Genomic DNA, 57,671 nt, shown 5'->3' on the forward strand with positions numbered 1-57,671 from the left:
CGTAAATACGACTTGTACTGGCATCCTTTGATGCTTTCTTTTCTTTAATGTTGTTCCACTTACGACCCATCTTATTCACTCTCTTTCAATTAGAAAATACACAGTATGAGGGTCCCCATGCTGCATGAAATCATTCTGCTATCTATTATACATGAATCAGTCAAGAGGATAGAAGTAAGAGGGCTGAAATGAAGAGAATTGTTAGCTGATGTGCCCCAGCTGTTCAAGCATTTCATGTTTTTCGTGAGCCCGAGTCAGCTCGTCGCACCGAATGATCCTGCCATCTGATAAGGTGAAAAGAGCTGTGACATCTATTAAACCTCCGTCTCCGTTTGCGAGGTCAACATGTACCGTGTAACGAAAACACGCTTGCTGCGTTTCTTCATCAAATAACACATCATGAAAGGCGGGGATCGCAAGCTGTGTTGTCATTTCTTTTAATGTGGATAGATGCTTTTTAAATTCATCAAGCGTGGACACCTTCCCATCGGTCACTTGCTGATAGTCAGGAGAAAAATATGTCTCCACCTTTTTTACATCGAACTTGGTTAACACCTCTTGATACATCTCCTTGATGAAAGAAATTGCTTCTGTTTTTGTCATTCCATACATCCTCTCTATTATTAACTGATTAACTAAATAACATTATAATTAACCGGTTAACAAAATACAAATAAAAAAATAACCCCATATAGAATGAGGTTATTTTGCAGGCTGGGGATAAGCGAGATCCTCAAGCAATTTGACATCATGATGATGAAGTTGCTTAATCATTTCTTTTCGCACAGCGAGGGCGGCTTCGAAGTACTTTTCGTCTTCGACCATTCCCTTAACTGTGATTTCAATCCCGCGATTCAGCTTATTCAAGCCCATAATTCCATGAACTTGAAAGAGTTCAATGGCGTTTTGGAATTCATCTTTTTTAAGTAAATCATGATGCATTTGATTTAAATTGTCACATGCTGATTCAAGTGCTTGGAAGGCGATATCTGGGTTTTGATTCGCGCTAATTAACACAGATTCCGTAATCCGCATATATTGCATGTTATAGTTTTGGATTTGCCTGATATCCCCGTTAGAAATGGTTAACAGCTTGCCGCTCCATTCTCTAATTTGCAGAGAGCGGAGACCAATCTCTTCAATGGTTCCATTAAAGAGGTTATTCACCGTCACATAATCCCCTTTATGAATCTGGCGTTCATAGATGAGAAAAATGCCTGCTAAAATATCACGAATGAGCGTCTGGGCGCCAAAACCGATGACGATCCCAGCGACACCAGCACCCGCAAGAATTTTCCCGAAGTCATGAAAGAAAAGAGAAATGACATAGAGCACAAAGCAAATCGAAGCGGTGTATTTCGTGACCGATTTGACCAAGCTCTCAATCGTTTTCTTCTTTTTATCCTCTATAAACTCAGTTCGTTTAAAGAAAATTTGAAGGGCTTTGTTGATCATAAAGACAGCAAGCCAAAGAACGAGCCCAACAAGGAGAATTTCAATGTATTTATTTTTGACCACTGTCAGAAATGTATCGTCCATCTATCGGTTACCCCCTGGCTGTTCGAGAAGTAAAATCAACTTCTTGATAATAGCTGTTTTTCACTAGAACATTCGGACCGAGGCACTGCACGCTTGGGCAATGACAATTCAGCTCTTTTGCTAATTTTGTGTCCATCCAGCGTGTATAGGCTGATTGCAATGTATCAGTTGCAATGTTTCCAAGCGGCGGTGTATCGCCAAAGTCTGTCACAATAATATTCCCATCAAAAATATTCACATTCAACCGTGAACGTCCATCAGGGTCATTTCGTACTGTGACATTTTTCTCCTGGCGCAATCGATTAAGGAGACGCTGGTCTTCTTCATCTGTGCTGCATGAATAAAATGGCAGGGTGCCAAACAGCATCCATGTGTTTTGATCACGAATATCAAGCAGCTGATGAATCGCATCCCGCATTTGCGGAAGCGTCAATGATTCAAGGGCGCTGGCGAAATCACTTGGGTACATCGGGTGAACTTCGTGGCGCTGGCATTTCATCTCCTCGACGATCTGCCGGTGGATGTGCTCAATATATGGAAGCGTGCGCTTATTCAGCATAGTTTCAGCGGATACAGTTACGCCCGCTTTGACAAGTGCCTGACTATTTTCAATCATGCGGTTAAATAATTTCTCGCGCTGCTCAAAGGTTGGTTTACGATCCATCATAGCAAAACCGACTGTTGCAAACTCTTCAACAGTGCCCCAGTTATGTGAAATGTGAAGGACGTCTAAGTATGGAATAATTTCTTCATAGCGCGCCAAATCAAGGGTTAAATTTGAATTGATTTGTGTACGCACGCCGCGTTCATGGGCATACTTTAATAAAGGGACGACATATTCCCGTACAGATTTAAGAGAAAGCATAGGCTCTCCGCCTGTAATACTGAGTGAGCGCAGGAGCGGAACTTCATCTAAACGTCGGAGTAACAAATCGATCGGCAGCGCATTCGGGTCTTTAGGCTGTAAGGTATAGCCGACCGCACAATGCTCACATCTCATGTTACAGAGCGTTGTTGTCGTAAATTCAATATTTGTCAGCTTCATTTCTCCGTAATCCTGCACATCGAGATAGGCTTCCCAAGGGTCGTATGCAGGTGTGATCGGACGAAGTGCTGTTTTTTGGTTCATGGTATCTATCTCCTTTTCATTCGGGCAAACGTAGACCCGCCAACAGTTAATTTTAAGCCTCATCACGGTTATACGCAAGAGGGACACAATTGATTTACAAGGGAAAAAAAGATAAGCTATAAACAAACGCTAAAGGGAGTGTATCGATGGGCAAGGCAGCAGACAGCAAAGAGCAGCAGGTTGATTATTTAAAGAACCGATTAGATATGTTTATGAATGTGATTGATTCATTAGATCCCGAATCAACAGACGTTGAGGATATAGACAGACTGATCCAGATGATTGACGACCTGGAAGCGAAATATGAACGGTTTAAAAATGATTGGAAGGAAGAATAGCTCGCGCAATGCGGGCTTTTTTCTTTAAATTGGCAGGTGAATCGGTGTATGAGTCTCGGTCTTATTCTGCACAATAGAAGAAAAACCGGGAAGTGACGTAAATGAAAAAATTCATGCTGATCTGTTTATGTGCGCTTTTTGTTTCCATGCCTCTTTCAGAAGCAGGAGCCGTGTCTAATAAGCCCATCCACTGGGGATTTGCGAAAAGCAAAGAGCACAGGCCGCCGGATGCGGGCAAAGAATTGACGGCACTCTTAAAAAAGTATGATGCCTTCTATTTAGGTAACACGAAAAAGAAAGAGATTTATTTTACCTTCGACAACGGCTATGAAAATGGGTACACACCCAAGATTTTAGACGTGCTGAAAAAACATCAAGTACCAGGCACCTTTTTTGTGACAGGTCATTTTGTAAAGGACCAGCCCGGGCTTGTCAAACGTATGGCACAAGAAGGTCATATCATTGGCAACCATTCCTATCATCATCCAGATTTAACAACAAAAAGTACGAAAGAAATCAAAGAAGAACTGGACCGTGTCAATGAAGCTGTGTACAAAATCACAGGAAAACAAGATAACCTCTATCTTCGTCCGCCGCGCGGTGTGTTCAGTGAAAGGGTACTAAAAGAAACGAAACAGCTCGGCTACCAAACTGTTTTCTGGTCAGTAGCGTTTGTAGACTGGCATATCCATCATCAAAAAGGAAAACAGTATGCTTATGATCAAATGATGAAGCAGGCGCACCCAGGTGCCATTTACTTACTTCATACCGTCTCAAGAGACAATGCCGAAGCGCTGGATGATGCCATCACCGCTCTGAAAAAACAAGGATATTCCTTTAAAAGCCTAGACGATCTCATGCTTGAAAAAGTATGGCATCTGCCTCAGCTATAGAAAAAAGCCTGCAGAAGATCTGCAGGCTTTTTGATTATCCTTCTCTGATTTTACGCTGAAACAAAAGAGGGGGATGAACTGAACAAACATTATTTAAAAATCCTAAACCACCCTTTATGTTTAAACCACAAAAGCATACCCGAAACGAGCAGACCCATGAAAATCAGCACGCCAAAATAGCCGTATTTCCAATGTAATTCAGGCATGTTGTCAAAGTTCATTCCGTACACCCCAACAATAAAGGTCAGTGGAATAAAAATGGTCGACACAATGGTCAATGTCATCATAATCGCATTCATCCGGTTGGAATTCAGCGTCTGATAGCTGTCTCGTAAATCCGCTGTCATGTCCCGGTTCGACTCAACGATCTCTGTGAGCTTCAAAAGATGATCGTAAATATCATTAAAATACGCTTGGCGGTTTGTATCGCTTTTCATCGTATTTGTGTTCACAATCCGATATAAAAGGTCCCTCATCGGGATAATCGTTCTTCGCAGTTTGAGCAAATCGGATCGGATTCCGAATACTTCGTTCATCAACGTGCCATACGTTTTATGACCTTCTTCATCCTCAATTTCATTCAGCCTGTCCTCTATTTGATAAATAATAGGGAAATAATCATCAACAAGCTGATCAATCAGCATGTAGGCAATATGCTCAGGTCCGCTGTTTCTTTCTTTATCAGACCCCTTGAGCTTTCGAATGACACGCTCAATGTATGGCGCTTCCTTTAAATGAAAGGTCACGATATAGTTTTCACCAACAAACAGATCAACTTCCTCAGAACGCAGCGTTTTTTGATTAAGGGCATGCAGCACGAAAAATAAATAACCCTCATAAAAATCAAGCTTCGGCCGCTGCAAATAATGGAAGCAATCCTCAATCGCAAGCGGATGGAACTGAAAATATTCCTTCAAAAGCGCTGCTTCCTTTTCCGTTGGTGCATGAAAATCAATCCAATACCAGGCGATTTCGGGGCTTGAAAGCTGCTGCATTGTTGCATGTTCAATCAAGTCGCCGTTTTTTGTTACTGCAAGTTTTCTCAGCATGTGCACCCCTCCAGACTTGCATTATATCATGAAGCAGCGTCGGTGAACTTATACGTTTTCTACATAAAAAAGCCGATCTCAGAAAGAGATCGGTTAAATGTGCGTGTATGATTGATGGATAAAACCGAGAATTAAGGACGATGGAACGTAACGAATTTATCTTGACGGTCAAACCAGCCTCTAAACGCCCAGTTATCCCAGCCGCCATCGCCGTTGTTTTTAAATGTACCGCTTTCGAATACCCAAATTCCGTAAACAACATTACCAAGATTAGCAGTAGCAAAAGTTTTGACGCCGTTAAAACGGTCTTCGTAGTTCTGGCTTAGGTTAAAGACCATGACATTATATCTGCCGCCAGCAGCGTAGAATGTGCTTTCCATGACGCTTTTCACGAATCCAGAACGGTTTGCATTTGCGTTTACTGCGTTTACAATGGCATTGGCAATCCCAAGAACATCAAAGTTTACGTTAACATTAGGGCTAGCCGTAGTGCCAGCTTTACCTTCAGCAGCAGCTTTGTTTAAGACAGTTTGCTGAAGTGTAGTAGAAACAGGTGCTGAAGTTTTTGGCTCAGCAGCGTCAGCGAATAATGGCAGTGTCGAAGAAACAGCAGTGGCAAGTGCAACAGAAAGAATGGTTTTTTTCATTGGTCGGATCTCCTTTGTTTTTTAATTTTGGGTCTTCTTTTTTGTAAAATGTGAAACTAGGTGAAGCCGGTTATCAATGAGGTAAATATGTTCTTGCAAGATAAAACAAATGATTGCCTAATCCGCTAATTCCTTTGTTCACCTCCTTGATATGTCATAATTATACAAATATATTCAGGGAGGAGATATCACCCAGAGGTTCTATTTCTAATTTAAGGAAAATGATCCTAAAATGTTGAAGATTGCTGTCGAATGTTAGCTGAATTCGACTAAAAACTTTCTTCTATCCAAAAGGAGAATGACCACAAATAAGGAAGATATAACTGATAAATTCTTGTACTCTTTATGTTAAAAAGTATTCAATAAAGAGAATCATTCATGCAAAATGAAACAATTACATCTGCGTATGTTGGCAGAAAGGAAGAGGACATGTATGTGGGAAAAACAGCTGGTGATAGAGCCGCCGTATCATTTCGATCAAGTGCTTAGACGCTTATCAAGTGATCCATTAAAAGCAGTCGATTTGAGTCAAAGAGAAATCAAAGTGCCGATCAGATTGGAGCAAAAACCGTATGTGGTCATCGTTCAAGCTACTGGAACAATAGATGCGCCTATGTTCCGGGTGCGATCAAACGGCCCAGAGGAACCCCTTCTTTCTGAGGTGAAACGGATATTTGGCATGGAGCATCAATTACACATGATTCAAGACCACTTTTCTCAAACCAATCTAGCGCCCATTTTTAAGGAGCATATCGGAACGCCGCTCATGCTGGATTTTCATTTATATCATTGTTTCATGAAATGCATCATTCATCAGCAGCTGAATCTTTCGTTTGCTTACGAGCTCACGAAACGATTTGTCCATACGTACGGTGAGCAAATAGAAGGTGTTTGGTTTGATCCTTTACCAGAAACCATCGCTTCTCTTGAAACAGATGATTTGAGAAAGCTTCAATTTAGTCAACGAAAAGCAGAATATGTCATCGATGTATCGAAACGAATTGTGAGCGGCTCACTTTGTTTAGAGGAATTACACGATTTATCTGATCTGGAGGTAGAAGAGCGTCTGCTTCCGATTAGAGGGATTGGACCTTGGACGGTTCAAAATGTGCTCATGAATGGGCTTGGAAGACCAAATCTCTTTCCAATGGCAGATATCGGCATTCAAAATGCAATCAAACGGCACTTCGACCTGCCTGAAAAGCCGACAAAAGAAGAGATGGTAGCGCTAAGCAAGGAATGGACCCCATATTTAAGCTACGCTTCTTTATATTTATGGAGAAGCATTGAGACAGATAAATAAATGAAAGGCATTTTCTCTCTTTGTCCAAGACGTGATATACTAAGGAGATGGAATAAAATGAAGACAACCTATCAATGGTTTAAATAGAACGGAGAGAATAAAGTGAAAGAAAAACAGCAAGGTGCCCTTTTGCAAAAGGGACAGCAGTTCCCGCTTACCATTAAACGCCTTGGCATTAATGGAGAAGGGGTCGGTTATTTTAAAAAACAAGTGGTCTTTGTCCCAGGCGCGCTTCCAGGTGAGGAAGTGGTGGTTGAAGCAACGAATGTCCAAGCAAAATATGCAGAAGGTACGGTCAGGAAAGTGCGAAAGCGCTCTGAGCATCGAGTCAAACCGCCATGCCCAGTATACGAAGAGTGCGGCGGCTGTCAGCTTCAGCATTTGGCGTATGAGCAGCAGCTAAATGAAAAGCGTGATATTGTCATTCAATCAATGGAGCGCCATACAAAGCTATCGGTTGAAAAGCTTGATATCAGGCCAACGATCGGCATGGAAGACCCGTGGCATTACCGAAACAAAAGTCAGTTCCAAGTAGGACGTTCTCACAGCGGAGACATCATTGCAGGACTTTACGGACTGAATTCTCATAAGCTTGTACCGATCAAGGAATGTATCGTGCAGCATCCAAAAACGAACAAAACAACGGGTGTTGTTCGCAAAATTTTAGAGAAGTTCGGCGTATCTGTTTACAATGAACGGACAAGAAAAGGCGACGTGCGTTCGATTGTCGTGCGTGTCGGCTTTGAAACAGGGGAAGTACAGGTCGTTCTTGTCACATCAAAACCTGAATTTCCAAAGAAAAAAGAAATTGCCGAAGCCATTCAAAAACGTCTGCCTGAAGTGACGTCCATTATGCATAATATCAATGGCGAAAAAACATCAGTCATCTTCGGCCATAAAACATCTCACCTAGCTGGCAATATGGTCATCCAAGAATTTTTAGGAGACGTCTCTTTCGAACTAAGTGCACGTGCTTTCTTCCAATTGAATCCGAAGCAGACGCTAAAGCTTTATGATGAAGCGAAAAAAGCGGCCAAACTGACAGGCAAAGAAAAGGTCGTCGATGCGTATTGCGGCGTTGGAACCATCGGGATGTGGCTCTCAGATGGCGCCAAAGAAGTAAGAGGAATGGATGTCATCAAAGAATCAATCGATGATGCCAAGAAAAATGCCAAAAAACACGGAATGAAAAACGCGACCTATGTGACAGGAACAGCTGAACATTGGCTGCCAAAATGGGTCAAAGAAGGCTTCCGTCCTGACGTCATCGTCGTCGACCCGCCAAGAACAGGCTGCGAGCGCACCTTCTTAGACACCGTCAAACAAGTCAAACCAAAACGCTTTGTCTACGTCTCTTGCAACCCATCCACACTAGCAAAAGACCTTGAATACATGTCAAAAGACTACAAAATCGAATACATGCAGCCAGTTGATATGTTCCCGCATACGGCGCATGTGGAGTGTGTAGTGTCTTTAGCCCTTAAATAATAAGGGTTAAAGAGCCACAAACCTTCATATGACCACATTTTGACCACTTAGCCTTCTAATTTTATGTAATCGCCAAATTTTTTTGCTGTTCTAACTTTAATTTTTGGTGTTACGTGAGCATAAATATCACCAGTCATTTTAATAGATGAATGGCCTAGCCGCATCCTGATAAGGGCGCGAAAAACAATGGGATTAACGGCTATTATGGATCAAAAACAGCGGATGCAGTAAAACGGTTCATGAAATAAGTCACCCCCTAATCATGAAGGTTAGGGGGGTATTTGTGTTTATTAGATACAAAATGTTCATCAGCAAAATTGTTATATTTTCTCGGTATATCGCAAAACAAGAAACAAAAGTAATGTTCCATCTAGCAAGTATCATGCTTCTTATTGCTTATTTTTACATAAATGTTGGAAAATGAATATGCTATCTGCGATAATAAGTCTAAATTGTGCTGAATAGAAGAGGAGGGAATTGATGAATCACTTTAAAGTTACGATATTGAGCCTTACCTTATTAATGGGGATCACAGCTACAGTACATATAAATTCCTCGGATTTTCAAACTGCAGAAAACGGATACTTTGGGTGATTTTTAAAAAAAGTAGACTCTCTACAAGTCTACTTTATTTATTTTCTAATGTGAGGTGAACTATAATGAATGGTATAGATATATTAGAAGACGTATCAAAAATTGGTCAATTAATTCTTTTGTTCTCTGGTTATGCTCTTCATTGGCGATTGTCTAAATTAAAGAAGGAACGTCCTCTTACAAAGTACGAAAGTTTTCTTAAATTTTTTGTAATGCTTGGTATACTTACTTGGGCGCTATCATTCTTCCTTTTATTTATGTGGGGTTAACGTGTCGCAAAATGTCGATATTTGCAAGAAAACTTTAACTCTCTCTTAAAAACCTTTATTTTACATAAAAGTATGATAAAGTAAATTTTGGTTAAAAAAAGGGGGAGTTAATATGAAAAGATTGATATTTTTAATGTTAGCATTAGTTCTAGCTGTGACTGCCTTTGCTCCAGCTGCTTCTGCAAAGACGCAAAGCACAAAGGGATTAGAAGGTTTGACAGAAGAGCAAATTGAGACGTCTTTAAAAGAAATTGAATACATCTTCACAAAGATTATCATTTCTGAAAAAGAAAAAGGCTTCGTCATTAATGAGGAAGAGCTTGCAAAATCGCCTTATTCGGATGAAGTGAAAGATGGAATGGTCGCTTTTGCAAAATTAATGAATCAAGAAATTGTCACTCAAAGCAACACTGTTACGAGATGTATTGAAGATGCAGCTGGTATCGCTAGAGGTACTTTAAAGAATGTACAAAAATCAATAGACAGGGGAGATTGGTTGGCGGTAGCAGGCGCTATTGGTCTTGCGGGTGCAGCTGTTCATCCTACCGTTGTGTTCATATTCATGCTAACTTGTGGTGCGCCAGTAGCCAAAATTGCTCCTGCTCATGAATAATGTACAAGCACATAAAAACACCCTGACTAATGTTAGGGTGTTTTTACATTCAAAATATCTGCAAACCGTATAAAGTTTGTGTCGCCACGATCATCCTTAACCCTGAATTCTTTTCTTAGATGATCCACATACCCGACTTTCCCAGTGATCTCACGAACAAACCCATTATCAAATAGATCGAAATTCAGAGCCAAGTCTTCGCTCATAGCAGTCGCTATTGTATATTCAAACTCTTCCAATTGTTCCGGGCTTAAAACTAGTCGCTCAATTTTTTTTGCAAGATGCAGTTGTCTTAATGCCTCATTATGTTCTGGCAAGATGAATTTCATCTTCCACCTATTTCGATCTTTTCTTCGTTCTACATTTCATCCACCTCACTGGAGATTATAAACGAATATTTGTTCGGTATCTAAATGTGGTGTATAATTAGAGTATACGGTTTACCCGCGGAAACGGGGTTTTAAAAAATTCGTATATATTTCAATGATTAACTTCTTCTTATATTACTCACACCCGGCCGTCCTTATGGATAGCTTTTTTTGACCACCGACCACATAATTGACCACATTTGATCTAAAGGTTTGAGAACGTATATTCTTTTTCGTGATTATTAAGATTTTAGTTTATACTGGTTGTGAAGGTCGAAAAAAGTTGACGAGCTAGATGATTTATACGCCGCATGTTGAGTGTGTGGTGTCTTTAGCCCTTTTGATTACTTAACCTTCTGATTCCATGTAATCAATCGCTGAACTTTTTTACTGTTCTAACTTTCATTTTCGGAGTTAAATGAGCGAAAATATCACTAGACCAAGCTTTTGACAATTGGCGCGAGAGTAAAAGCATCTAAATGAATAAAAAACTAACAATCTATTTTATTTTTTTCTAAGCTCCCATTTCGTATTTCCTCCTTATCTTGCACCTAGTCCTCTATAATGAGACACCCATCATGAGTTCTCGATTCTCAAACAAATTTTTTTATTGTTTCACTCAAATATCAGCTGAATGAATATAAAATAAATGTTAAAAACAAGGTCTTCGGCAAGGTCCTCTTTAAATATAATTTTAAGTATTTTTAAAGGGAGTGATTAAATATGAGACTAAAAGAACATGAAATATAACAACTTTATATATTCGTAAGAGGCCCACCAATTATTTAATCATTAAAACTGCAAAATGATAATTGGAGGGATTATGATGAATGACAAACAGTTTTCTTCATTTATAAAACAAGCAGATGCACCTTTTGTTGGGTGGGATTTCTCATTCATATCTGAAACGGGAAGAATGAAAAGTGAGTTGCTTTCATGGTCATATGGTAGTATAGCTACTTCTCTTGTTCAAAGTGCAAAATCAATGCTGGACATGGGAACAGGTGGTGGAGAGTTTTTATCAAAATTAAGACCTTTTCCAACATCAGTTTATGCTACAGAAGGTTACTTACCTAATGTACCTGTCGCAAAAGAACGATTAACCCCTTTAGGAGTTAAGGTAGTTCAAATTTCTAATGATGAAAATTTGCCGTTTGAGACTGGAAAATTTAATCTTATCATCAATCAACATGAGTCATTTTCATCTCAAGAGGTGAGAAGAATTATCTCGAAAGAAGGTATTTTTCTAACTCAACAAGTCGGTGGACTCGATTGCATAGAGATTAATGAGAATCTAAGGGTACCAATAAATGAAGAATTTATTGATTGGAACTTAAAGCTAGCTTTAAAAGAGATACAGGAGAATCATTTTGAGGTGTTGAAAAGTGCTGAAGAGTTCCCCATTCTAAGATTTTATGATATCGGAGCATTGGTGTATTATCTAAAAGCAATTCCTTGGCAAGTGCCAGGTTTTGAAATAAGTAATTTCAAGGATGAATTATACACCATTCATAAAACCATTGAACAAAAGGGTTATTTTGACGCAAAACAACACCGATTTATGATTTTAGCTAAAGCAATTTAGTTGGAAATGGAGCCTTCGATCTATTTGAAGGCTCCAGCTTAATTTCTGAACTAATGTCACTCCTGTATGCACGATACATGGCCTGAAAATGTTTCCTTTTATTATTGTCGGGCTTGAAAGCATTCTAAAAAAAATAGAGGAGGATAACGATGAGTCAATTTGAGATTTTGACAAAATACATACCGATGCTTCAGGAGGATCATATCGGAGAATGGGTGATCGATCAAGAAAATGATGGAACAGCTGAACGCCCAATCCAGATGCCTTTTGTGAACTATTCAGAAACGGTCCAACGCTTTATTGAAGATGTCTATGCCTTTGCAGAACAGCATCAAGAAATGGAACTTACCCACTATAGAGAAATCCTCAAAGAAAATGGCATTGAATGGGGAACGAACGATATGGAGCATGTGGACATTTCAAATTTAAATGCACAGTGTGTACTTGCTCTCATCATGGGGGTTGTAAGAGCTGAGCGATTTAGTGAGGGAGCCATATTCAATTTCTTTAAAAGTGGAGCGATCTTGAAATGGCTTGAAAGATTAAAAAACCTAGATGTATGAAATCTAGGTTTTTTGTTTTTGATACGAGATCACGAGCATGTGAATTGCTCCGCTTCTTGACGAAATAGATTAAGCAGCAGCTGCTTGGTGTTTTCCAGAGAGAGATGGGGGTCCTTATGAGTTAAGATTCCTATCGGGATAAAAGGGTCCTCCATTTCAATTGGAACTTTCACAAACTCGTCTGACAATGGGGTAGAGGAAAGGACGACGCCGACAGAGGGAAATCCCTTTAGAAATGATGGAATGGCTGAAATCTGGCTGACGGTATAAGTGAACGGTTCTACATTTATTCTTGAAAGTTCCTTTTGTAATTTCATGTAATATAAACAACTTTCTCCGCCTATGATCAGAGGCTGTTCATAAAGATCCTTGATCAATGAAATCGTTCCAACTTGATCTGCCTGCTGTTTTGCGATAATAAAAGACATTTCCTCCTTGTACAACTCCTCAAACGGAAGTGTGTTCATCACAGGTTCCCCTGCAATAGCAAAATCGATCTCCCCCTGGAGGAGCTGCTTGTGAAGGAAATCTGTATTACCAATGATAAAGTGGCATGTGATATTCGGTTTTTGCTTTCTGAATGTTTGAAGGACGGAAGGAAGAATAGAGACAGCAATTGGTTCTATGACGCCTATATTCAAGGTTCCGATTTCTTCTTTTTGGAGTTTTTGTGATTGCTCTAATACAAAATGCCAATGGAGTATCAACTGATCAATCTCTTTGGCAAACAATTGTCCTGAAGGGGTTAATTCAGCCTCCCATCCTCTTACAAACAATTGAAATCCTAATTCCTTTTCTAATCGTTTAATCTGATTCGTTATGGTCGACTGTGCATAATTCAATTTTTGAGCGGCTTTTGAGAAGGTCCCTTCCTGAATCACGGCTTGAAATGCTTTTAACTCTTTTAGGTCCATTTCTAATATTCTCCATTCGATATATGAATGCATTTTTATATATTATTCAATTATATAAAACGAGTATTGGGATGTAAAATGAAGTGAGACAGAAAAAGGGAGATGACATACATGCCATTTGTAAAAGTCAGTTATATGGAAGATGAGTACGATAAAGAAAGCTTAACTTCTATTAGCCAAACGATCATGAAGGCTCTGATAAAAGAATTTCAAGTTCCTAAAAAAGACTACTTTCAGGTATTCAGTTCACATAAGAAAGAAGAATTTTTTTATGATCCCCATTATCTTGTTCGTCATGAAAGAGATCATCGTCTTTTATATATCCAAATTACATGTGGTTCAGGAAGAACCGAGGGACAGAAGCAATCATTATATAAGGAAATAGCTGACCAGTTGTATAACAAACTCCATATATCAAAAGAAAATGTATTCATTATGCTGATTGAGACAGGCTTGGAAAATTGGTCCTTTGGAGAAGGGCTTGCGCAGATGATCAAGTAACGGAACGATTGAAAGGGGAAATAGCTATGCATCAACCAATCAAGCCGACTGTAAAATTCACTCTTGGAGATTTTGCTCCAGCATTTGTTGAGTACTCAGAAAAAGTTCTCTTTGGAGATTTGTGGAGAAGGGAGGAACTTTCTCTTAGAGATCGGAGTATGATTACAGTCTCAGCTTTAGTAAGTACGGGCAGCCTGAATCAGCTGGAATACCATTTACATCTTGCTAAAGAAAATGGTGTCACGAAGAACGAATTGATTGAAGTCATCACTCATCTTAGTTTTTATATCGGATGGCCTAAAGCAGCTTCAGCACTAGAAGCGGCTAAACATATTCTTGAGGATAAATAAAGTTCATCAAACAACGAGCCCTATTTGAAATAGGGCTTTTTTATATGCGAATAAATTGTATTTTAAAATCTTCTATTGACTTTCCCCTTAACTGAAAGGTTTATACTTTGATCAGATCAACAAAACGGAGGAGATCAGGATGTTCAAGATTGGCGATTTTTCTATGTTAAGTAAAGTCCCTGTCAAAACCTTAAGGTATTATGACCAAATCGATTTATTAAAGCCTAAACAGATCGATCAAGATTCTGGATACCGGTATTACTCAGCTGAGCAGCTGCTTGAGGTCAATCGGATTTTTCTATACAAGGAATTAGGTTTTACGTTAAAGCAAATGAGTCAGCTTCTTCGTGAAGATATTTCTGTCGACCAGATTCAGGGCATGTTTCTCTTGAAAGAGAGTGAGATTCAGCAATTGATCGAGAGAGAACAGCAGAAATTAGCGCGTATTAAGGAGCGGATGCACCTCATCAAACGAGAGGGGTGTGTTGAAAAAGAGCAGGAGGTCATCATCAAATCGGTTGAAAGCAAACACATCATGTCTTTTCAAGTCAACGGAACTGTTGACGAAATCCCATCATTCTTTGAAACGTTTCATCATTTGTTACAAAAACATCCGCAAGAATTGAACTCTGAGCCACAAATCGTGCTGTGGAGGGAATCACTTGCTAAAGAAAGTGAGTTCGAATTTCAGGTTGGGTATTCCGCTAAAGCGTTAAGGGGCTCTCTGCCTCAGGGAATTACGATGCGCACGTTACCAGCTGAAGAAACCATGGCGACGCTCCTATTTCATTCAGATTCTCCATTTGCACAATCTGCTTGTGTTGACCTGGCGACATGGATCGAAAATAACGGATACCGCGTGAAAGAAGATCAGCCTGGCAGAGAGATTTATTACCCATTGTCTGAAAATGAAGAAGGAAGACTCATTGAAATACAAATTCCTATAAAAAATGAAGTGTAAACATTGCCCAAAGGAGAAACTTCACGATGAAAAATAAAGCCGTTGTTTATTTACTTGCTTTAGCAGCCTTCTTAATCGGAACAATCGAATATATCATTACAGGGATTATTCAAATGGTCGCAGATGATTTACAGGTCACGATATCAGCTGCTGGTTTATTGGTCACATCCTTAGCGCTCTCAGCAGCAATCGGCGCACCGATTGTCATTGCACTAACCATCAATATCGACCGCAGAAAAATATTATCATGGATGCTGATCATTTTTACTTTAAGTAATATCCTCACAAGTGTCAGCCATTCGTTTGAAATGGTGCTGATGACAAGGATTTTACAAGGAATTAGTGGAGGGACGGCCATTGTGGTGGCAATGGCTGTGGCTACTCGTCTTGTCGAGCGAGAAAAAAGAGGAACAGCCATTGGCATCATTTTAATGGGATTAAGCAGTTCCTTGGTTTTAGGTGTGCCAATCGGGACATTTCTAAGCAGCATGATTGGATGGAAAGCATTATTTGCAGCCATTGGATTGATCACGCTCATTCCGCTGATTGTTGTATATAGGCGCATCCCTTCTATGAAAGAACAAGAACCGGTGACGCTAGGTATGCAGTTATCAATTTTAAAAGATAAGAGAATTTTGCTGGCAGTGGCAGTGACGCTATTCTATGTTGGGGGATATTCCACTTTATTTACCTATTTAACGCCCTTCCTGCAAGAATCAGCAAACCTTAGCATTACAGAAATCAGTGGCATTTTATTACTAGCGGGAATATGCAGCTTTTTGGGCTCCAGTCTTGGAGGGGTAGCAGCAGATAAAAAAGGCCCAACATTCACGATTTTCTCCGGAATTATTCTACAAATCATCATGCTTATGCTGCTAGCATTTGTGACAGGGAACCTCGTGGTCATGGTGGCGGTGATCATGATATGGATGATTGCAACATGGAGCACATCGCCAGCTCAGCAGCTATATCTTGTCACACTTGTACCGAAATCTCCTGATATCGCATTAAGTGTCAATACATCATTTATTCAATTCGGATTTGCTTTAGGCTCTGGTTTAGGAGGTCTTGTACTAAGCAGGACATCTATATTGAACCTAAGCTGGATCAGCGCTGGAACGGTTCTTCTCGCTTTACTCATGACCATTCTGATGGTGGCGTTTGATCGAATCTCTCAGCAGAAGAGTTTGAAGGTGATGGAGCAAGTAAGGTAACATGAACGATTTCACTAGTGAACATACAAATTTAGTTTTGTATTGTGGGAACTACTTATTTAGGGTAGTTCCTTTGCCCATTTCCTGGGCTTTTTTTATAAAAATTTTTATCTCTTCACTTCTGCTTTATTACTTCTGTAAATACCTGATCATCTCCTTGTCATACTTTTGAATGAAATTTACTCAATAGAATTGACGAAAGAACCATGAATAGGTGAAGATGAAATGAAATGTAAGATAAAGGGAGACGAATGATGATACATATCATATTTGGGGCGGCAGCTGCCGGTAGTTTAAAACAAGCAATACGTGAAATGAAGCAAAAACAAATAGATGATGTCATCGCTTTTGATGATATTTATTCAATTGGGCCACTTCTACATTTACACGAACATGAAGGACAAGCGAACCGTATAGAGTGGCTGCGTAACGTGATGTCAAATGAATTTGGCTATTTTGATGACATGGTCAACGATCAGCATAGAATGCTTCAGCAAATAAAAGAAATAAAAGCTGGCAGTCGTATACTCATCTGGACAGGCAGTAATGCACATGAGCAAATTGGCTTGCGATATGCCGTCTATTTATTAAAAGAGAAAAGGGTTGAATTGTCTGTAATCAATATAACGACAGCATTTGATCAGCTGTTCAATACGAATACAAGAAGAATGATCCTTCGACATTCCGGAGAAATCGCATCTGAAAAATTTAAAATTTTGTATGAGAGTAAATCGCATATTCACCCAGTGACAAAAGAAGAGAGAGAAAGATTACAAAACGAATGGCTTTCACTTGCTAAAGAAAATCATACGCTGCGGATATGGCAAAAAGGACAAGTGATCATCGTACCAGAAGATGAATTTGATGCTTATTTAGTGAAAATGGCTAAGCGGCTTCATCAGTCCGCGCCAGAAGAGGAGTATATCGTCACTCCACGCTTAATAGGAGAAGTCATTGGTCATTTAGATCAGTATATCGGTGATGATTTTATTGAATATCGATTGAAGACATTAATTGATCAAGGGATGTTTGACATGAAAGGAAAACGAACTTCCATGCGTTATTACTCGATTAAACTGACAGAGTTCGGTCAGCACTTCAAAAAATGGGTGTGCTGCCGAGAGTTTGAGGATCATCCTTTTGTGAAAATTGAAGGAGATTACGGTAGTGAACCTTTTCATTGCGGGCATTGTCAATGTCATTTAGAAAGAGATGATGTACCAATGAGTGATACCCTTTTCTCAAAGTTATGGAATTGGAATATACAGTATGGCCGCTGGTTTGACGAAGAAACCGATGATTTGCAGCCAAATGGCGTAGACATGGAAAGAAAGTTCAATCAAGAAGGAGAGCGAATCACTGAAGAAGTGAAACGAGCCTTATCTCCTGCGTTTGAAATTGAATACAGCCCAAGTGAATACACACAATATTACATTTAAAGAATGAATTTCGTTATCACTGCACAAAATAATCCTTTACATCATCCATCATCATCATGTAAGATATGGAGAAATTAAAAGCGAAGAAAAGGACATGAGCTATTTTTACTGGTTATCAGAGAGGGAAGTCACGCTGAAATCTTCCTAACACAGAAAAGTTGTCTTACCACCTTTGAGCTGTATTGGGGAAATTACAGTATCCAATATCGTCTACGCCACGTTACGGCACCAGAGCCATAAAGCGAATACGCGTTATGGGAATTTGGGTGGAACCACGGATCACACATTCGTCCCTCTATGAGGGATGGGTGTGTTTTTTTGTACACTCATATAGGATCATTGCTTTGAAAAGGACATGAGCAGCTTTTATCGGTTACCAGAGAGGGAAGTCACGCTGAAATCTTCCTAACGCTGAAAAGCTGTCTTACCACCTTTGAGCTGTATTGGGGAAAATTGCAGTATCCAATACCGTCAATGCCACGTTACGGCACCAGAGCCATAAAGCGAATACGCGTTATGGGAATTTGGGTGGAACCACGGATTACACATTCGTCCCTCTATGAGGGATGGGTGTGTTTTTTTTATTTCAAAAAATAGGAAAGGTGTGTCATTTATGAGAGAAAACATGGTGAAGATTCAATTTCCAGATGGAAAGATAAAGGAGTTTCCAGCAGGTACGACTGTTGCAGATGTTGCCTCCCATATTAGTCCGAGCTTAAGAAAAAAAGCGGTGGCGGGAAAGGTCAATGATCAAATGGTTGATTTAAGTGAAAAGCTAAACAGCGATGTTGGGCTGTCTATTGTCACACTTGATTCAAAAGAAGGGGTTGAAGTGCTGCGCCATACATCTGCACACGTATTAGCCCAGGCTGTGAAAAGGTTATATGACAATGTCACACTGGGAATCGGACCTGTCATTGAAAATGGATTTTACTATGATATGAAGCTCGATCAAACATTAAGCGTAGAGGATTTAGCAGAAATTGAAAAAGAGATGAAAAATATCATAAATGAGAATCATCCTATCCAAAGAAAAGAGGTCTCTTACAAAGAAGCTGAAGCGCTGTTTGCACATGATCCATATAAGCTGGATATTTTAAAAGATCTGCCCTCTCAAGAAGCCATCACAGTTTATCAGCAAGGAGAATTTGTAGATTTATGCCGCGGGCCGCATGTACCTTCTACAGGGTACTTAAAGTCATTTAAACTAACACGTGTTGCAGGGGCTTATTGGCGGGGAGATAGCAATCAGGATGTCTTGCAGCGAGTGTATGGTGTAGCGTTTCAGCATCCAAATCATCTAGCTGATTATCTTCATTTCATGGAAGAAGCAAATAAACGTGATCACCGGAAATTAGGGAAACAGTTATCCCTCTTTATGTTTTCAGAAGAAGCGCCAGGCATGCCGTTTTATTTACCAAAAGGTCAGATTGTCAGAAATGAATTAATGGCCTTTTCAAGAGAAGTGCGAGGAAAAGCGCAATACGAAGAAGTGAGTACACCGTTTATGATGAACCAAGAGCTTTGGGAAAAGTCAGGGCACTGGGATCATTATCATGAAAATATGTATTTCTCAGAAGTAGACCATACAAGCTTTGCTTTAAAACCGATGAACTGTCCAGGGCATATGCTCATGTTCAAAAACAGCTTATATTCATACAGAGACCTTCCAATCAGAATGGCTGAGTTTGGTCAGGTGCATCGTCATGAATTTAGCGGAGCGTTAAATGGATTGTTCAGGGTCAGGACATTTTGCCAAGATGATGCTCACATTTTTTTAAGAGAAGATCAAATCGAAGCTGAAATCAAACGGATTTTCCAATTAGTTGATCATGTGTATCGGACATTTGGGTTTGAGTATTCAGTCGAGCTATCCACTCTTCCAGAAAAAGCCTTAGGGGATGATGCTATTTGGGAAATATCCGAAACAGCACTAAAAAATGTGCTTGATCGTCTAAAGGTCGACTACCAGCTAAATGAAGGAGATGGGGCATTTTATGGCCCGAAGATCGATTTTCATATTAAAGATGCCCTGCAGCGGAGCCATCAGTGCGCCACAATTCAGCTGGATTTTCAAATGCCTGAGAAATTTGATTTAACATATATCAATGAAAAAAATGAAAAGGTACGGCCAGTTGTGATTCACAGCGCCATTTTTGGTTCTCTAGATCGTTTCCTTGGCATTCTCATTGAGCATTTTGCGGGTGTCTTTCCATTATGGCTAGCACCAGTACAAGTACAAATCATCCCAGTCTCAACTGTTCACCTTGATCACTGCTTAAAGGTGCAGCAGCAATTAAGAAGTATCGGAATAAGAGCAACAATCGATGAACGGGATGAAAAACTTGGCTATAAAATGAGAGAAGCACAATTGCAAAAAATTCCTTATATCGCTGTCATTGGCGATAAAGAAATGCAAGAAAAATCACTAAATATTAGACAGCACGGAGAAAAGACTTCAAAGCAGCTGTCTGTCGAGGATTTTAAACGTTTGGCAGCTGAGCAAATAAAAGACAGAACAGCTGCTCAAGACATGCTGTGATGATTTCATTACGAAGGGTGAGACGTCTATTGAATGATGGGCGTCTTTCCATTTCTGCAATGGAAAGGGGAAATATTGAAACATTTTTTCAATAAAATCGTAATAGAGATAGAGCGCTTAACAGAAACATTTGAAACGAGGAGGAGTATTGTATGGAACAAGCTACATTAAAAAAGATGAGGTCAAAGCAAATAGTCGTTTCTAATTTAATAGCCGGTATCATAATCGTCGCTTTTTTTATCTTGATTCAAATGTCTGACATTCGATTTACACATTTCTTTCTTTGTTTAGGAATTATTATGCTCTTTCTAAGTATTTATGGTTTTATTAAAAAAGGATCAACAAAGTCTTTCATTCCCCTTTTCGAGCAGATAGCCATTTATGAAAAAGAAAAATTGGGGGAAGAGTGGGAGAAAGAAAAGAAGGCAGAAAATATTTCAAGAGTAGTATTAAGTGGTCTGATGTTCCTTCAGTCATTCAGCTTCCAAGATGTAACAAATCCATTCTTAAACATACAACCTACGCTTTTAATTTTCTTATTATTTGTAACTCTAGCCCTTATTAATTTAAGCATGCTTTTTCGCTTTAGAAAAATCGACCGGTCGACTGAAGAGCATGAATTAAAAGGCTTTACAAAGAAAACAAACATGGTGTCAATGGTTTTAGGATTATTAACAGCGATCGTTATCTTCGGCTTTATCGTCATCTTTGTTCTTCCATAAGACTGAATCATTTTGAGGTGAAAAAAATGAATGCAAACATTCAACAACTGATCGATCAGACAAAGGCGAAATTTGGCTTAGAGCTTTACTATCTAAAAAGGCACAGTTTTCATCGTTACGTCAATATGTTCAATGAAACGGTGTATACATTGAATATGGAATGGTTTCCCACCCATGAAGCTGAACCAGAGGACGATGATCTAAACCCAGACGGCACAGCCGTGATTGACGTGAATTTGAATACAGGGCAGGTTGAAACAGTTATTTTTGTCATGGATAAAACCTTCGCGAAGAATGGTGTCACATTTAAAAGCCCTTATCCAGCTCATGCCATTCAATGGATTGAACAAGAAACAGGGTCGATTGATGGTGAGCATTTTCACTTGCAACAAAAGGAGAAAGGGGAACTTTTTTTCGAAGAAGCAATAGATGGTGTGAAAGTGACGCCTTCAGGCAGAATCGAGGTGAAATGGAATGAACATGGGCAGCTCATTCACTTTATACATCGAGGGCCATTTATGGCAAAAAAACGACTAAGAGCTGAAGAATATGTGCTTTCCATTGATAGGATCGAGAATTTAGCCCAGCAGCAAGTGCAGCGGTTTGATTGGCCATCCTTCGAGCAGAATCGAATCCGTCCTATATATGCGTTAGAAGAAATTTATGTCAAGAACGATGGAACAGGAACGATACCATTTGAAATTGGACGTGAAGAAACACATTGTATACACATGAATCAGGTCATGGAGTGGAATGAACCTTTAACCAAAGCCTTTGAAAAAAAGGAAATCAATATAAACGAGGACATTACTGCTGAACAAGCCTTCTCACTGGAGCCTTCGCCAGATACATTCCCGATCTCAAAAGAAGAGCAAGCTGAGTGTATCAAAGCGGTTCGCACCTTTTTGGCGCAAAAATATTCAAAGGATACAGGGAAGTGGGTGCTTAAAACACTCCACCGTGACCATGGCTACATCGAAGCGATATTAAAAACGAATGAGCAAGAAGGCTGTGGATTTATGGATAAGATCAAGATCTTCATTGATGCCAGCACTTTTGAAGCCATTAATTACATAGATAAAAAAGAGATGTTTCAAGTATGCGGGATACTCAATCCATCTCAATCAGCTAGTGAAATCACCATGTCTCAGAAAGAAGCCTTTGAAACATTGAGAGAACGCCTCGAACTTACACCCATCTATGTCTATGACGATGTGCAAAAACAATATGTTTTATGCGGCAAGCTTGACTGTCATGATGGCGTTGATGCAGTGAGCGGCGAAGTATTCTCTTTGACAGACCTTTCATAACTTCTAAAAGAACAGTGAGCAGCTGTTCTTTTTTGTCCCATTTTCCTCTTTTTAGAATAAAAATGGAATTTTGTAGAAGGAAGTTGTCGTTTCATCACGAAAGAAACAGATAAGAATATGATCATAGGTCCATCGGTGGGAATTCGTATTTCATATAGTAAACGTCATACATATGGAAAACTCATGACAGTAAAGTTGATCTACAAATCTTTTAGAAGAAAAAATGACATTGTGTCTCTAGTAGTATGCGAAAAGATCATAGGGTGAGTTGAACATGTTTGTTTTAGGTAAGCTTAAAGCTATAAATAGAAGAAAGTGAGGATATCTAACTTGAGTACATTGGAAGTGTTTCGTCAGTTTTTGGTTGACCATTATCCTGCGTTACAAGATGAGCTTTGGTTGCAAGATGTTGATACCCTTCGAATCTCTCCTATTCTTCATCCTTTTCTGAAAAGCAAGCTGCCAGAAGGAATCGAAAAATTCACTTGTGTCCTATTCACGCAGCAGACAGATCAAACTGCTGCACCGCTCAAAGTCTACCTTCTATTAGATGAATATGAGCAATCACTTTATGCCATTGATTTGATGAATGAACAAATAGCGCTTCATTAATACAGAAGCAAAAAGCTGCTTGAGAGAGCTCCTCAGCAGCTTTTTTTTGGTGAATCTTAGTTTGTCATATCAACCAATCTTGAGTGCAAGTTGTCCACTTCTTTCTTTGTTGGAAAAGAGCTGATCAGCAGCGTAGACCGTCCTAATTGATTAGGAAGTTCAGTATCGGTCACAATCATATCAATCCCAAGTCGATCCATTGTCTGTTCATTTAATGTATTTTCTGGACTTGTGAAAATATGAATGAGAGGAGGCAATCTTAATTTAATTAAATCCGCAATAAACAAACTATGATTATAACCTAATGTTGAAATGACAAAAATGTTCAACACGTTTCTCCGATCCATTTCCAAATGAACAAGCCCCCTCCAGTTAGAAGTAATGATACGAATCAATTCTCGTTCATTTTTCACAAAAGAAGCAAGTATATCGTCTGTTTTTAACTCTTGGATGATATGAGTAATCCTCGAATAGAAGTAAGGAAGCTGTTTTTTTACCTCTGATAAATACCTCGATTTCTTTTTGAAAAGGAATCCATCTCTTACGGTAATTTCCCTAGAATACACATAATATTGGAGAAGAATCAGTGTCATCGCCTTGCGATTAGCCACCTCTTGATGAAATATCAACTCCAGTTGGTTGATAAAGGAATGAATGGCTTCGAAGAGGTGTGGTGTATGCGATTGAAAGAACGTCAATTTTTCTTCGACAGTTTCAATTGATTTATAATGGCCAATAGCTGGTTCAATCAATAGTAAAAAGACAAATTCGTGACGATCCAACGTAACACCAAAAGTGTCCTTTGTCATTTGGCAAACGTGTTCTTCCAAGTTTTTGATTTGATTATAGATACCTTTAGCTGTAGATGTTTGTTTTTCCTTATCCATTGAGTACCTATAATTGCGTCGTATTGAAAAATTTTTCCTCACTCGGTGTATGGAAACGGCGAGCCATAGGCAAAATTTATCTATCGCCACATCAGGTAGATTGACTTCGAGCACCTGAAATAGCTTTTGTAAAAAATCAACTGCATCTTGCTTTTGAATATCATCGAATGGCCAAAGCCTGCTTCCATAGACTTCAAACAAAAATTCCACAAAAAATTGACGAATCTCCTTCTCATTTCCATGGAACTGCATACTATCTGGTCGTAACTCAATGTCATACGAGATAAGAAGCGAATTGATTTTATGAATGGTGTTATACAATGTGGATCTACTGATATTCAGTATGTCCATCCATTCATAGAAAGACCTGTTTTGTTCAAAGAAAACGCCATCAATCAATCGAATTTCAATCGTATCTTTTAGAATTTCTTTGATATAGTAGTCGACTCGTATCGTCTGTGTATAACAAATGGATATGCCTTGTCTTGGCTTTATGTGGATTAACGGCTCTCCGTTCTCTGTTTGGAACGACTTCATTTGTTCTAAATCGCTTTGAATGGCACGAACCGAACCGATTTGTTCATTCGATATTTCTTGAAGGCTCCACCACTTATCTTTTGATACAAGCAGTTTTAAAATTTTTATCCATCTCTTTGATTTATTATCAATGAGCTCCATTAAACAACTAACTCCTTCCCTTGGCTTGCCTCTATATTATGAAGTTCACTTAAAGAACATTTGATTTTCTAAATAGGCATAAAATGATTTTAATGTTTAGGCTAAATCGTTTTGTCTTCACTTTTCATGATAAAAGAGAAAAAAATTAGACGAAAACAAATATTATTCGTTAATTCTCCATATTTTTCTTTTAAAAGGTGATAATTATGCCATGAATCCTATAAAAATGGATCATTTTAGATATTTTGTTTATTTTTTTGCTGTTGAAACGGTAAATGAAAGAATAAAATGCAGCAGATTTTTGATTACCATATGAAAGGGAGTAGAAAGGAATGCGGTCTATATGATGCTGAACTGTCTAACCATACATACCATATGATACATGCTTGTTTCATATGAACGAACTATATGTGAATACATGCTTATATATGCATGTACACATCGTTTATTGTTCATTCAAGTATCAATAGAAAAATTCATATTTATTCTTTCATGATCCCTCTCACTATTCCCCATTTCTATGGACCCCAATCCAGTTATTGAATCCACTATCATGATTGATCAACTCATTTTATTCATAGGGTCGTAAGGTGCAATTTTTTAGAAAATATTTGATCAGAAGAGGAGTGATTGATCTGACAGTATACAACTGATTTTTTTATCATTGCTGAAAATTAATTTTAGAAAAGGGTGGATGTATTGAAAAGAATATTGTCGCTGGCACTCATTACAGTGCTAGTCATACAGTCTAGTATATTAGGAGTCTTGCCTTTAGCAGGGGCACAAGCAAAAGAAATTCAAGAAAATATTTATGGGGATATTGAGTTTGCTGATAGCGAAGGCAATAAGTTATCAAGCATGGAAGACCAGCAAGTAAGAAAGGCCACTGTGCATTGGTCAATAAAAGGAATTGATCTAAAAAAACAATATCCGTATGTTCTCACTCTTCCTTCAGCCATCCAGGTAGAGAAGGAGCAGAAGGAACCCATTACTGTAGGTGACATACCTGTTGGCGAGTATACCGTTTCAAAACAAAATGAAGTGACGGTAAAATTTAAAGAAGATGTTGAGATCGATCCAAATTTAGAAGGATCAATTGACATCGATGTCACCAGTATAACTCAGCAAGAAGAGAAAACAAAGCAAAATGAGGGTGAAGAAAGCCTTCCAAAAGATGACTCAACCTCATCTGAGAAAGATAAAGCTTCTAACAATCAAGAAGCCGCTCAAACGAAACAAAACGAAGAAGATGAATTACTAAAAAACAAAGTGAGCGTGTCTAAGCGTGCAGGGCTGCAAAGTGTTACAAAACAAACGCTGATACAAGAAAATCTCCTCACTGATGCGAAATTAATATTTGAAGATCCGGAAGGAAATTCAATTGAGAAACCTGATATCAACTCGCTGATTTCCATTAACTATGAGTGGGCCATCCCGAATGGGCATAGCTATAATGGCGGAGATGAATTCCATTTCAAGGTTCCAGAGGAATTAGTGATTTACGAAAAAATCGATCGTCTCGAGATGAAATTTAATCAGGCAACCGTTGGTTATTTCTCTGTAGATGAGAGCGGAAATGCCTCCATCGAGTTCACCGATTTTATTAAACAATATTCAAATATCCATGGAACACTTCAAGTTTGGACGCAATTAGATCAACAAACAGTCATCACTGAAGAAAAAGAAGTCATCATTACCCCGATTGAAGGCAAGGATACGGTATCCATTCCGATTCAATACATTCCAAATGGTCCAAACGTCTCTAAAAAGGGAAAACCAAATCGATCTTACAATGCTGAAACCATTCAATGGACAGTAGATTTTAATATGGACTTAGACGATGTGAAACAAGCGAAGCTATTAGATCCGATTCAAGAAGGTCAGGCATTGAAAAAAGATTCAATCAAGCTTTATCGTATTGATACAAAGCTAAATGGGGAAACATCGATTGGTCAGCTGCTTGACGAAAACCACTACACAATCGGCCAAACAGCAGATGGTCAAGATTTCACGATTGAATTTAAAGATGACGTGCATCTAGCTTACCGTTTAATGTATGAAACGGACATTACAAATCAAGATCAGTCTGCATTTCGTAATAAAGCGTCCCTTGTTTCTGGTGATAAAGTGATCAGTTCAGCAGAAGGCACAGTGAATGTGACAAGAGGCAGTCCTTTAAATAAAAAAGCCGCTCACTACGATCCAGTCACACAAACGATTACTTGGGAAATTCGATATAACTATAACGAAAAAAAGCTGGCTCAAAAGGATGCTTTGTTAGAAGACTACTTTAATGGCACACAGGCGCTGATTTCTGATTCATTTCAAGTCAAAGAAGTCACAATTGATCAAAATGGCAACGAAGCAGGGACAAAAGCGTTTGAAAATTATGTAGTTCAACCTCAAAAAAAGGATGAACAAAACGGGTTTACCTTGCAATTCAATCAAGATATTCAATCAGCTTATCTCATCACCTATCAAACAAAAGCAACCGAGCGGGTTTTTGAAGCTGAAGAGATCATCAATACGGTAACAGCTGGCAAAGAGAGCAAACAAGGGAAGCAAAGAATTGACCAGCAAATCCTAACGAAAAATCATGGAACACCGAATTACAAGACCAAGACCATTCCATGGCGTATCACCTTCAACAAAGATCAACAAACGATGAACAATTTGATATTAAAAGATACGTTTACAAACGAAGGATTGACGCTGCAAAAAGATAGTTTAAAAGTGACGACAGGCAATTCAGTGCTTGAAGAAGGCACAGATTACCTAATAATTGAACATGAAAATGGATTTGATATTCAATTTACAAAAGAAATTAAGACAGAACATATCGTCACATATACAACGTCTTTTGATTATGAAAAAAGAGCAGATAAAGACCAAAAGAATCTGCGTAATCATGTAAAGCTTGAATGGGTAAATGAAGATGGCAAGGATTTGACGAAGGAAAATCAATCTGTCTTCACACCTGACACATACACGCAGTCAAATGGTTTTAAGAACGGAACTTATGATGCAAAGAAAAAAGAGATCACATGGAATATCGGTGTGAACTATAATTTGAAACATCTAGAAGAGGCGAGAATCGAGGATTTCATTCAAGGAAATCAGCGTTTGCTTAAAGATTCAATCACCGTCTATTCGCTTGATTTACAGGGCGGGGAAAATGGAGCAGAAGAAAAAGAGGTATTAGCGAAAGAACATTATGACATCAAATTCCTTGAAAATGAAAAGGGAGAAACAGGCTTCGAAGTCATTTTCAAAAAAGCCATTGATTCCCCTTATAAAATCACGTATCAAACAAGTGTTGAAGGAATGGATTTAGTACAGAAAACCTACGAAAATAAAGCGACCCTTTATGATGGACAGACAAAAGAATCAGATGTGAATGCTGTGGTGTCCATTCCAAATGGAGGGAAATACACGAGCAAATCAGGAAATCAACAAGGGAAAGTTATTGATTGGAAAGTGAATATCAATTTTGGTCAATCAACAGTCCAAGAAGCGACGATTATAGACCATCCAAGCAGTAACCAAGCCATAATAGAAAACTCATTTCATCTCTATTCGACGACAATAGATGAAAAGGGGCAAGTGACAAAAGCAGAAGAGCTGGAAAAAGGGAAGGATTACGAACTAGACCTTGAATTCGACCCAGATTCTTTTCAAATCAAATTTAAAGAAGAAATCACGAGACCATATATTTTAGAATACCAATCTCTCATTTTAGATAAGGTGGGAAGTACACTTCAAAACGAAGTAACGTTTAGAGGTGAAAATGTAAAAGAAATCAAAAAGGAATCCGAAGCCTCAATTGTGGTCAAACGCACCGCTGGCATGGGGGACGGCACAGGAGCGATTGGTGCTTTAACCGTTAAAAAGGTAGATGCGAGTACTGGAAAAGCGCTAAAAGGAGCAACCTTCTCTCTGACAGATGCTGCGAGCGGCATCGTCATTGGTACAAAGACAACAGATGAAGAAGGATCTCTTCGATTTGATCGTCTTCTGTATGGTGATTATATCGTGACAGAAGAGAAAGCACCTGATGGTTATATTAAAACCAAGGATCCGATCCATGTAACGATTGATCAGCCTTACGAATCTGGAGATCAAGCGAAAACAGGAAATAGCATGACGGTGCAAAACCAAGAAATCCGCCAGCATGTCAAGTTAACGAAAAAAGACAAAGAGACGGGTGTAGCATTAGAGAATGCAGAATTTGAACTGAAAAATGAATCTGGAGATACCGTCCAAACTGATTTGAAAACGGACGAAAAAGGAGAAATCCTTTTCAAACATCTTGAGCCAGGTTCCTATTATTTTGTTGAGACAAACGCACCGAAAGGCTATCAATTAAATCAGCAAAAATGGCCGTTCACCATTAAAGAAAATCAAACAGAAACAACAATTGTAACTGCAGTAAATGACATCATCAAAGGCTCAGCAGAATTGAGCAAAATAGGTGAAGGCGGAGAGCGACTAGAAGGTGCACAGTTCAAGCTTTTAGATCAAGATGGGCATGAGCTAAATGGTTCGCTTGTCACAGGAGAAAATGGCAAGATCACGATAAACGAACTAAGGCCGGGCACGTATCAGCTCATTGAAACAAAAGCACCCGATGGTTATGTATTAGATGAAACGCCAATCAAATTTGAAGTACCACTTGATCCAAAGGAACCAATCGTCATTTCGCAAAAGAACTTCTATGAAACAAGTGCATTAGAAGTGATAAAAGAAGGGGAAGATGGCAAGAAGCTTCAAGGTGTTCAATTTGAAGTCTTGGATCAAAATGACAAAGTCGTACGTAAAGATTTGACAACAGATGAAGATGGGAAGCTTTTGGTTGATAACCTCAAACCGGGCAAATATCAGCTCGTGGAGACAGAGAGTATTGATGGTTACCAAAAGAAAAATAAATCTTATCCTTTTACCATCGAAATCGCACAAAAAACACCGGCAGAAATCAAAGTGATCAATGATCTCAAAACTGGATCTGTCCAGCTCACGAAGCTCGGTGAAAAGGATGATGTGCTTGAAGGAGCAGAATTCAAGCTTATAGATGCAAATGGAAAAGAGATGAAAACAGGTCTTGTCACTGATCAGAACGGGAAGATCATCGTCAACGATCTGAAGCCTGGAACCTATCAGTTTGTTGAAACGAAGGCGCCATTCGGTCACGAGCTTGACGAAACACCTGTCACTTTTGCTATTCCATTTAACCCTGAGAAGCTGGTCAGTGTGACAAAAGAAAATAGCCGCAAAACAGGCGGAGTGCTGCTTCACAAAAAAGGCGAAGATGGGAAATCATTAGAAGGGGTTGTCTTTGATCTATCTGATGATAAAGGAAAGATAGTGGCAGGAGGAGAAGGAATTACAACCAATCAGGATGGAAAGATCACCTTCACAGGGCTAAAACCTGGAACCTATCAATTTGTTGAAAGAAAGAGTCTTGAAGGCTATGAATTGAGTACGAAACCACTTGTCTTTGAAGTTGAATTAGGTCAAAAAGAATTGATTCAAGTGGAGGCAATCAATCAGCTCAAGAAAGGTTCTGTAGAACTCACAAAAATAGGGGAAGAAAAAGAAAGATTGAAAGGCGCAGAATTTACACTTTTCAATGACGATGGCAAAGAAATGATGTCAGGTTTAACAACAAACGAGAAAGGCATCATCACTGTCAACGATTTGAAACCAGGCGCTTACCAATTGGTTGAAACGAAGGCTCCGTTTGGACATAAACTAGATGCAGAACCAGTAGAATTTAAAATTGATTTCAACCCAAATCAACTGGTGAAAGTGACAAAAGAAAATATTCGGACGACAAGTGCTGTGAAGCTTCAGAAAAAAGGAGAGGATGGTCAGTTGCTCGCTGGGGTGACCTTCGATCTGATGGATGAGCATGATCAGCGTATTCAGAAAGACTTAAAGACAGACAAAAACGGTCAACTGACAGTCGATCAACTGAAGCCAGGAACCTATCGATTTGTCGAAACAGCAAGCATTGCCGGCTATGAATTGGATCAGACACCTGTCTCATTTACGATTCGTTTAGGTCAAGACAAACCAGCAAAAGTAGAAATGATCAACAAACTGACGCCGGGAGCAGTGGAACTGACCAAAATCGATGATGAGGGACATCCGCTGGAAAATGCAGAGTTTGCTCTTCTGAGTAAAGAAGGAAAAACGTTGAAGAAATCACTTGTAACGGACCAAAAAGGAAAGCTTCACATCAACGATCTAAAACCGGGAGAATATCAATTCGTTGAAACGAAAGCACCTCATGGTTATGAATTGGATAATAAGCCGATCCTGTTCACAATTGAGAAAAATCAGCAGAAGCCGCTTCATTTAACAGCGAAGAATCACTTGATCTTAGGAAGTCTGCGTATCATAAAGGTAGACCAGCAGACAGATAGAACCTTAAAAGGGGCAGCCTTTGACATTCGTACAAAAGCTGGGAAAACCATAAAATCTGTGACAACAGGAAAAGACGGAGAAGCCATTGTCAAAGGGCTTAAACCTGGAGAGTATCTACTCACAGAGACGAAAGCACCAGATGGTTATGTAGCTTTAAAGAAACCGCTCGCTTTTACAATTCAAATGGGCGAAGTGGAGATCAAGACAATGATTGTGAAAAATGCACCTGTGAAGAATGAAGAGGACCACACGAATCCTCCAGCCTCAGATAAAGGGGATCAACATCCGCCTCATGACTCAAACGGAGAGCTGCCAAAGACTGGAGAAGAATGGCTGCGTTACTTGATGTATGCAGGGATTTTACTAGTAGCTTCTGGAACTGTTCTTCTTGTTCTTAGAAGAAGAACCATTCAGTAAGAGGAAGGAACGAGTGTATTGATGAAAAAAAGAACCTTATTAGGCAGCTTTTTGGTGGTCACCGGGCTGATGCTCATCTCCGTTCCTTTTCTATATGAGTGGCGAACTTCTCAAGAGACAGCAGCAATGGAACAGGCATTAAAGATGATTGAAGAAAATGAAAGTGATGCCCTTTCTTCAATTCCACATTTAACTGTGTCAGAAGAAGACCTGCGAGATGTGATGGAGCTAGAGATCCCGTCAATTGATTTAAACGAAAAAGTGCTGCCTGTTACAACAAAAGAAAATTTAGGCATTGCACTGACTCAAATCAAATCTCATCAAATGCCAGGTGAAGGAAATTTCACGATTGCAGGCCATAGAGGGTATAGAGGCGACCGGCTTTTCCGGCAGCTGCCAGAGGTACCTAAAGGAGAAAAAGTCGTCTTACATCATCAAGCTGAAACATACGAATATAAAATTGTCAGCTCTGCTACGATAGAACCGACGGATGTGGATGTATTAAAGGATCGCGGGAAAAATGAACTGACATTGATCACTTGTACACTTGATGGTCAGAAACGCTTTGTCTTAAAAGGAATACGAATCAACGCTTCAAAGGGTGAACAGCTGTCGGATGTATAACACCAACATAATAAATGATGGATGCGATGGAAAAGCAGCGCTCACGACCGGCATGTTACACCAATTGTTATCAGAGCAATATCCAACTTTAAAAAACGAATGTTGGGATGTTGATGTAGATACAATTCGGGCTTCACCTATTCTTCACCCTTTATTAAAAAGAAAGCTGCCAGTTGGTATTGAAAAATTCACATGTGTTTTGTTCACGCAACAGACAGCAGCTTTTGGAGAACCTTTGATTGTGTACTTTCTGTTGGATGAGAAAGGCGAATCGATTTACGCAATGGATCTATTGCTTGAGCAGCAAGATACCCATTAAACGAGAAAGATTTTAAGGTAGAAAAATAAAATCAGTCATATCATGAGGACTCTAATTCGTATACGAATTAGAGTTCTTTTATTTGTTATATATAGGCGTTTTGCTAACTTTATTATCTACTAAAATTAGCATATCAATTGGTAGAAGTCCGCTGACTAGCAGATAGTCTCCAATGACTGCTTCATAAGAAATAGTAGAAAATGCTAAAGATCATAATGTGTTGACTCCTAAATACTGATAAAATTTATTTGGATATTCCTTGATTATAGGTGTGGAGGTAAAAGCATGCGAAAAGAAGACCCCCAATATATTTTTCATCATGATAAACGACCAGAAGTTGTTCATGATTTAGCCGATGTAGATGAAAATTCTACTGAGTTGTTAATTATAGGGAAAACAATAAACATTGAAAAATTGAAATCTTTTTCTAACCTGACGAAATTGTGGATTTACAAAGTGGACCAAAAGGAATTCAATACGATCTTGAGTTTAGTTAATCCAAAAATGCTCTTTGTGCATGAACTGAGAGTAGAAGATTTATCAATGATAAGTTCTCTTAAAGATGTAGAGGTATTGGCACTTGAATGGAATACAAAGGCACAAAGTTTATGGGATTTATCAAAAAACACGTTTTTAAAATCTTTATCCATAAAAGATTTTTCAAAGTTGAATGACATAGCCCCTTTGCAAAAAAACACTGGTTTAGAATTGCTAGAATTGTCAGGCGGGGTTTGGAATTCATTAAATTTAAATACGCTTCAACCTTTAAGATACCTCAAGAATTTAAAATATCTGTGCTTATCAAATATAAAAGTGAAGGACGAGTCTTTAGAGCCAATATCGGAATTAGAGGGACTCAAGGAACTTGACATTTCGAACCAATTCCCGACAGAAGAATATGCCAGGTTATCCGTAACCCTCCCAAATACGAAGTGTGATCGTTTTGCACCATACATCTTTTTATCAAGTCCTATTGTAGATAAAGATGTGATGGTGATTGGAAAGCGAAAACCGAAATTAAATTCAAAAGTGGATGGGGCAAAGTTGCAAAAATACGAAAAACAATTTAAAGCGTACCAACAAAAGTATATAAATTAACTTAAAAAGCAATGGAAAATCAATTCCATTACTTTTTCTATTACGCAAACAACTTCAGCCCAACCACACCAATCACAATCAGCAGCAGGCTGAGTATACGAATCATGTTTTTCGGCTCTTTAAATAGAATCATATTAAACAAGACAGAGCCCGCCGTTCCAAGCCCGATCCAGACCGTATAAGCGACGGATACTTGAACGGACGAGAACGAGGCGTATAAAAACAAAAAGGATAACGCAAACCCGCCGACAAATAAAATGCCTGTCGTGATTTGCTTTTTCTTACTAAACATATTGAGGCCAATGGTCCCGCCGATTTCGCAGGCAGAGGCTAACAGTACAAAAAACCAGCCCATGTTATACCGCTTCTCCTTTCTGCTCATGTGCATCTCCATCAGACACTTTCAGTCCAATAATCCCGAGAATTAAAATGCCCATAAATAAGAGTTTTTCAAATGAAAACGAACCGCCAAACAGGGCATAATCCATCAAAGATGTCCCAATCGTTCCAACACCGGCAAACACGGCGTACACAGTCCCTGTCGGCAGCTTTTCGCAGGCCTTCATTAAAAAATAAAAATCAACCGGGATCAGGCAGATAATGATGGCCCACTCCCACAACGCATCTGCTCTATTTAAACCAAACACCCAAAGTAATTCGAATAAACAAGTGAGTGCAACATACATCCAGCTTTTTTTCATTGTATTTCCTCCTAAAACTCAAAACTGACGATTCGTCATTTTAAAGCCAAAAAAGAGCGTACAGCAAGTGCTGTACTAAGTTAAGGTGTCTCTATGCCAAGTGCGTAAAGAAGAAATTGCTTCACCTCTCGCTTTTGAATCAGAACCTCTTCTGTATCTGTTTCCGTAAATAAGTACATTTGCTCAGCAGACGATTCGAGTAAACCAATAATGAATTTCGCCGCGTATTGACAGTTCAAATTCGCACGGACTCGGTTATCCTGCTTTGCTTTTTCTAGAAAAGCAGCGACCCATTTGTAAATCGGCTCATAAATATCTTCCCATTCCTTTAAATGCTCGGTGGCGGCTAAGCCTGAGTAGGTGAGGGCAAGGACATCACGGTATTTCCTTGTAAAAGCAAAAATAAATTCAACAAGCGCATCTGCTTGATCGAGGACATCTGCATGCTGAGTGAATTCCTTTTCGATCGCAGGCACCATCTGAGCGATCAGATGTTCAGCGATCGCAGGCATGACGGAAAGCTTTGAAGGAAAATATAAATAAAACGTTCCTTGCGCTACTCCTGCTGCTTTCACAATATCCGAAATGGTCGTCTTTTCAATGCCTTTTTCTTTAAACGCATCAATCGCAGCAAGCATAATCTTTTCTCGTTTCGACATATCATCACCGACCTTAAATGACTGAATGTCATTCAGTTTAGCGAGAAAATGACGATTTGTCAATATGGTTTTCTCTTCATTGAATGTGAGAATAAGTGATGAATAGATGCAGGCAAGCCTGAATAAGCTGTAAATATGGTCAAGCATCATCATGTGAGAAAGGGGCAGCTTTCTGTATGACATCCAGTGCTATGTTTTCCATTGCTTATTTTCTCCTGCTCGTCCCGCTCTATTTACATATGAGATACAGACAGGCAAAGAAGCAACATCGTTTTATCTATTTACGAACAGAATTGGTCCTTGCCTGCCTGTTTATTTATACGAATGTTTTATTATATTTGACGGTCTTTCCAAATCGTTTTTCCGCCCCAAGGGATCAGGTGAGTGTGAATCTCATGCCTTTGCAGTCCATTTATCAAAATCTTCACGCCTACCATCACGGCTACCCAAATCTCGTCTTTTTAAATTTAGCAGGGAACATATTGTTATTTGTCCCACTCGGTTTTTTTCTTTATCAAGCCTTTCGAACGATGCGCTGGCAAAAGGCGGTTCTTGGCGGCTTTCTCCTGTCAACCATGATCGAAGTGCTCCAATGGATGTTCTCGCAATCTGGTATCATTACAAGAAGCAGCGATATTGATGATATTCTTTTAAATACACTTGGCACAGCGCTAGGCTGTATCGTGTATCAGATCTATCGAAAAAGGAAGGAGAAAACCTGAGTGAAGCGAGTTTGTATTATTCCATGTGGCGCGAAGAAAATTTGGGACGTCGATCCAGAGGCAGGAAGCCAGCCAGCGAACCTTGTTTATTTAAGTCCCCTGCATCAGCGTACGAAAAGCTATGCTCAAACGTTCTTTTCAGACTGGATGATCTTATCAGCGAAGCACGGATTCTTAAAGGCAGATGATATCATACATGAAAATTATGATGTGGCTTTTGGTATACCGCATGCTAAGCAGATCACACGAGAAGAACTGAGCCGGCAATTTCATCAAAAAAATCTTTTCGCATATGATGAACTGGTGGTACTAGGTGGGAAGAAATATCGAAAAGTGATCGACCCTTTATTACATCCTCATCAAAAAGCGAATTACCCGCTGGCTCCATATAAAGGAATTGGCTATATGCTTCAGGCGTTACATCAAGCAGTGGAATCAAAAATAGAACTTCCGCCGCATATTTAACACATTCACATCTACCGGTAAGCAGGGTTTTGACCATTAAAAAGAGAATAATTGAAATAGCGATGCTGATTGTTTCATATCTTTTCAGCAGCCACTAGGATGCCCGTATCGCTCGGGTGAAGTGGCTCAATGAAAAAGGGAGGCGTATGAACATGACAACCATCTATTTAGCTGGTGATTCGACCGTTTCATCTTATCCAGATCGTCCTGTTCAAGGAGGATGGGGAGAGTTTTTACACCGCTATACAGCTCACGGCGTTCACGTCGACAATCGTGCCATTGGTGGAAGAAGCTCAAAAACATTCATTGAAGAAGGACGCCTTGATAACATATTGGCTGACATTCAGCCAGGAGACTGGCTTTTCACACAAATGGGGCACAATGATGCTTCCAAGGAGAAGCCCGAGCGCCATACAGATCCTTTCACGACGTATAAAAGCTACCTGTCTCAATATATTCACGGAGCAAGGGCAAAAGGGGCAACACCACTTTTACTCACTCCAGTCGGCCGTTTTCATGAAAAAGACGGAGAATATATCAACGATTTTCCTGATTACTGTGCCGCTATGAAAGAATTAGCCGATGAAGAAGAAGTTCTTCTCGTCGATTTAAATACCGCAAGTCTTCAGTTTTATCAAATTTCCGGCATAGAGAAAACGACCTCTTACTTTATGCTGTCAACAGGAATTGAGGATCGCACGCACTTTACAAAAGAAGGCGCAGATGCGATTGCAAGACTTGTTTCTCTTGAATTAAAAGACCTTGGTTTAACGATCGTGTGATGAATGACAGGACGAGTGAGCGCTCGTCCTGTTCTTTTTTTTGCAGAAAGCTATTGATTCCCTTCACTAGAGTAGACTACAATAGATACATATGATAATGAGAATCAATATCACTGATAAATAGATCATTCGATGGAAAACTGGAGGGACTCAAATGACAGATCAGCTTGAATTGTTTGACGTCACCATTATTGGCGGCGGGCCAGCAGGCATGTACACCGCCTTTTATAGTGGGATGCGGGACTTAAAGACGAAGGTACTTGAGTACAACGAAAGCCTTGGTGGGAAGATCCTTCTGTATCCTGAAAAGGTCATTTGGGATGTCGGCGGTTTGCCGCCAACAAGAGGAGAACAGCTGATACAGCAGCTGGAAACTCAGGCGAAAACATTTGAACCAGAGATTGCACTGAATCAAAAAATCACGTCATTCGAGCGAGATGAACATAATCATATCCTGCTGACGGCTGAAAATGGTGATCGTCATTTGACAAAGACCCTCATATTAGCGATGGGTCACGGCATTCCAGTTCAGCGGAAACTTGAAATCGAGCATGCGGACCGCTATGAAGTGACAAACCTTTATTACACTGTCCAAGAGCTCAAGACATTTGCAGGGAAGCGGGTTGTGATTTCTGGAGGCGGCGACTCAGCGGTTGACTGGGCCAATGCCCTTGCTCCAATTGCTGAAAGTGTCACCGTTGTGCATCGCCGTGACATGTTTGGCGGACATGAGAAAAACGTCGCCAATATGAAGGCAACTTGCAAACGAATTTTAACCCCGCATGAACTGACAGAACTGCATGGTCAAGGTGACAAAATTGATGCCGTCACCATTCAAAACATAGAGACAGGTGAAAAAGAACGAATCGAAACAGATGCTGTGATCGTTAATCACGGGATGAAAGGCGATTTAAGCGTGCTATCAGAATGGGGTCTCAAGCAAGGTGAATGGGGACTGATCGAGGTTAATGAAAAAATGGAAACCAATTTACCGGGCGTCTATGCGGTAGGCGATTTGTGTACACATAAAAGCAAGGTCCGCTTAATTGCTGGTACGTTTGTTGATGGAGTCAATGCGCTGAATAGCGCAAAGCTTTACATCGAACCAGAAGCCGAAAAAGTGGCATACGTTTCCTCTCATAATGAACGCTTTAAGGAGAAAAACAAAGAATTACAAACAGCTGGAGCTCGCTGATGAATATCCAGTCAAACATTGAAGTGCTAAAATTTTAGCACTTTTTTTATATGGAAGGAGAAAGAGAAAATGACAACCCGTCCTCATACCATTCTGCGCATGAAAGAAAGTAAAGAGCGATCTCTTTCTGTCAAACAAACAGTCTCCTGGCATACATCTTTCCCTATGTTCTTGACATGCGACGGATCTGTGAGAATTGAAATGGAAGGATTGCAATATCAGCTAAACGCAAAAGACAGTATGTTGATCCGCTCAGGTATCAATGTCATGCTCCAATCTTTATCCAACGAACAGGTGGCGATTTATACGATCACATTTGATCAGTTTATTTTGACAAATGATGCGCAAAATGAATTGGTTTTTAAGATGAGCTATGATGATCTGCCAGATAATGGAGCAATGGTCAAAGGCTCTGCCGTGCTGTTTTCTTACATCAAACAAATGAAGGTGAGTCAGTGCATCCGAGAACAGGAGAAAAGGCTGGAGGACATCATGCACATTTTTCACCGTCAATCCAAGCCATACGCTGAGAAGGTGCATTATTCAATTGAAATGATTTTGCAGTATATGGCGCAGCATTATGAAAAAAAGCTTACGAGAAAAGACTTAGCCCATAAGATGGGTTTTCATGAGAGTTATTTTTCGACCTTTTTCAAACAAAGTATGGGACAGAGTGTGAGTGATTATATTGCACAAATTCGAATAGATGAAGCAAAAAAACGGCTTCTGCAAACAGATGATCAAATTCAAATGATTGCGCGGCAAGTGGGCTATACAGACAGTTTATATTTCAGCAGGAAATTCAGGCAGAAGACAGGAAGGTCCCCTAGTCAGTTCCGAAACAATCGAAGACCAGAGCGGATTGCTGCTTTTCAATTTGTCGGGTTATTGGGCGCGCTAGGCATTCGCCCTGTCTGCATTGACCAAGATACCTTTCACCATTCAGATATACTCAAAGATCAGCTGGCCGGTACGCTGGTCATAGATGAACACACGCCTGATGACGTATTCAAATCACTTCAACTAGATTTAATCATTATTCCTAACTATTTTTATTCGAAGCCTGCGTTGATCAAGCGGTTGGAGCGAATTGCCCCTGTCCTTGTTCTGCCATATGCCGGTGGTCATGTTGTACAAGAGGTCTTATCTACAGGGCGCCTGTTAGGAAGAGAGAAAGAGGCAGTTGATTGGGTGAAACGCTTTGAACATCTGAGTCAAAAGGCAAGAAATGATCTATCTTCCTTTAGGGAAAAAGGAGAGACAGTGGCGATTTATGAAATGAGAGGACATGACAAAGTGTACATGTGGTCCTATGATGCTAGAGGTGCCTTCTACCTTTACGAAACGCTTGACTTAAAGCCTCCGAAGACGATTCTAGAAGAAGTTCTTCTCCCCAATCAACATACAGTCATTCCTTTAGAAAGGTTAAGAGAATACGAGGCGGATCACATGTTTTTTATTGTAGGTGTTGAACATGGGTGGTATGAACAAATGGATCAGCGGATGGAGGAAAGCGATGTTCTTCGTCAATTGTCCGCTGTGAAAAATGGAACCTTCTACCCATTAAAACTAGAGGATTTTCGATTTGATGAAGGAGAGCGGGCTCTTCATTTGATTGACCGTTTTGTCTCCCGATTGACTGAGGCAGCCAATCCAACAATTGTCCATATGTAAGTTGCGAGAATCCTCCATAGACCACTTCGTATGAGGTTGGTAGAATACATGAGACTAGTAATTGATAACTATTCTCATTTGTATCGGAGAAATGAAGGAGGAATACTCATATGAAAAAGACATATTGGATATGTGCTGTCATCTTCATGCTGGTATTGTCAGCCTGTGGCAAAAAAGAAGAAGCCAAAACGGCAGAAACAGAGCAGCAAACGAAAACCATTGAGACTGTTAAAGGAAAAATCGACATTCCAGCAAACCCAAAACGCGTTCTCATAGATGGATATTTAGGCAGTGCAATTGCATTGGATGTTCACCCTGTAGGTGCAACGACTCAAGATTTAAAGAATGTACACTTGAAGGACAAGATCAAAGGTATAGAGGACATTAGTGACGAGCGTTCAGCTGAAAAAGCACTCAGCTTAAAGCCTGATCTAATTATCACCGCAGTACAGGATGAAAAAGTCTATGATGTGTATAAAAAAATAGCACCAACACTCGTATATCCTTACAATTCATTCAAAGACGCACATGAAGAAATCACAACTTTGGCCAAGGTGTTAAACAAAGAAGAGGAAGGAAAGGCGTTTCTCGCCTCCTTTGACAAACGAATCGAAGCAGCTCGAAAAAAAGTAAAATCTGTATTAAAAGAGAATGAAACAGTTTCTATCATGGGCGCATTTAAAAATGATGTGTTTGTGTATGGGAACGGAATTTACCGAGGTGGACAAGCACTATATCAACAATTGAAAGTGAATCCGCCAAAAGAGGTCAAAGATACAATTTTAAATAGTAAAACAGGCTATGAGGTACTCTCCTATGAAACCCTTCCGAAATATGCAGGGGATTATATATTCATTGATGAATCCAATGGCGGGACATTTGATAAAAATAATTCCATCTGGAAGAGTTTAAAAGCTGTCAAAAAGGAACAGACCTATCAACTGGATGCAGAATTCTTTTGGCCTTATGATCCCATTGCAGTCATGAATCAAGCTGAAAAGTTTGCTGATTTATTGACAGATTTATCTCATCATTAGGAGGTCTGTCAATTGTTCAAACGTTTTTTTTCATACTACAAACCCTATATGGGGCTGTTTATATTAGATTTTTCCTGTGCGGTACTAGCGGCCTTACTCGAACTATCCTTTCCGCTAGCCATCAGTAAAGTGATGGACGATTTACTGCCAAATGGTGATTGGGAAGCCATTTGGTTCTGGGGCAGTTTGCTGCTCATTTTATATGTCATCAGTTCCACCATGCATTACGTTGTGACTTATTTTGGCCATAAGCTGGGGATCAATATTGAGACCGATATGAGGAATCAACTATTCTCTCATGTACAAAGAATGTCCTTCCGTTTCTTTGACCAAAAGAAAACAGGCAAGCTCGTTTCCCGCATGACCAATGATTTAATGGATATTGGAGAGATGGCACATCACGGCCCAGAGGATTTATTTATCGCCATCATGACATTAACGGGTGCGTTTGGCCTCATGCTATCGATTAACTGGCAGCTTGCGGTTCTCACATTTATTGTCGTTCCATTCCTGATCGGATTATCTGTCTACTTTACGAAAAAAATGTCTGCTGCTTTTGATAAAATGTTTTCAAGCATTGGACAATTCCATTCACGTGTGGAAAACAATATTAGCGGCATTCGTGTGGTGAAAGCATTCGGGAATGAGTCACATGAAATGGATCGGTTTATCGAGCATAACGAGCAGTTTAGAAAAACAAAACTGACCACATATCAAATGATGGCACTGCATACAGCAGTGAGTCATTTACTCATTAAAAGTGTCACCGTATTTGGGCTCGTGTGTGGTGCATGGTTTGTGCTGCAAAAAAATATGACATATGGTGAATTTGTTTCATTCGTCCTTTTAACAGGTATTTTCTTAGGACCCATTCAGCAAATCAATGCAGTCATTGAAATGTATCCAAAAGGTGCAGCTGGCTTTAAACGATTCGCATCACTGATCGATCAAACACCAGATGAAAAGGATGATGAGGATGCAATCGAAGTCGATCAGTTAAAAGGGAATATCACTTTTGAGCATGTATCATTTCAATATGAACCAAACAAACCTGTGCTGCATGACATCAATCTTGAGGTCAAACAAGGAGAGAAAATTGCCATCGTCGGGCCATCTGGTGCCGGCAAATCGACCCTTTGCAATCTGCTTCCCCGTTTTTATGAATGGCAGGAGGGGAGCATTACAATTGATGGCATAGAAACGCGAAAGATGACACTTGCATCGCTGCGCGCACAAATTGGTGTCGTGCAGCAGGAGATTTATTTATTCCATGGGACGATACGTGAAAACATCCTATACGGCAAACTGAATGCATCTGAAGAAGAGATTTGGCAGGCAGTAGAGAAGGCTCAGCTGACGGACTTAGTCAATAGTTTGCCAAAAGGACTTGATACGATGATCGGTGAGCGTGGGATGATGTTATCTGGAGGACAAAAACAGCGTATCTCGATAGCACGTATTTTCTTGAAAAATCCGCCCATTTTCATTTTAGATGAGGCGACCTCTTCGCTTGATACTGAGACAGAGTCATTTATCCAAGCATCATTAGAAGAGCTGGCTGAAGGCCGAACGACCTTTATCATTGCTCATCGTTTAGCGACAATTCAGCATGCCGACTGCATTATTGTTCTCACAAAAGAAGGCGTAAAAGAGCAAGGAAAACATGAAGAGTTACTCAAAATAGATGGTCTGTATCGTCGTTTATACGAAACACAATTTAGAATGTAAGATTCGAAAAGAAGACAAAGGGCTAAAATAAACATCATTTTAGCCCTTTTTGATGTTAGAAATTAACTGCGCGGCGCAAATAATATCACACTGACTCCAGCCAAACAGATCAAAGACCCCATCCAGTCATATAGATCAGGTGTTTTTCGATCGACCCACCAGCCCCAGAATACAGCAAGAATGACAAAAACACCGCCATAGGCAGCATAAACCCGTCCGAAAGTCGGAAACTGCTGAAAGGTCGGAATGACGCCATATGCGACTAGGATAAGGCTGCCGGCGATCCCGAAGCTGACAGGCTTTGCTTCACGGAGCCAAAGCCACACCAAATAGCCGCCGCCAATTTCTGCTAAACCTGCTAATAAAAAAAGAACTATCGTCACCATCATATATGGACACTCCAATTTCTCCAATTTACACCCTATTATGACATGCGGAAAGAATGCGTTCTACCTCAATTGAATGGAGAGGGAGACGAGATTTTTGCTATAATCAGCTAATTAGAGAGTGAGTGGTCACACATGGATTCTTGACTTTTGTATCATGAGTGATCCAAATGGTCTGTTATGTCGTAAAGTAAGTACATTCTCATGAGGAGCACACTTCCTTTTTCAGCGCTCTTTTTTTCTCCTTGAAAAAAGAGTAAAGTACAAGGTAGGCTTATTTCAGTAAATCGAGTGATAAGCAATACGTGAAGGATTTCATGATGGATGCGCATGCTCTTTCTCATGAAAAAGGAAGGAGATGACCATGGACACACTGAAAGATTTTGAGCTGTATCACAAGATCAAATATGATCGTCACAAGCCCTCGCTTGAAGTGCTGTACGATCGCTATGAACGTGTATTATATTCGTTTATTTATAAAATGACTGGAAACCGTGAGCTCGCGGAGGAAGTGCTTCAAGAGGTCTTTATCAAGCTCTGGCGCGGCATAGGAGAATATCATACGGATAAAGGGAAATTCTCTTCGTGGTTATTCATGATGTCACGCAACACGGCCATTGATCTTTTAAGAAAGCACCGGAATGAAACGGCTTTGGAAGATGAGCATATTGAATATTTAGCCGATCATCAAGAAGATGTATCAAAAGAAGTGGAATGGAAAGAGGAAAAACAGATCATACGTGAAGCAGTATCTACATTGTCAAAAGAACAGCAAACCATCATAGAAGATGTCTATTTTAAAGGAATGACACAAAAGAGCATCGCTGAAAAGCTGGGCATCCCTATTGGTACGGTAAAGGGAAGGGTTCGATTGTCTTTGAAGCATTTGCGATCGAAACTGTCTCGCGGAGGAAAGGAGGAAGAGGCATGACTCAGTGTAAACATCAAGTGATTGATTATTTCAACGGGCATTTGCAAGGAGAAGAAAAAATGCAATTTGAAGAGCACATCAAGCACTGCCCAGCTTGCAAAGAAGAGCTTGAAGAATTGACAGCGCTCATGTCTGACATTCCACTTCTAGCCGAAGACCAAACACCTCCGGCAGGGATGAAAGACCGTATTTTATCCCAGGTGTTTGAAGAAGAGACAGTCGAAGAAAACAATAGCGATAGAAAAGAGCAAAAGGCTGCACCTGAGCCAAACGAAATCAAACCGCTGCAAAAGAAACGAAACCAATGGCTATTACCGCTCGTTGCCGCACTGCTTCTTATTTCAGCAGCTGGAAATGTGTATTTCTTATCGAATGGAAAACAGCAGGCGGAAGAATCTGTCAGGGTTGTTGCCACAAAATCACTGGCTTCTGCCGCATCACCAAAAACGACAGGTGCTTTCTCAGTGATAGAGCATAACGGCAAAAAAGAACTTGTTGTGAGTGCAGACGGCTTAAAGGGTCAACTTGATTCATCTGCTGTTTATCAAGTGTGGCTCATTAAAGGAGATCAGCCAGTGCCAGCCGGTGCTTTTAAAACAGATAACAACGGGGAAGGAACCGTCACCTATGCGTTATCTGAAAAAGAAGCAAACGAATCATGGGATACTGTGGCTGTTACCCTTGAACCAAAAAAGGATAACAAGCTTCCGCAAGGTCCAGTCGTACTAAGCGCTGCTTTTTAAGTTTGATTCATGAAAAGGATGCCTTCTTGAGGCATCCTTTTTTGATAGCGAAGGGGAACATTTCGGCAAATGAAACGTAGTACATATGGAGGTGAAACAGATGAAAACATCTATAGAAAAAGTCCTATTTCTTTTATCAATCAGACACGCATTGATTGCCTGTTATTTTTTAGTCTTTCCGTTCGTTGCACAAGTCCTTTATACCCCATCACCTTTATTGCTCGTCCTCATCGCTCTTTTTATGATTCATAACCTAACAGAAAGTATTATTTGGTTCTACAAATCGAGAAGGGTCAGAAAGCACCAGTCTGGTGATCTAACAAAACGCGGGCATGTCTTTAGCCAGCTCGTGCAAAGAGTTGAACAGCTCCTCATCGTCGGTTTTGTGATTCTTTTGATCAATGAATGGATACAGGGAAGAGTAGATCTAACTACTCTCTCATTCACTCTTTTTCTATTAATCATCGTTTTTCTGCAGCACATTCAGTTTTACTACGTTCAGCTGTTTTTTAAATCCAACAGCTGGTTCACTTATGTTTTTTCTTTGCAAAAGGCACGTCCTTCATACATGGCGAGAGAGCGAAAGGCCCTGAAGAGGTCATAAATGTGCCATCACTCGTTTGACCCAGCCATAAACATCAGAAAATTATGATAAAATGTGGAAAGAAAGAATGGAGAAAGGGAGTGCGAGCGAGTGAAAGCAGTTGGACTATTGGAGTATTTACCGATTGAGCATGAGCAAAGCCTGATGGATCAAGAGGTTGAAAAGCCTAAAGCGTCTGGCAGGGATGTACTGGTGAAGATAGAGGCTGTGTCCGTAAATCCAGTTGATACAAAGGTGAGATCACCGAAGGAACAGAAGGAAGAAAAACTGAAAATTCTTGGCTATGATGCAAGCGGTACGGTTGTTGAAGTGGGCGAAGCGTGTACATTATTTCAGCCAGGCGATCACGTGTACTATGCGGGAGATATTACGCGTCAAGGCTCGAATAGTGAATACCAGCTTGTGGATGAGCGTATTGTGGCGAAAAAGCCAGCTAATCTATCCTTTGCAGAAGCAGCCGCGATGCCCCTTACAACAATTACGGCTTATGAGGCTTTATTTGACCGGATGCATATGAAGCGGAATGCAGAAGGCGCAACCCTGCTGATCATTGGTGGTGCAGGCGGGGTTGGTTCAATTGCTATTCAACTTGCAAAATTAGCGAAGGCAACTGTGATCGCAACCGCATCAAGACCAGAAACAAAAGAGTGGTGTCTGTCATTAGGGGCCGATCATATCATTGATCATCATCAGCCGCTTCTCGCGCAGCTCGAGGAAAAAGGAATCGGCGAAGTGGATTTTATTTTATGCTTAAATGATACAGATGGACATTTCAAAGGCATGGCAGAAGCCATCAAACCGCAAGGCACGATCTGTACCATTGTCGAGAACAAGCACAACCTAGACATTCAGTTACTCAAAAATAAAAGTGCGGCATTTGTATGGGAATTCATGTTCACACGTCCTATGTATGAAACAGCGGACATGATCAAACAGCATGAGCTTTTGACAGAAGCGAGTGAGTTATTTGAGCAAGGAAAAATAACGCATACCTTAACAAAGGTTCTCAGTCCGATCAATGCTGCTAACTTGAAGCAGGCACATCAAACACTTGAGCAAGGAAAGATGATTGGAAAATTTGTGCTTGAAGGATTTGAGAGAGGAGAGAACATATGACGTCATTACAATATCCGATTGGCTTATATGAACCGGTAGAAACAAAAACGAGAGCACAGCTGGAAGCATGGATTGATGAGCTGGCTGCAATCCCTGAAGAGTATGAAGCGGTGACTGCACCGTTGACAGATGCACAGCTTGATACACCTTATCGGCCGGGAGGATGGACTGTTCGTCAGCTCATTCACCACGTAGCAGACAGCCATCTAAATGCATACTTACGATTCAAACTTGCTCTCACAGAAGATACACCGGACATACGTCCATATGATCAGGAGGGATTTGCCTCACTTCCTGACAGCAAGGCGCCCATCAGTTTATCTCTGCCTTTGATCAGCAGTCTGCATCGCAGGTGGGTCACTTTACTGCGGGGAATGTCAGAGGAAGACTTCAACGCTTCTTATTATCACCCTGCCGATCAACAAACAGTGTCCTTATATGATGCAACGGGAATGTACGTGTGGCATTCAAAGCATCACCTTGCCCATATTACGGAATTAATCAAAAGAAATCAGTGGAAGTAAAGGAGTAAACGCATGTCTGGAAGGAGAATTGTCGGCGCCATGTTTATCTGTATGGCGGCATTGTTTTATATAGCGAAATATGTTCTTTTTGAGATTCATTTTTTTAGAACGAGCTTTGATGATGAGGTCAGTAAATTTCAGCTTCTTGAAGAAGTGCTTCCTGGCGGTACGTGGATCAGTATCCTTTTTCTCATCATCGGCTTAGCCTATCTTTTATGGGATGATAGGGAAGTCATTCGTAAAAATCTTTTCACCCCAGATCGACAAGAAGAAACAAAAAAGACGGACCCCAAGTGACCGTCTTTTTTCCTTTTCTTTTGTTAGCCGCGTTCAGGACGCAGTGCTTTTTCTAAGATAGCAAGGCCTTCATTGACTTTTTCTTTTTCCTCGTCATTGAGCCGTTGTAGGGAATTTTTGATTTTTTCGTGTCCTTTTTGATAAATACTTCTGAAAATATTTTTCGCTTCCTCTGTCAGCTCTACGACAATGATTCTCCGGTCACGCTCAGAGTGCTTTCGCACGACAAAGTTAGACTGTTCTAACCGGTCAAGCAGACCTGTCATATTGGACAAAGAAGCGCCCATTTTTTCAGCGATTTCGGATACTTTGAGAGAGCCATGGTTATTGAGCAGCATGAGCACCTTCATTTGAGGCATACTCATATCAAGCTTCATCCATTCAGAAACATCTCCAAGACCTGCAGCTGTGAGCACTTTCATATAAAGAACCCATGTCTTTTTTTCCTCTGGAGATAGAATCTCTTCTTTTAATACGGTGGTGTCATGAATATTATATTCCACGCTTGTTCACTTCCTTTAAGCGGCTCTTTTTCTTTATATTACTGATTTTTACTTCTAATTGAAAGGTTCGTCAAGCTTTTGAATGTTAAACTGCATGAATCAAGTGGTATTTGTTGTATAATAATGTTCAGTTGAAATAATTGAAGCAACCTAGAAAGTTGGGAAAAACATGTGGAACAAAAAAACGGGTATGACGATCTTAAAAATGCTTTTTCCGATCGTGATTATCCTTGTCTTGATCTTTGTCGCGAAGCAGGAGCTAAGCGGACTTTCCATTAAAAAGACGTTTTATATTATTGACAGCTTGAACCGAATGGATTTGTTTATTCTTGTCTTTCTTGGACTTGTTGCGGTTTTATCGATGTCCTTATATGATTTTATTTTACGGAAAAGCCTAAATATGCCGATCAGCGGTTGGAAAACGATTCGCATTTCCTGGATTGCAAACTCCTTTAACAGTGTTCTTGGATTCGGCGGTCTATCAGGAGCAGGGCTTAGAACGCTTCTCTATAAGGAGTACATAACAGATACGAAAAAACTGCTGAAAGGCATTGCCCTTTTGACTTCCTCTGTCCTTTTGGGCTTATCTATTTTCAGTGATCTGATCTTGGTCAGGGTGCTTCCTGTTGAAAGTATTATCAGCCAGGAGCCGTGGCTATGGGCATTTGTCATTATCTTTGCCTGTATTGTACCAATATATATCGTCATGGCTTCCATTCGAAAAAGCTCGATTGAGAGCGGTGAAAATGGACTAAAGCATCCAATTTACGCTTATATCGGTGCATCGTTTTTAGAATGGCTGGCAGCTGGACTTGTCATGTACATGGCTGTCGTCTCTATGGGAATGAATGTCGATGTCCGAATTGTATTAGGTGTATTTGCGATTGCATCAATTGGCGGTTTAATCAGTATGGTTCCGGGCGGATTTGGTTCGTTTGACCTCATCTTTTTACTGAGCATGCAGTACATTGGTTTTGATAAAGAGATGGTTCTGACGGCGCTCGTCTTGTATCGCTTCGTGTACTCAATCTTCCCGTTTATCCTAGGGCTTTGTCTAGCTGCTTACGATTTAACGGGCACGACGCTTAGACGTCTTGAAGGCAATCCGAAAATGGCACCTGCCATTGAAACAACGAACGTCTTAATTGTTTTGCACCGTGCTTTATTAATCCGGTTATTGTACGGATCTTTATCGATTTTAACCTTTGGAAGCGGCTTGCTCATCATGGCATCTGTTGTGCTTCCAGTCGATCGATTAGGTGTGATTACCAGCATTCCGCGCTTTCTTTTATCAGGATTTAATGGTCTTTCCTTAATGTTCGGAATCATTCTGATGATTTTGTCCATTGAAGTGTATAAAAGAACGAAAAGATCGTACGTGCTGACAATGATCTCTTTAGCAGGCGGTTTTGTGTTTACTTTGTTAAAGGGGTTTAACCTCAGTCTGATCTTTATTTTGCCAGTCATCATGGCTGTGTTTTTCTCTCTTCGAAATCAATTTGTGAAGCAGCAGGCACCTTATTCTTTGAATCAGTTTGTGGCGGCTGCCGCTGGATATTTATTCGTGCTCTTTAACTATAATGTCATTGGCAACTATATTTGGACAAAAATAGGGCATTTCTTGAGTAAGGATTATCTCGTTCACAATGAACGGCATATCACGATGACAAGCATGATTGCTCTCATCGGTGTCCCGCTTTTCTTCTTCATTAGTAAATTGATTTTTAATAAGAAAGCATTTCCGATTGGAGAAAAAGCAGATGAGGAAAAATTAAAAACGTTTTTAGAAGAAAAGGGCGGAAATGCCCTCAGTCATCTTGGCTTTTTAGGCGACAAAAAACTATTTTTCTCAAGTGACGGAGAAGCGATGCTTCAGTTTGGACGAATTGGCCGCTGCGTCATTGTGCTCGGAGATCCATCTGGACGTGAGGCGTCTTATCCGCTTGTACTTGAAGAGTTTTTACAGGAGACAGAAAAAGCCGGCTACCGCGTCGCTTTTTATCAAGTAGAACGAGAAGGGATGGCTCTTTATCATGACTTAGGCTTTCACTTCTTTAAGCTTGGGGAAGAAGCCATGGTCGATTTAGAAACGTTTACTCTGTCAGGTAAGAAAAAATCAAATTTACGAGCTGTGGCGAATAAATTTGAACGAGAAGGCTACACCTTTGAAATGCTGGAACCTCCCTTTTCAAATGAGTTGATCTCAACTTTAAAACAAATCTCTGACAGCTGGCTCGGAAAGAAGAAAGAAAAAGGATTTTCGCTCGGTTATTTTCAAGAAGACTATCTTCAAAAAGCACCGATTGCGATTCTAAAGGATGAACAAGGGCAAATCATTTCCTTTGTATCATTAATGCCGATGTATCAAGAAGGGGAGATTTCCATCGATTTAATGCGTCATATGCATGATGCACCGAACGGGATGATGGATGCGCTGTTTATCCACCTGTTTCAATGGGCGAAAGAAAAAGGCTATAAATCGTTTAACATGGGAATGGCACCTTTATCGAATGTGGGGACGTTCCATCAGTCCTTTCTTACGGAGCGTTTGGCGAGTGTTATTTTCAACAATGTCAGATATATGTACAGCTTCAGCGGTTTACGGTCGTTTAAACAGAAGTATAAGCCTGAATGGCGCGGGAAATATTTAGCGTATAAAAAAAATACGTCACTGCCTGTCACAATGGTGCTTGTCACCAAGCTGATTGGGACGGACCCAAATCGAAATCGGCGTCCATAAACCAAAAGACCTTTACCTTTCACTAGGTGAAGGTTTTTTTAGACAAAAGAATAGCAAAAGTGGTAAAGTTGAAGGGTAAGGGGGATGTTCATATGACATTAAATGAATGGTTTACAAAGGGATTAGCTGAACGTACATATGTACACAACATGGAGAAAAACCGGGAAAATCTACTCACGGTGTACAACCAGTACGCAATTCATCAAAAAGAAAAAGAGCTGCTTCAAAAGCTGCAAAAGAAAAAGCTCAGAGCACTTGTCATCACAGCGGATTGGTGCGGGGATGCAATGGTCAATGTCCCGATTTTCATGCGTATTGCAAATGAAGCACTCATTGATGCGCGCTATTTCATTCGGGATGAGAATCTAGACCTGATGGATCAGTATTTAACGAACGGGACCGCAAGATCGATTCCGATTATCGTCATCATTGATCAGGACGGAAATGAAGTGGGGAAATGGGGACCTCGCTCAGCAGAAGCACAGCGCTTTGTGGACGAGAAAAAACCGGACAAAGATGCACCTGATTATGAAGAAGCTTTTCAAGTATTTGCGAAAGAAGCCGCACATCACTATACGACAGACCGTTACTTATGGAAAGATATTGAGAAAGAAATAGTAGAAGTTTTGGCAAAAATATAAACCAAAAGACTACTTCGCCGCAATGGGAAGTAGTCTTTTTTTATCTTGTTTTTGCGTTTTACCTACAAAACCACCGCATAAAGGTGTAGAAAACCGCAGAATTCTATCAAAAACCGCAGAAAACCGCAAAGCACCACGATTTTCCCAACCACTTTTAGTTGAAAAACCTCATATATGCCATGAAATCAATGATTTTGCCCTTATCCAAAGGCTCATATAACGCACAAGGGTTGGCTTTTTCCCAATACAAGAGGCCCAGCAACTATAGTAATCTAGTTGTAATCTCCTTTGAACGAACTAAAAAAATGACAGAAAAGGACAGGCGATCAATTTATGAAAAAAATCATTTATCTCGATCAAGAAAAAAAGAAGCTCGCTGAATCGAAAAAAAGAGAACAGCGTTCCATCAAATCACTGAGACTGCTTGTGTTTTATGATGGACAAAGTCCTTCATGTGCAAAAATGATTGATTTGTTAAAATCACTCGATTGGAAAAATCGGATTCACTTTGAATCCTTTAGACACTCGCAGCTGCTCAGGCTGAATAAAATCAGTGAAGAGAAGGCGGAAAAACGAATCGTGTCTATTTCCCTAGCCAAAAATCAAAAGAATTCAGGGATCTATACTTGGCTGCGTATGGCTTGCCATATCCCTGCATTATGGGGAACGGTCCCATTCATCATGCTCAGTATATGGCTTGGCTTTGGACAGCATGCGTACGATTTTTTTGCAAAAAGACGGTATATTCATTCTGTCAAACGGATGAACCATCATGACACAGATCAACAAAAGACTATTTAATAAATAGAAAAAGCATGACCTTCGATCGGCAGAAGGTCATGCTTTTTTGTAATAGGGAAGATATACTGTTAAATGATCTAGCAGCTTCTTTGTGTAGAACTTATAGGCCTGATCATCAAGCTCAGCACCTGCATAGGTAAGCAAGGTTCTAAGCGCAAACAAATATTCACTGTGCAGCTCATTGTGTTCAAAGTAAGGAAGGGCTGCTTCGATCAAATAGGTTTTCAAATCAAGAGGATTTTCCTCAATCATCAATTTATAGATTTTGATCATATATAAACAGTTTGGCTGAATACGAGGCTGTTTTAACAGCTCATGTATGTAGGGAAGTGCCTTTTTGCGGTCATATTCAGCATATAGTGTCGCAATTTCATATAGCGTTTCACAGTAGCGATCTTCTATCTGTTCTTGATTAAAGTAATTGAGTGAATCTAGTAAATAAGGCACAGCTGAAGAGAAATCACCTTCACGTTTTAAAAGCACCCCGTAATAAAAATATGCGGACATTTTAATATAGGCATCAGGGTAAAGGGAAGTGTGCAAAATCACTTCCTTTATATATTTCTTCGCAGTTTGATAGGCTTTTAGTTCAAGTGAGATCACGCCGTGAATAAGTGTACAGTGAATAATCCGCTTGAAATTGTTCTTTTGTCTATATAAATCCATCGCTTGATGTGTCGCTTCAAGCGCGTCACCGAGCTGTCCCATGTTTCCGAGTGCTTTTGCATAGTGATAATACAAATCACTTTGTTCAACTGAGGCGTAGGAAAAGCAGCTTTCAAGCTTTTTCAGCCCATCCTCAAGCTGACCAATTTTAATTTGATGAATACCGTCTAGATATTCAAAAATTTCTTTTTCCGTTTCAATAAACGTTTTTTCGAATTTTTTGAGCACGCGGTGTGTTTTTAAGGCAAGCGGCTGTTTTTCCGTTAATAAATAAAATTGAAATAAAGACAAATGATACTGAATGCCTAAATCCAGTGAAAAGAACTGCTCCTCGTGCTGAATGATCATTTCTGCATTTTGTTCAGCCTGATCGAGAGCATAGAAGTACATATTCATTTGAAACTCATCCAAAAGTGATAGCAGATGACGTGCCTTTTGTGACAGCTTTTCTTGGCTGATACCAAGCCGTTCAAGCAGCAGATTGATCGTATCTTGATTGGCCTCCTTTGAGCCATTTTCAATTTTACTTAAATGAGAGACAGAACAAATTCCTTCTGCCAATTCAGATTGGGTCATATTTTGTTTATAACGATAGAGTTTAATGATTTGTCCAATATTAATTTTCATTCCATCCAGAAGCCTCCCTTCCAATCATGGTTGAAAGCCTTTTGACAAAAAAACTGAATCAGACAAAATGGGAATACTTGAAAATCATTTCATCATCTTGGCTTTTTTCTCAAAATTTGTTTAAAACGTAATATGATTGTAACATTACTTGAAAAAGTCAAACAACTATTTAGCAGACGGGGAGGAGAGATACTTGATTTGCAACTGCACGCGATGATGTTTATAATGTGAATGAGAATCAATTTCAATTAAGGTTGATTGAGAGGATGACATATATGCCAGAAACGAAACAACAAACAGACGCGTTAACGGTTCGAGACGCTGTCAGATATAGACGATCGATTCGCAAATTCAAAGACACACCGGTGACGATTGAACAGCTTCAGCCGCTATTAGAGGATGCAGTCTATGCGCCGAACCATAAAATCACGGAGCCGTGGCGCTTTTTATATGCGGTGACGGATGAAGCCAAAGCCACATTTGTAGAGCGCTTCATTGCTTTCTTTCAGCGCAACAACCCAGATGCAAAAGAAGAAAAGATCAATCAATACAGAGATTACTTTTCTAAGGTTCCAGCGCTTTTACTTGTCGTACTAAAAGAAGACGAGAACCCTGTGGTGAGAAATGATGATTTTGCCGCCGTGAGCGCGCTTATTCAAAATCTCCAGCTGCTTGCATGGGATCAAGGAATCGGTATGGTATGGAAGAGCGGACGTATTTTATACGATAAAGGCTTTCAACAAGACATGGAATTAAAGGAAAACGAACGGTTCGCTGCGATCCTTCATATAGGTTATCCAGAAGAGGTGCCAGAGGAAAAATCACGCCAGAAAGCATCAAGTCTTCTTACTGAAATCAAATAAAAGAAAAGCAGACCGCTGAATAAGGTCTGCTTTTTTACTTATTGTTTTTTGGCGCGCTGATCGGCTGCTTTCATACGTGCCATTGCTTTTAAGTCATTCGGATCTGCAAGTTCTTTGGAAAATTCAACATATTCGCCATCCGTCTCTTGTGCTGCGAGCTCGTGGTTGGATTTTTTGTGTTGGTCTTTTTTCGAAGCCTTTCCCTCCTTTACAAGATCACTTTAGTTATGTGCTTGTTGGAGGGGAATATCCGTCTTATTTGTTTCTTTTTTCTGCTGCTCTTTCCGCTTTTTTGAATTCCTGCTGATACAGGACTTCCTGAGTTTTCTTCAGCTTCGAAGTTGGCTGGTGTTCTTTTTTCTTCATCAAAATCGCCCCCTCATATCATTTCTAATAGGATGGGTGTTTTTGACAACATTTATTCCTCAGAATGCAAAATCGCTTCTTTTAGTTCAGGGTGCAAAAAGTCATAAGAAGAGAGCAGTGCTTTTTTTGGCAGAGCACGCTGGCCTTCTAAAACAAGCAATGACATTTCACCGAGTGCCGTTTTGATCACAAACGATGGCACCTTCAGCCAATGGGGACGGTGAAGGGCAGAAGCAATGGTTTGTCCAAGCTGTTTCATTTGAACAGGATTCGGTGATGTCACATTGAGCGGGCCTGACAGGTCGTCATTATGAATCGCATAGGCAATGAGATGTGCCACATCCTCAACATGCACCCATGAAACCCATTGCGAGCCAGCGCCAATTGTCCCGCCGGCAAACATCTTGTAAGGAAGTGTCATCAGCGGCAGTGTACCTTTTTCTCCTAACACGACGCCAAAGCGTGTGTAGACCGTACGAATGCCGAGGGCTTTAATCTTTTGCCCCTCAGCCTCCCAAAGTTTTGATGTATGACTTAAGAAATCAGTATCCGCAGGAGGTGACTCCTCCGTAAAATCTCCTGTTTGAGATGTGCCATAAATCCCGACAGCACTTGCTTGAATCAGCACAGTTGGTTTCGATTCCTGCGCTTCTATTATGCGTCTTACCTCTTGTGTTGATTTGAGACGGCTGGAGAGGATGCCTTCTTTTGCCTTGTCTGTCCAGCGTGTGAAAATGGATTTTCCAGCAAGGTTAATCCATACATCGATGGCAGGCAATTCATGCTCAGGCGCAGCACCTTCGGTAAGCCACTGCACATAATGTAAATGATTTTGTTCGGATTCCTTTGGATTTCTTGTTAAAATATATAGATGATGTCCCTCAGCAGCGAGCACTTTTGTAACATGCTGGCCGATAAAACCGGTTCCTCCGGTAATGGCGATATTCAATTGACATCTCTCCTCTCATATACATACCTATATCTTTCACGATTTTGAATCAGAAGAAACATCCTGACTGTTTTGGAAAAGGAGTGATCACAGGATGCCCTATATTACAAAAATTTCTGCTCAGAAAAACAATACAGAGCGGGTCAACATCTTTCTTGATGAAAAGTACGCCTTTAGCGTTGATTTAGATGTGCTCGTCCAGCACGATTTGAAAAAAGGCAAAGAGCTGGACGAAGCAGATATCATTGAGATTCAATTCGGTGATTCGGTGAAAAAAGGATTTCAGCAGGCCGTTGATTATTTATCCTACCGTATGAGATCAGTGAAAGAAGTCACCGATTATTTAACGAAAAAAGAAATCCCGGCACCTGCTATTAGTGAAATTATACACAAATTAAAGCATTATAAGTATGTAAATGATCTTGAATTTGCAGAAGCCTATGTCAGCACCCATCGCAAAACGAACAGCAAAGGACCGTCCGTCCTAAAAAAAGAATTGAAGCTCAAGGGGATAGACGATGACACGATTGAGCAGGCGCTATCGCAATACCCTGATGACTTACAGCTCGAGGAAGCTGTTAAGCAGGTTCTCAAGCTTGTCAAAAAAGAAAAAAATCGTTCTGCAAAAGAGATCGAGCAGCGCATCAAGCTGCAGCTGCAGCGAAAGGGTTTTTCGTTTGAGATCATTGATAAAGCCCTTCAAGAAGCCTATGATGGACAAGAAGAGGAAAAGGAAGAAGAAGCCCTCCTTTATATGCTGGAGAAGGCAAAACGCAAGGTAGGGTATGACGGATCATTTGAAAAGAAGATGAAAGTGAAGCAATTTTTATTCAGAAAAGGCTTTGATCTTGATACAATTGATCACGTTTTAGACAAAGGGGAATGACAGATGGAAAAACGCTATAGTGAAATGACAGAATATGAATTGAAGCAGGAGATTGCCGCCCTTTCTGAAAAAGCACGAAAGGCTGAGCAGCTTGGCATTGTAAATGAATACGCAGTTTTAGAACGAAAAATCGATATGGCAAAAGCCTATTTATTAGATCCAGCCTCGTTTCAAACGAAAACGACTTATCAAATCAAAGACACAGAAGAAGAGTTTTATGTGGAATATTTAAATGGCGTGTTTGCGTGGGGATACAGAGTATCGGCTCCAAATAAGGAAGATGCCCTGCCGATTTCAATGCTGACGCAAAAGGACTGATCCAAAGAGATCAGTCCTTTTCTTTACTTCGAACGTTGTTTACGGACGTTGTTCTGAAGTACGATGTCGTGCTGCGTTTGCTGCGTTTCTCCGTTGACCTGAGAGGCAGAATGCTTTGCATTTGCCCATGGTTGAGGGTAAGCGGTTGTCCTTAATTGAACAAAGTCTGCCATATACGATTTCCCATTTGAACTCATATCTCAAGCACTCCCTTTGGAAAAATTAGCGTTTCCCTGATGCCCTCATACGTTCCTGTGGACGTGTATTCGTTTCACCATTCGGCCGTTTAGACGCATAAGCATCTGTAGCGCCTGGTTCGCCTTCAAACTTGTGATTTACCTGATTTGGAAAGCCTTTTGCTTTATTACGCATATCGATTCCCTCCAAACAATACAAATCATTTGCGTCTTTTGAAGACGTAAGGGTAGTATATGAAAAAAGAAGTTTTTTTAAAAAGGCACTTTCTGCTAGATGAAGGAGGAACAGGCATGGAACAATACTTTGAGCGATTAACAGAACAACTTATGGAAAAAAACAATATGCTGACATATGACGAAGCACGTACATGGGTAGAGCTGCTTTGGAGTGATTTTGAAACGACTTATGCAAAGGCTGGCCGCAAGTATAAAGGACAGGAAACAACAGAACGAATTGTCCAAGAGTGGATCGAGAGCTACGGCGCACAGCTGCATCTATTTCAAAATAAACAATCAAAGGCAAACGAGCATCTGCAACAAAACAATCGAGGGCTGCTTCATTAAAAGGTTGCCCTTTCACTTCATTCATCTTTTTCAATAAATAGGAAAATATACAAATGAACAAATAACTTTATGAAACAATACCCAGTCTGTGATCGAAATTACAGGCTTTTTACAATGATTAAACTTAAAATTACATTAAATTCATCCTGCTGAAAATCACTGGAAATAAAACTCTGATATAATGAAACGATTAAAGAGACATGTAATTTATGGATAATAAAAAAGGGTTTCGTTTTCTGACAAAAAAGGAATAATGAACATATCAGACTATGTGAAAAAAGTGAAGAGAAGGTGCGATATGGAACGGGAATTGCTCTCTGTGATAATTCCTTCTTACAATGAAGGTGAAAACATCAGACGAATCTTTGAGGCACTCGAGGAAGAGTTTCGCGATTTTCATTATGACTTTGAAATCATCTTTGTGAATGATGGAAGCAAAGACAATACGCTTCAATACATGAGAGAGCTCTCTCGCAAAAGTGCAAAGGTCAAATATATATCCTTTTCGCGTAACTTTGGAAAGGAAGCCGCTATTTTGGCAGGTCTTGAACATGCAAAAGGAGCAGCTGCGATTATTATGGACGCCGATCTGCA

At 40.1% G+C, this 57,671-nt stretch carries 60 protein-coding genes, 2 pseudogenes and 2 other annotated features (2 of these 64 only partly in view); of the genes and pseudogenes, 42 read left to right on the top strand and 20 right to left on the bottom strand.

The window, feature by feature from the left end; translation table 11 throughout:
• The 4 genes from NST59_RS03925 to yfkAB form a co-directional block, all read right to left on the bottom strand.
• Nucleotides 1-70, bottom strand: partial view of a YebC/PmpR family DNA-binding transcriptional regulator gene (locus NST59_RS03925; RefSeq protein WP_024425262.1) — the 5' end (the start) only. Its footprint begins 650 nt before the window's first position; 70 of the gene's 720 nt are visible here — the first part of the coding sequence; it begins with the start codon at nt 68-70; its stop codon lies beyond the left edge, outside the window.
• A gap of 131 nt (nt 71-201) precedes the next feature.
• Nucleotides 202-603, bottom strand: a complete 402-nt coding sequence (locus NST59_RS03930) for a nuclear transport factor 2 family protein (protein ID WP_341040183.1) — start codon at nt 601-603, stop codon at nt 202-204.
• 99 nt (nt 604-702) lie between these two features.
• Entirely contained in the window at nt 703-1,539 is an 837-nt protein-coding gene (locus NST59_RS03935) for a mechanosensitive ion channel family protein (RefSeq protein ID WP_341040184.1), read from the bottom strand.
• A 7-nt stretch (nt 1,540-1,546) separates the two neighbouring features.
• The gene (gene yfkAB / locus NST59_RS03940) at nt 1,547-2,668 is read right to left on the bottom strand and encodes a radical SAM/CxCxxxxC motif protein YfkAB (protein ID WP_341040186.1); all 1,122 of its coding nucleotides are present in this window, start codon (nt 2,666-2,668) and stop codon (nt 1,547-1,549) included.
• A 146-nt stretch (nt 2,669-2,814) separates the two neighbouring features.
• On the opposite strand from yfkAB, the gene NST59_RS03945 reads away from it, so the two are divergent.
• Together NST59_RS03945 and pdaA are read left to right on the top strand one after the other, a co-directional pair.
• Nucleotides 2,815-3,006: an SE1561 family protein gene (locus tag NST59_RS03945; RefSeq protein ID WP_012009274.1), complete on the top strand. Its 192-nt coding sequence runs from the start codon at nt 2,815-2,817 to the stop codon at nt 3,004-3,006.
• 101 nt (nt 3,007-3,107) lie between these two features.
• Nucleotides 3,108-3,899: a delta-lactam-biosynthetic de-N-acetylase gene (gene pdaA, locus NST59_RS03950; protein WP_064497731.1), complete on the top strand. Its 792-nt coding sequence runs from the start codon at nt 3,108-3,110 to the stop codon at nt 3,897-3,899.
• An 89-nt stretch (nt 3,900-3,988) separates the two neighbouring features.
• On the opposite strand, the gene corA is transcribed toward pdaA, so the two are convergent.
• Nucleotides 3,989-4,948, bottom strand: coding sequence for a magnesium/cobalt transporter CorA (gene corA / locus NST59_RS03955; RefSeq protein ID WP_039177170.1), 960 nt, complete (start codon nt 4,946-4,948; stop codon nt 3,989-3,991).
• A 131-nt stretch (nt 4,949-5,079) separates the two neighbouring features.
• Nucleotides 5,080-5,595 carry a hypothetical protein gene (locus NST59_RS03960; RefSeq protein ID WP_039177173.1) on the bottom strand — a complete coding sequence of 172 codons (516 nt, stop codon included), beginning with the start codon at nt 5,593-5,595 and terminating at the stop codon, nt 5,080-5,082.
• A gap of 433 nt (nt 5,596-6,028) precedes the next feature.
• Between NST59_RS03960 and NST59_RS03965 the strand changes: the two genes are divergently transcribed.
• The 4 genes and pseudogenes from NST59_RS03965 to NST59_RS03985 all read left to right on the top strand — a co-directional run bounded on the left by NST59_RS03965 (nt 6,029) and on the right by NST59_RS03985 (nt 9,862).
• Entirely contained in the window at nt 6,029-6,898 is an 870-nt protein-coding gene (locus tag NST59_RS03965) for a DNA-3-methyladenine glycosylase family protein (protein ID WP_039177175.1), read from the top strand.
• A gap of 102 nt (nt 6,899-7,000) precedes the next feature.
• Nucleotides 7,001-8,386, top strand: a complete 1,386-nt coding sequence (gene rlmD, locus NST59_RS03970; RefSeq protein WP_064497733.1) for a 23S rRNA (uracil(1939)-C(5))-methyltransferase RlmD — start codon at nt 7,001-7,003, stop codon at nt 8,384-8,386.
• Between the two features lie 161 nt (nt 8,387-8,547).
• A pseudogene (locus NST59_RS03975) lies at nt 8,548-8,625 on the top strand (peptidoglycan-binding domain-containing protein); the annotation flags it as partial.
• A gap of 736 nt (nt 8,626-9,361) precedes the next feature.
• The gene (locus NST59_RS03985; protein WP_064497735.1) at nt 9,362-9,862 is read left to right on the top strand and encodes a hypothetical protein; all 501 of its coding nucleotides are present in this window, start codon (nt 9,362-9,364) and stop codon (nt 9,860-9,862) included.
• Nucleotides 9,863-9,894: 32 nt separating this feature from the next.
• Here the strand turns inward: NST59_RS03985 and NST59_RS03990 are convergent, their stop codons facing one another.
• A complete protein-coding gene (locus tag NST59_RS03990; RefSeq protein WP_239690708.1) occupies nt 9,895-10,179 on the bottom strand; it encodes a YolD-like family protein in 285 nt (94 codons plus the stop codon).
• 874 nt (nt 10,180-11,053) lie between these two features.
• On the opposite strand from NST59_RS03990, the gene NST59_RS03995 reads away from it, so the two are divergent.
• Both NST59_RS03995 and NST59_RS04000 read left to right on the top strand, forming a co-directional pair.
• On the top strand, nt 11,054-11,815 hold the full coding sequence (locus NST59_RS03995; protein ID WP_376765031.1) for a methyltransferase domain-containing protein: 762 nt from the start codon (nt 11,054-11,056) through the stop codon (nt 11,813-11,815).
• A 149-nt stretch (nt 11,816-11,964) separates the two neighbouring features.
• Nucleotides 11,965-12,378: a DUF6508 domain-containing protein gene (locus NST59_RS04000; RefSeq protein WP_106025883.1), complete on the top strand. Its 414-nt coding sequence runs from the start codon at nt 11,965-11,967 to the stop codon at nt 12,376-12,378.
• A 29-nt stretch (nt 12,379-12,407) separates the two neighbouring features.
• On the opposite strand, the gene NST59_RS04005 is transcribed toward NST59_RS04000, so the two are convergent.
• The gene (locus NST59_RS04005) at nt 12,408-13,292 is read right to left on the bottom strand and encodes a LysR family transcriptional regulator (protein WP_106025884.1); all 885 of its coding nucleotides are present in this window, start codon (nt 13,290-13,292) and stop codon (nt 12,408-12,410) included.
• A gap of 111 nt (nt 13,293-13,403) precedes the next feature.
• Between NST59_RS04005 and NST59_RS04010 the strand changes: the two genes are divergently transcribed.
• From NST59_RS04010 to NST59_RS04050, 9 genes are all read left to right on the top strand, one after another.
• On the top strand, nt 13,404-13,793 hold the full coding sequence (locus NST59_RS04010; protein WP_047203605.1) for a tautomerase family protein: 390 nt from the start codon (nt 13,404-13,406) through the stop codon (nt 13,791-13,793).
• 26 nt (nt 13,794-13,819) lie between these two features.
• Complete coding sequence (locus NST59_RS04015) at nt 13,820-14,143, top strand: carboxymuconolactone decarboxylase family protein (RefSeq protein ID WP_075622573.1); 324 nt, start codon at nt 13,820-13,822, stop codon at nt 14,141-14,143.
• 139 nt (nt 14,144-14,282) lie between these two features.
• Nucleotides 14,283-15,104 (top strand): MerR family transcriptional regulator, encoded by an 822-nt coding sequence (locus NST59_RS04020; protein ID WP_058837465.1) that lies wholly within the window; start codon nt 14,283-14,285, stop codon nt 15,102-15,104.
• Between the two features lie 26 nt (nt 15,105-15,130).
• Nucleotides 15,131-16,318, top strand: a complete 1,188-nt coding sequence (locus NST59_RS04025; RefSeq protein WP_039177189.1) for an MFS transporter — start codon at nt 15,131-15,133, stop codon at nt 16,316-16,318.
• A gap of 254 nt (nt 16,319-16,572) precedes the next feature.
• Nucleotides 16,573-17,757 (top strand): DUF1835 domain-containing protein, encoded by a 1,185-nt coding sequence (locus NST59_RS04030; RefSeq protein WP_144490815.1) that lies wholly within the window; start codon nt 16,573-16,575, stop codon nt 17,755-17,757.
• 74 nt (nt 17,758-17,831) lie between these two features.
• Nucleotides 17,832-18,055: a binding site (T-box leader), on the top strand.
• A gap of 37 nt (nt 18,056-18,092) precedes the next feature.
• Nucleotides 18,093-18,317, top strand: a binding site (T-box leader).
• Nucleotides 18,318-18,370: 53 nt separating this feature from the next.
• The gene (thrS, locus tag NST59_RS04035) at nt 18,371-20,299 is read left to right on the top strand and encodes a threonine--tRNA ligase (protein ID WP_341040201.1); all 1,929 of its coding nucleotides are present in this window, start codon (nt 18,371-18,373) and stop codon (nt 20,297-20,299) included.
• Nucleotides 20,300-20,451: 152 nt separating this feature from the next.
• Nucleotides 20,452-21,021: a hypothetical protein gene (locus NST59_RS04040; protein ID WP_144495522.1), complete on the top strand. Its 570-nt coding sequence runs from the start codon at nt 20,452-20,454 to the stop codon at nt 21,019-21,021.
• Nucleotides 21,022-21,047: 26 nt separating this feature from the next.
• Nucleotides 21,048-22,331 (top strand): hypothetical protein, encoded by a 1,284-nt coding sequence (locus NST59_RS04045; RefSeq protein ID WP_151284143.1) that lies wholly within the window; start codon nt 21,048-21,050, stop codon nt 22,329-22,331.
• A 330-nt stretch (nt 22,332-22,661) separates the two neighbouring features.
• Nucleotides 22,662-22,943, top strand: a complete 282-nt coding sequence (locus NST59_RS04050) for a hypothetical protein (protein WP_039177194.1) — start codon at nt 22,662-22,664, stop codon at nt 22,941-22,943.
• A 56-nt stretch (nt 22,944-22,999) separates the two neighbouring features.
• On the opposite strand, the gene NST59_RS04055 is transcribed toward NST59_RS04050, so the two are convergent.
• On the bottom strand, nt 23,000-24,508 hold the full coding sequence (locus NST59_RS04055; protein ID WP_058837459.1) for a helix-turn-helix domain-containing protein: 1,509 nt from the start codon (nt 24,506-24,508) through the stop codon (nt 23,000-23,002).
• Nucleotides 24,509-25,198: 690 nt separating this feature from the next.
• Between NST59_RS04055 and NST59_RS04060 the strand changes: the two genes are divergently transcribed.
• The 4 genes from NST59_RS04060 (at nt 25,199) to NST59_RS04075 (ending at nt 33,392) form a co-directional block, all read left to right on the top strand.
• Nucleotides 25,199-31,351, top strand: coding sequence for a SpaA isopeptide-forming pilin-related protein (locus NST59_RS04060; protein WP_341040221.1), 6,153 nt, complete (start codon nt 25,199-25,201; stop codon nt 31,349-31,351).
• Nucleotides 31,352-31,372: 21 nt separating this feature from the next.
• Complete coding sequence (locus tag NST59_RS04065; RefSeq protein WP_058837499.1) at nt 31,373-31,975, top strand: class D sortase; 603 nt, start codon at nt 31,373-31,375, stop codon at nt 31,973-31,975.
• Nucleotides 31,968-32,294, top strand: a complete 327-nt coding sequence (locus NST59_RS04070) for a hypothetical protein (protein ID WP_039177201.1) — start codon at nt 31,968-31,970, stop codon at nt 32,292-32,294. The genes NST59_RS04065 and NST59_RS04070 overlap by 8 nt, the downstream gene beginning before the upstream one ends.
• A gap of 285 nt (nt 32,295-32,579) precedes the next feature.
• Entirely contained in the window at nt 32,580-33,392 is an 813-nt protein-coding gene (locus NST59_RS04075) for a leucine-rich repeat domain-containing protein (RefSeq protein ID WP_126681340.1), read from the top strand.
• Between the two features lie 40 nt (nt 33,393-33,432).
• On the opposite strand, the gene NST59_RS04080 is transcribed toward NST59_RS04075, so the two are convergent.
• The 3 genes from NST59_RS04080 to NST59_RS04090 all read right to left on the bottom strand — a co-directional run bounded on the left by NST59_RS04080 (nt 33,433) and on the right by NST59_RS04090 (nt 34,752).
• Nucleotides 33,433-33,747, bottom strand: coding sequence for a DMT family transporter (locus tag NST59_RS04080; RefSeq protein ID WP_003217878.1), 315 nt, complete (start codon nt 33,745-33,747; stop codon nt 33,433-33,435).
• Nucleotide 33,748: 1 nt separating this feature from the next.
• Entirely contained in the window at nt 33,749-34,093 is a 345-nt protein-coding gene (locus NST59_RS04085; RefSeq protein WP_047202046.1) for a DMT family transporter, read from the bottom strand.
• Between the two features lie 80 nt (nt 34,094-34,173).
• Nucleotides 34,174-34,752, bottom strand: coding sequence for a TetR family transcriptional regulator (locus NST59_RS04090; RefSeq protein WP_126681428.1), 579 nt, complete (start codon nt 34,750-34,752; stop codon nt 34,174-34,176).
• Between the two features lie 176 nt (nt 34,753-34,928).
• Here NST59_RS04090 and NST59_RS04095 point away from each other — a divergent pair, with 176 nt between their 5' ends.
• From NST59_RS04095 to NST59_RS04125, 7 genes are all read left to right on the top strand, one after another.
• Nucleotides 34,929-35,474, top strand: coding sequence for a VanZ family protein (locus NST59_RS04095; RefSeq protein WP_126681339.1), 546 nt, complete (start codon nt 34,929-34,931; stop codon nt 35,472-35,474).
• Nucleotides 35,475-35,939, top strand: coding sequence for a DUF6884 domain-containing protein (locus NST59_RS04100; protein WP_039177212.1), 465 nt, complete (start codon nt 35,475-35,477; stop codon nt 35,937-35,939). It abuts the gene before it with no gap.
• Nucleotides 35,940-36,091: 152 nt separating this feature from the next.
• Nucleotides 36,092-36,721, top strand: coding sequence for a rhamnogalacturonan acetylesterase (locus NST59_RS04105; protein WP_144490818.1), 630 nt, complete (start codon nt 36,092-36,094; stop codon nt 36,719-36,721).
• A gap of 154 nt (nt 36,722-36,875) precedes the next feature.
• Entirely contained in the window at nt 36,876-37,916 is a 1,041-nt protein-coding gene (locus NST59_RS04110; protein ID WP_024425818.1) for an NAD(P)/FAD-dependent oxidoreductase, read from the top strand.
• A 69-nt stretch (nt 37,917-37,985) separates the two neighbouring features.
• Nucleotides 37,986-39,590, top strand: a complete 1,605-nt coding sequence (locus tag NST59_RS04115) for a helix-turn-helix domain-containing protein (RefSeq protein ID WP_144490819.1) — start codon at nt 37,986-37,988, stop codon at nt 39,588-39,590.
• A 110-nt stretch (nt 39,591-39,700) separates the two neighbouring features.
• The gene (locus tag NST59_RS04120; RefSeq protein WP_039177229.1) at nt 39,701-40,627 is read left to right on the top strand and encodes an ABC transporter substrate-binding protein; all 927 of its coding nucleotides are present in this window, start codon (nt 39,701-39,703) and stop codon (nt 40,625-40,627) included.
• A 12-nt stretch (nt 40,628-40,639) separates the two neighbouring features.
• Nucleotides 40,640-42,355: an ABC transporter ATP-binding protein gene (locus NST59_RS04125; RefSeq protein ID WP_144490820.1), complete on the top strand. Its 1,716-nt coding sequence runs from the start codon at nt 40,640-40,642 to the stop codon at nt 42,353-42,355.
• A 62-nt stretch (nt 42,356-42,417) separates the two neighbouring features.
• Here NST59_RS04125 and NST59_RS04130 read toward each other — a convergent pair whose 3' ends face one another.
• Nucleotides 42,418-42,744, bottom strand: coding sequence for a YnfA family protein (locus NST59_RS04130; RefSeq protein ID WP_144490821.1), 327 nt, complete (start codon nt 42,742-42,744; stop codon nt 42,418-42,420).
• Nucleotides 42,745-43,105: 361 nt separating this feature from the next.
• Between NST59_RS04130 and NST59_RS04135 the strand changes: the two genes are divergently transcribed.
• From NST59_RS04135 to NST59_RS04160, 6 genes are all read left to right on the top strand, one after another.
• Entirely contained in the window at nt 43,106-43,672 is a 567-nt protein-coding gene (locus NST59_RS04135; RefSeq protein ID WP_039177235.1) for an RNA polymerase sigma factor, read from the top strand.
• Complete coding sequence (locus NST59_RS04140) at nt 43,669-44,415, top strand: anti-sigma factor (RefSeq protein WP_144490822.1); 747 nt, start codon at nt 43,669-43,671, stop codon at nt 44,413-44,415. The genes NST59_RS04135 and NST59_RS04140 overlap by 4 nt, the downstream gene beginning before the upstream one ends.
• 100 nt (nt 44,416-44,515) lie before the next feature.
• Nucleotides 44,516-45,019, top strand: a complete 504-nt coding sequence (locus tag NST59_RS04145; RefSeq protein WP_144490823.1) for a hypothetical protein — start codon at nt 44,516-44,518, stop codon at nt 45,017-45,019.
• Nucleotides 45,020-45,109: 90 nt separating this feature from the next.
• On the top strand, nt 45,110-46,135 hold the full coding sequence (locus NST59_RS04150; protein WP_144490824.1) for a zinc-binding alcohol dehydrogenase family protein: 1,026 nt from the start codon (nt 45,110-45,112) through the stop codon (nt 46,133-46,135).
• The gene (locus tag NST59_RS04155; RefSeq protein ID WP_144490825.1) at nt 46,132-46,659 is read left to right on the top strand and encodes a YfiT family bacillithiol transferase; all 528 of its coding nucleotides are present in this window, start codon (nt 46,132-46,134) and stop codon (nt 46,657-46,659) included. The genes NST59_RS04150 and NST59_RS04155 overlap by 4 nt, the downstream gene beginning before the upstream one ends.
• 12 nt (nt 46,660-46,671) lie before the next feature.
• On the top strand, nt 46,672-46,956 hold the full coding sequence (locus NST59_RS04160; RefSeq protein ID WP_144490826.1) for a hypothetical protein: 285 nt from the start codon (nt 46,672-46,674) through the stop codon (nt 46,954-46,956).
• 23 nt (nt 46,957-46,979) lie between these two features.
• On the opposite strand, the gene NST59_RS04165 is transcribed toward NST59_RS04160, so the two are convergent.
• Complete coding sequence (locus tag NST59_RS04165; RefSeq protein WP_024425228.1) at nt 46,980-47,459, bottom strand: MarR family transcriptional regulator; 480 nt, start codon at nt 47,457-47,459, stop codon at nt 46,980-46,982.
• A 169-nt stretch (nt 47,460-47,628) separates the two neighbouring features.
• On the opposite strand from NST59_RS04165, the gene mprF reads away from it, so the two are divergent.
• The 3 genes from mprF to NST59_RS04180 all read left to right on the top strand — a co-directional run bounded on the left by mprF (nt 47,629) and on the right by NST59_RS04180 (nt 51,641).
• Nucleotides 47,629-50,199 (top strand): bifunctional lysylphosphatidylglycerol flippase/synthetase MprF, encoded by a 2,571-nt coding sequence (gene mprF / locus NST59_RS04170; RefSeq protein WP_144490827.1) that lies wholly within the window; start codon nt 47,629-47,631, stop codon nt 50,197-50,199.
• Nucleotides 50,200-50,291: 92 nt separating this feature from the next.
• Nucleotides 50,292-50,840, top strand: coding sequence for a thioredoxin family protein (locus tag NST59_RS04175; protein WP_039177253.1), 549 nt, complete (start codon nt 50,292-50,294; stop codon nt 50,838-50,840).
• A gap of 333 nt (nt 50,841-51,173) precedes the next feature.
• Entirely contained in the window at nt 51,174-51,641 is a 468-nt protein-coding gene (locus tag NST59_RS04180; RefSeq protein ID WP_039177256.1) for a thiol-disulfide oxidoreductase DCC family protein, read from the top strand.
• Between the two features lie 36 nt (nt 51,642-51,677).
• Here the strand turns inward: NST59_RS04180 and NST59_RS04185 are convergent, their stop codons facing one another.
• Complete coding sequence (locus tag NST59_RS04185; protein WP_039177258.1) at nt 51,678-52,934, bottom strand: transcriptional regulator; 1,257 nt, start codon at nt 52,932-52,934, stop codon at nt 51,678-51,680.
• 275 nt (nt 52,935-53,209) lie between these two features.
• Here NST59_RS04185 and NST59_RS04190 point away from each other — a divergent pair, with 275 nt between their 5' ends.
• Entirely contained in the window at nt 53,210-53,797 is a 588-nt protein-coding gene (locus NST59_RS04190) for a nitroreductase family protein (protein WP_186315143.1), read from the top strand.
• Nucleotides 53,798-53,835: 38 nt separating this feature from the next.
• Here the strand turns inward: NST59_RS04190 and NST59_RS04195 are convergent.
• From NST59_RS04195 to NST59_RS04205, 3 genes and pseudogenes are all read right to left on the bottom strand, one after another.
• A pseudogene (locus NST59_RS04195) lies at nt 53,836-53,973 on the bottom strand (YfhD family protein); the annotation flags it as partial.
• A gap of 79 nt (nt 53,974-54,052) precedes the next feature.
• Nucleotides 54,053-54,163 carry a YfhE family protein gene (locus NST59_RS04200; protein ID WP_017358836.1) on the bottom strand — a complete coding sequence of 37 codons (111 nt, stop codon included), beginning with the start codon at nt 54,161-54,163 and terminating at the stop codon, nt 54,053-54,055.
• A 52-nt stretch (nt 54,164-54,215) separates the two neighbouring features.
• Nucleotides 54,216-55,112, bottom strand: coding sequence for a TIGR01777 family oxidoreductase (locus NST59_RS04205; RefSeq protein WP_144490829.1), 897 nt, complete (start codon nt 55,110-55,112; stop codon nt 54,216-54,218).
• A gap of 94 nt (nt 55,113-55,206) precedes the next feature.
• Between NST59_RS04205 and recX the strand changes: the two genes are divergently transcribed.
• Together recX and NST59_RS04215 are read left to right on the top strand one after the other, a co-directional pair.
• Nucleotides 55,207-55,998: a recombination regulator RecX gene (gene recX, locus NST59_RS04210; protein WP_024425808.1), complete on the top strand. Its 792-nt coding sequence runs from the start codon at nt 55,207-55,209 to the stop codon at nt 55,996-55,998.
• 3 nt (nt 55,999-56,001) lie between these two features.
• Nucleotides 56,002-56,316, top strand: a complete 315-nt coding sequence (locus tag NST59_RS04215; RefSeq protein ID WP_039177269.1) for a YfhH family protein — start codon at nt 56,002-56,004, stop codon at nt 56,314-56,316.
• Between the two features lie 23 nt (nt 56,317-56,339).
• On the opposite strand, the gene NST59_RS04220 is transcribed toward NST59_RS04215, so the two are convergent.
• Both NST59_RS04220 and NST59_RS04225 read right to left on the bottom strand, forming a co-directional pair.
• Nucleotides 56,340-56,513, bottom strand: coding sequence for a YpzG family protein (locus NST59_RS04220; protein WP_008360604.1), 174 nt, complete (start codon nt 56,511-56,513; stop codon nt 56,340-56,342).
• A gap of 25 nt (nt 56,514-56,538) precedes the next feature.
• On the bottom strand, nt 56,539-56,688 hold the full coding sequence (locus NST59_RS04225) for a small, acid-soluble spore protein K (RefSeq protein ID WP_003217849.1): 150 nt from the start codon (nt 56,686-56,688) through the stop codon (nt 56,539-56,541).
• Between the two features lie 116 nt (nt 56,689-56,804).
• Here NST59_RS04225 and NST59_RS04230 point away from each other — a divergent pair, with 116 nt between their 5' ends.
• Nucleotides 56,805-57,077, top strand: a complete 273-nt coding sequence (locus NST59_RS04230) for a YfhJ family protein (RefSeq protein ID WP_024425219.1) — start codon at nt 56,805-56,807, stop codon at nt 57,075-57,077.
• Between the two features lie 298 nt (nt 57,078-57,375).
• A protein-coding gene (locus tag NST59_RS04235; protein ID WP_024425218.1) for a glycosyltransferase family 2 protein crosses the window boundary here: on the top strand, nt 57,376-57,671 show its 5' end (the start). The gene runs 688 nt beyond the window's last position; the window shows 296 of its 984 coding nt (coding positions 1-296); its start codon is at nt 57,376-57,378; the stop codon falls past the right edge of the window.

The organism is Bacillus sp. FSL R5-0439 (assembly GCF_038008805.1).
GTDB lineage: Bacteria > Bacillota > Bacilli > Bacillales > Bacillaceae > Bacillus > Bacillus safensis.

Excerpts from the sequence above, each read along its gene's own strand:
- NST59_RS04005 (WP_106025884.1), bottom strand. The coding sequence starts at position 13,292 with ATGGACCTAAAAGAGTTAAAAGCATTTCAAGCCGTGATTCAGGAAGGG.
- recX (WP_024425808.1), top strand. The coding sequence starts at position 55,207 with ATGCCCTATATTACAAAAATTTCTGCTCAGAAAAACAATACAGAGCGG.
- NST59_RS04175 (WP_039177253.1), top strand. The coding sequence starts at position 50,292 with ATGACATTAAATGAATGGTTTACAAAGGGATTAGCTGAACGTACATAT.
- NST59_RS03930 (WP_341040183.1), bottom strand. The coding sequence starts at position 603 with ATGACAAAAACAGAAGCAATTTCTTTCATCAAGGAGATGTATCAAGAG.
- NST59_RS04135 (WP_039177235.1), top strand. The coding sequence starts at position 43,106 with ATGGACACACTGAAAGATTTTGAGCTGTATCACAAGATCAAATATGAT.
- NST59_RS04220 (WP_008360604.1), bottom strand. The coding sequence starts at position 56,513 with ATGAGTTCAAATGGGAAATCGTATATGGCAGACTTTGTTCAATTAAGG.
- NST59_RS04055 (WP_058837459.1), bottom strand. The coding sequence starts at position 24,508 with ATGGAGCTCATTGATAATAAATCAAAGAGATGGATAAAAATTTTAAAA.
- NST59_RS03995 (WP_376765031.1), top strand. The coding sequence starts at position 11,054 with ATGATGAATGACAAACAGTTTTCTTCATTTATAAAACAAGCAGATGCA.
- NST59_RS03945 (WP_012009274.1), top strand. The coding sequence starts at position 2,815 with ATGGGCAAGGCAGCAGACAGCAAAGAGCAGCAGGTTGATTATTTAAAG.
- NST59_RS04105 (WP_144490818.1), top strand. The coding sequence starts at position 36,092 with ATGACAACCATCTATTTAGCTGGTGATTCGACCGTTTCATCTTATCCA.
- NST59_RS04145 (WP_144490823.1), top strand. The coding sequence starts at position 44,516 with ATGAAAACATCTATAGAAAAAGTCCTATTTCTTTTATCAATCAGACAC.
- NST59_RS04115 (WP_144490819.1), top strand. The coding sequence starts at position 37,986 with ATGACAACCCGTCCTCATACCATTCTGCGCATGAAAGAAAGTAAAGAG.
- NST59_RS04090 (WP_126681428.1), bottom strand. The coding sequence starts at position 34,752 with ATGTCGAAACGAGAAAAGATTATGCTTGCTGCGATTGATGCGTTTAAA.
- NST59_RS04010 (WP_047203605.1), top strand. The coding sequence starts at position 13,404 with ATGCCATTTGTAAAAGTCAGTTATATGGAAGATGAGTACGATAAAGAA.
- NST59_RS04160 (WP_144490826.1), top strand. The coding sequence starts at position 46,672 with ATGTCTGGAAGGAGAATTGTCGGCGCCATGTTTATCTGTATGGCGGCA.
- NST59_RS04080 (WP_003217878.1), bottom strand. The coding sequence starts at position 33,747 with ATGGGCTGGTTTTTTGTACTGTTAGCCTCTGCCTGCGAAATCGGCGGG.
- NST59_RS04070 (WP_039177201.1), top strand. The coding sequence starts at position 31,968 with ATGTATAACACCAACATAATAAATGATGGATGCGATGGAAAAGCAGCG.
- corA (WP_039177170.1), bottom strand. The coding sequence starts at position 4,948 with ATGCTGAGAAAACTTGCAGTAACAAAAAACGGCGACTTGATTGAACAT.
- NST59_RS04000 (WP_106025883.1), top strand. The coding sequence starts at position 11,965 with ATGAGTCAATTTGAGATTTTGACAAAATACATACCGATGCTTCAGGAG.
- NST59_RS04185 (WP_039177258.1), bottom strand. The coding sequence starts at position 52,934 with ATGAAAATTAATATTGGACAAATCATTAAACTCTATCGTTATAAACAA.
- NST59_RS03965 (WP_039177175.1), top strand. The coding sequence starts at position 6,029 with ATGTGGGAAAAACAGCTGGTGATAGAGCCGCCGTATCATTTCGATCAA.
- NST59_RS04155 (WP_144490825.1), top strand. The coding sequence starts at position 46,132 with ATGACGTCATTACAATATCCGATTGGCTTATATGAACCGGTAGAAACA.
- NST59_RS04040 (WP_144495522.1), top strand. The coding sequence starts at position 20,452 with ATGGAACAAGCTACATTAAAAAAGATGAGGTCAAAGCAAATAGTCGTT.
- NST59_RS04085 (WP_047202046.1), bottom strand. The coding sequence starts at position 34,093 with ATGAAAAAAAGCTGGATGTATGTTGCACTCACTTGTTTATTCGAATTA.
- thrS (WP_341040201.1), top strand. The coding sequence starts at position 18,371 with ATGAGAGAAAACATGGTGAAGATTCAATTTCCAGATGGAAAGATAAAG.
- NST59_RS04075 (WP_126681340.1), top strand. The coding sequence starts at position 32,580 with ATGCGAAAAGAAGACCCCCAATATATTTTTCATCATGATAAACGACCA.
- mprF (WP_144490827.1), top strand. The coding sequence starts at position 47,629 with ATGTGGAACAAAAAAACGGGTATGACGATCTTAAAAATGCTTTTTCCG.
- NST59_RS04065 (WP_058837499.1), top strand. The coding sequence starts at position 31,373 with ATGAAAAAAAGAACCTTATTAGGCAGCTTTTTGGTGGTCACCGGGCTG.
- NST59_RS04120 (WP_039177229.1), top strand. The coding sequence starts at position 39,701 with ATGAAAAAGACATATTGGATATGTGCTGTCATCTTCATGCTGGTATTG.
- yfkAB (WP_341040186.1), bottom strand. The coding sequence starts at position 2,668 with ATGAACCAAAAAACAGCACTTCGTCCGATCACACCTGCATACGACCCT.
- NST59_RS04225 (WP_003217849.1), bottom strand. The coding sequence starts at position 56,688 with ATGCGTAATAAAGCAAAAGGCTTTCCAAATCAGGTAAATCACAAGTTT.
- NST59_RS04020 (WP_058837465.1), top strand. The coding sequence starts at position 14,283 with ATGTTCAAGATTGGCGATTTTTCTATGTTAAGTAAAGTCCCTGTCAAA.
- NST59_RS04140 (WP_144490822.1), top strand. The coding sequence starts at position 43,669 with ATGACTCAGTGTAAACATCAAGTGATTGATTATTTCAACGGGCATTTG.
- pdaA (WP_064497731.1), top strand. The coding sequence starts at position 3,108 with ATGAAAAAATTCATGCTGATCTGTTTATGTGCGCTTTTTGTTTCCATG.
- NST59_RS04095 (WP_126681339.1), top strand. The coding sequence starts at position 34,929 with ATGACATCCAGTGCTATGTTTTCCATTGCTTATTTTCTCCTGCTCGTC.
- NST59_RS03985 (WP_064497735.1), top strand. The coding sequence starts at position 9,362 with ATGAAAAGATTGATATTTTTAATGTTAGCATTAGTTCTAGCTGTGACT.
- NST59_RS04180 (WP_039177256.1), top strand. The coding sequence starts at position 51,174 with ATGAAAAAAATCATTTATCTCGATCAAGAAAAAAAGAAGCTCGCTGAA.
- NST59_RS04030 (WP_144490815.1), top strand. The coding sequence starts at position 16,573 with ATGATACATATCATATTTGGGGCGGCAGCTGCCGGTAGTTTAAAACAA.
- NST59_RS04230 (WP_024425219.1), top strand. The coding sequence starts at position 56,805 with ATGGAACAATACTTTGAGCGATTAACAGAACAACTTATGGAAAAAAAC.
- NST59_RS04130 (WP_144490821.1), bottom strand. The coding sequence starts at position 42,744 with ATGATGGTGACGATAGTTCTTTTTTTATTAGCAGGTTTAGCAGAAATT.
- NST59_RS04215 (WP_039177269.1), top strand. The coding sequence starts at position 56,002 with ATGGAAAAACGCTATAGTGAAATGACAGAATATGAATTGAAGCAGGAG.
- NST59_RS04110 (WP_024425818.1), top strand. The coding sequence starts at position 36,876 with ATGACAGATCAGCTTGAATTGTTTGACGTCACCATTATTGGCGGCGGG.
- NST59_RS04200 (WP_017358836.1), bottom strand. The coding sequence starts at position 54,163 with ATGAAGAAAAAAGAACACCAGCCAACTTCGAAGCTGAAGAAAACTCAG.
- NST59_RS04015 (WP_075622573.1), top strand. The coding sequence starts at position 13,820 with ATGCATCAACCAATCAAGCCGACTGTAAAATTCACTCTTGGAGATTTT.
- NST59_RS03960 (WP_039177173.1), bottom strand. The coding sequence starts at position 5,595 with ATGAAAAAAACCATTCTTTCTGTTGCACTTGCCACTGCTGTTTCTTCG.
- NST59_RS04190 (WP_186315143.1), top strand. The coding sequence starts at position 53,210 with ATGCCAGAAACGAAACAACAAACAGACGCGTTAACGGTTCGAGACGCT.
- NST59_RS04045 (WP_151284143.1), top strand. The coding sequence starts at position 21,048 with ATGAATGCAAACATTCAACAACTGATCGATCAGACAAAGGCGAAATTT.
- NST59_RS03935 (WP_341040184.1), bottom strand. The coding sequence starts at position 1,539 with ATGGACGATACATTTCTGACAGTGGTCAAAAATAAATACATTGAAATT.
- NST59_RS04025 (WP_039177189.1), top strand. The coding sequence starts at position 15,131 with ATGAAAAATAAAGCCGTTGTTTATTTACTTGCTTTAGCAGCCTTCTTA.